The sequence below is a fragment of the Pseudarthrobacter sp. lyk4-40-TYG-27 genome (assembly GCF_030209295.1).
Lineage (GTDB): Bacteria > Actinomycetota > Actinomycetes > Actinomycetales > Micrococcaceae > Arthrobacter.
On the sequence record NZ_JARVSH010000004.1, the window covers coordinates 391,741 to 446,901 of the forward strand.

At 68.8% G+C, this 55,161-nt stretch carries 59 protein-coding genes (1 of these 59 only partly in view); 35 read left to right on the top strand and 24 right to left on the bottom strand.

Going from position 1 to position 55,161, the window contains the following annotated elements; all coding sequences use genetic code 11:
- Positions 1-39: 39 nt before the first annotated feature.
- From QRM96_RS09560 to QRM96_RS09575, 4 genes are read left to right on the top strand one after another with little or no spacing between them, the layout of a single operon-like run.
- Complete coding sequence (locus QRM96_RS09560; protein WP_133830508.1) at positions 40-522, top strand: flagellar protein FlgN; 483 nt, start codon at positions 40-42, stop codon at positions 520-522.
- Positions 523-552: 30 nt separating this feature from the next.
- Positions 553-1,971, top strand: coding sequence for a flagellar hook-associated protein FlgK (gene flgK, locus QRM96_RS09565; RefSeq protein WP_109045286.1), 1,419 nt, complete (start codon positions 553-555; stop codon positions 1,969-1,971).
- A 3-nt stretch (positions 1,972-1,974) separates the two neighbouring features.
- The gene (flgL, locus tag QRM96_RS09570) at positions 1,975-2,859 is read left to right on the top strand and encodes a flagellar hook-associated protein FlgL (RefSeq protein ID WP_285319422.1); all 885 of its coding nucleotides are present in this window, start codon (positions 1,975-1,977) and stop codon (positions 2,857-2,859) included.
- Complete coding sequence (locus QRM96_RS09575; protein WP_109045284.1) at positions 2,856-3,224, top strand: flagellar assembly protein FliW; 369 nt, start codon at positions 2,856-2,858, stop codon at positions 3,222-3,224. Before flgL ends, QRM96_RS09575 begins: the two co-directional genes overlap by 4 nt.
- A gap of 20 nt (positions 3,225-3,244) precedes the next feature.
- Here QRM96_RS09575 and QRM96_RS09580 read toward each other — a convergent pair whose 3' ends face one another.
- Positions 3,245-4,126, bottom strand: a complete 882-nt coding sequence (locus QRM96_RS09580) for a helix-turn-helix transcriptional regulator (protein ID WP_285319423.1) — start codon at positions 4,124-4,126, stop codon at positions 3,245-3,247.
- Positions 4,127-4,218: 92 nt separating this feature from the next.
- Between QRM96_RS09580 and QRM96_RS09585 the strand changes: the two genes are divergently transcribed.
- Genes QRM96_RS09585 through QRM96_RS09595 form a run of 3 tightly spaced genes read left to right on the top strand, consistent with a single transcriptional unit; the run spans position 4,219 to position 7,037 of the window.
- A complete protein-coding gene (locus QRM96_RS09585; RefSeq protein ID WP_285319424.1) occupies positions 4,219-5,100 on the top strand; it encodes an aldo/keto reductase in 882 nt (293 codons plus the stop codon).
- 32 nt (positions 5,101-5,132) lie between these two features.
- On the top strand, positions 5,133-6,161 hold the full coding sequence (locus tag QRM96_RS09590; protein WP_285319425.1) for an aldo/keto reductase: 1,029 nt from the start codon (positions 5,133-5,135) through the stop codon (positions 6,159-6,161).
- 45 nt (positions 6,162-6,206) lie between these two features.
- Positions 6,207-7,037: an oxidoreductase gene (locus QRM96_RS09595; protein WP_285319426.1), complete on the top strand. Its 831-nt coding sequence runs from the start codon at positions 6,207-6,209 to the stop codon at positions 7,035-7,037.
- Between the two features lie 13 nt (positions 7,038-7,050).
- Here the strand turns inward: QRM96_RS09595 and QRM96_RS09600 are convergent, their stop codons facing one another.
- From QRM96_RS09600 to QRM96_RS09615, 4 genes are read right to left on the bottom strand one after another with little or no spacing between them, the layout of a single operon-like run.
- The gene (locus QRM96_RS09600; protein ID WP_285319427.1) at positions 7,051-8,403 is read right to left on the bottom strand and encodes an FAD-dependent oxidoreductase; all 1,353 of its coding nucleotides are present in this window, start codon (positions 8,401-8,403) and stop codon (positions 7,051-7,053) included.
- Positions 8,404-8,415: 12 nt separating this feature from the next.
- Positions 8,416-8,826, bottom strand: a complete 411-nt coding sequence (locus tag QRM96_RS09605; RefSeq protein WP_018761657.1) for an arsenate reductase ArsC — start codon at positions 8,824-8,826, stop codon at positions 8,416-8,418.
- The gene (locus tag QRM96_RS09610) at positions 8,823-9,527 is read right to left on the bottom strand and encodes an aquaporin (RefSeq protein ID WP_285319428.1); all 705 of its coding nucleotides are present in this window, start codon (positions 9,525-9,527) and stop codon (positions 8,823-8,825) included. Before QRM96_RS09610 ends, QRM96_RS09605 begins: the two co-directional genes overlap by 4 nt.
- A complete protein-coding gene (locus tag QRM96_RS09615; RefSeq protein ID WP_285319614.1) occupies positions 9,524-9,874 on the bottom strand; it encodes an ArsR/SmtB family transcription factor in 351 nt (116 codons plus the stop codon). The genes QRM96_RS09610 and QRM96_RS09615 overlap by 4 nt, the downstream gene beginning before the upstream one ends.
- A 146-nt stretch (positions 9,875-10,020) precedes the next feature.
- Between QRM96_RS09615 and map the strand changes: the two genes are divergently transcribed.
- Positions 10,021-10,794 carry a type I methionyl aminopeptidase gene (gene map, locus QRM96_RS09620; protein ID WP_285247122.1) on the top strand — a complete coding sequence of 258 codons (774 nt, stop codon included), beginning with the start codon at positions 10,021-10,023 and terminating at the stop codon, positions 10,792-10,794.
- Positions 10,795-10,856: 62 nt separating this feature from the next.
- On the opposite strand, the gene QRM96_RS09625 is transcribed toward map, so the two are convergent.
- Positions 10,857-11,756: an SGNH/GDSL hydrolase family protein gene (locus tag QRM96_RS09625; RefSeq protein WP_285319430.1), complete on the bottom strand. Its 900-nt coding sequence runs from the start codon at positions 11,754-11,756 to the stop codon at positions 10,857-10,859.
- A 98-nt stretch (positions 11,757-11,854) separates the two neighbouring features.
- Positions 11,855-12,373, bottom strand: coding sequence for a GNAT family N-acetyltransferase (locus QRM96_RS09630; RefSeq protein WP_285319431.1), 519 nt, complete (start codon positions 12,371-12,373; stop codon positions 11,855-11,857).
- A 157-nt stretch (positions 12,374-12,530) separates the two neighbouring features.
- Between QRM96_RS09630 and QRM96_RS09635 the strand changes: the two genes are divergently transcribed.
- On the top strand, positions 12,531-13,007 hold the full coding sequence (locus QRM96_RS09635; protein WP_285319433.1) for a hypothetical protein: 477 nt from the start codon (positions 12,531-12,533) through the stop codon (positions 13,005-13,007).
- On the opposite strand, the gene QRM96_RS09640 is transcribed toward QRM96_RS09635, so the two are convergent.
- From QRM96_RS09640 to QRM96_RS09650, 3 genes are all read right to left on the bottom strand, one after another.
- Positions 12,976-14,952, bottom strand: coding sequence for an APC family permease (locus QRM96_RS09640; protein WP_285319434.1), 1,977 nt, complete (start codon positions 14,950-14,952; stop codon positions 12,976-12,978). The genes QRM96_RS09635 and QRM96_RS09640 overlap by 32 nt on opposite strands.
- Before the next feature lie 142 nt (positions 14,953-15,094).
- A complete protein-coding gene (locus QRM96_RS09645) occupies positions 15,095-15,778 on the bottom strand; it encodes a response regulator (RefSeq protein ID WP_285319436.1) in 684 nt (227 codons plus the stop codon).
- Positions 15,775-18,342, bottom strand: a complete 2,568-nt coding sequence (locus tag QRM96_RS09650; protein ID WP_285319437.1) for a DUF4118 domain-containing protein — start codon at positions 18,340-18,342, stop codon at positions 15,775-15,777. Before QRM96_RS09650 ends, QRM96_RS09645 begins: the two co-directional genes overlap by 4 nt.
- A 159-nt stretch (positions 18,343-18,501) precedes the next feature.
- On the opposite strand from QRM96_RS09650, the gene QRM96_RS09655 reads away from it, so the two are divergent.
- The 4 genes from QRM96_RS09655 (at position 18,502) to QRM96_RS09670 (ending at position 21,393) form a co-directional block, all read left to right on the top strand.
- On the top strand, positions 18,502-19,248 hold the full coding sequence (locus QRM96_RS09655; protein ID WP_285319438.1) for an ABC transporter permease: 747 nt from the start codon (positions 18,502-18,504) through the stop codon (positions 19,246-19,248).
- Between the two features lie 109 nt (positions 19,249-19,357).
- The gene (locus QRM96_RS09660; RefSeq protein ID WP_285319439.1) at positions 19,358-19,945 is read left to right on the top strand and encodes a hypothetical protein; all 588 of its coding nucleotides are present in this window, start codon (positions 19,358-19,360) and stop codon (positions 19,943-19,945) included.
- Between the two features lie 147 nt (positions 19,946-20,092).
- Complete coding sequence (locus tag QRM96_RS09665; protein ID WP_285319440.1) at positions 20,093-20,836, top strand: YcnI family copper-binding membrane protein; 744 nt, start codon at positions 20,093-20,095, stop codon at positions 20,834-20,836.
- 11 nt (positions 20,837-20,847) lie between these two features.
- The gene (locus QRM96_RS09670) at positions 20,848-21,393 is read left to right on the top strand and encodes a copper resistance CopC family protein (RefSeq protein WP_285319441.1); all 546 of its coding nucleotides are present in this window, start codon (positions 20,848-20,850) and stop codon (positions 21,391-21,393) included.
- A 94-nt stretch (positions 21,394-21,487) separates the two neighbouring features.
- Here the strand turns inward: QRM96_RS09670 and QRM96_RS09675 are convergent, their stop codons facing one another.
- Positions 21,488-22,033: a YceI family protein gene (locus tag QRM96_RS09675; RefSeq protein WP_026264567.1), complete on the bottom strand. Its 546-nt coding sequence runs from the start codon at positions 22,031-22,033 to the stop codon at positions 21,488-21,490.
- A gap of 145 nt (positions 22,034-22,178) precedes the next feature.
- On the opposite strand from QRM96_RS09675, the gene QRM96_RS09680 reads away from it, so the two are divergent.
- Together QRM96_RS09680 and QRM96_RS09685 are read left to right on the top strand one after the other, a co-directional pair.
- Positions 22,179-22,604 (top strand): hypothetical protein, encoded by a 426-nt coding sequence (locus QRM96_RS09680; RefSeq protein WP_285319443.1) that lies wholly within the window; start codon positions 22,179-22,181, stop codon positions 22,602-22,604.
- Positions 22,601-23,440 carry a CDP-alcohol phosphatidyltransferase family protein gene (locus QRM96_RS09685; RefSeq protein WP_285319445.1) on the top strand — a complete coding sequence of 280 codons (840 nt, stop codon included), beginning with the start codon at positions 22,601-22,603 and terminating at the stop codon, positions 23,438-23,440. Before QRM96_RS09680 ends, QRM96_RS09685 begins: the two co-directional genes overlap by 4 nt.
- A gap of 9 nt (positions 23,441-23,449) precedes the next feature.
- Here the strand turns inward: QRM96_RS09685 and QRM96_RS09690 are convergent, their stop codons facing one another.
- Together QRM96_RS09690 and QRM96_RS09695 are read right to left on the bottom strand one after the other, a co-directional pair.
- Complete coding sequence (locus tag QRM96_RS09690; protein ID WP_285319447.1) at positions 23,450-23,866, bottom strand: DUF302 domain-containing protein; 417 nt, start codon at positions 23,864-23,866, stop codon at positions 23,450-23,452.
- 40 nt (positions 23,867-23,906) lie between these two features.
- Positions 23,907-24,164: a metal-sensitive transcriptional regulator gene (locus QRM96_RS09695; protein WP_109045264.1), complete on the bottom strand. Its 258-nt coding sequence runs from the start codon at positions 24,162-24,164 to the stop codon at positions 23,907-23,909.
- A gap of 123 nt (positions 24,165-24,287) precedes the next feature.
- On the opposite strand from QRM96_RS09695, the gene QRM96_RS09700 reads away from it, so the two are divergent.
- The 5 genes from QRM96_RS09700 to QRM96_RS09720 all read left to right on the top strand — a co-directional run bounded on the left by QRM96_RS09700 (position 24,288) and on the right by QRM96_RS09720 (position 28,931).
- Positions 24,288-24,905, top strand: a complete 618-nt coding sequence (locus QRM96_RS09700) for a rhodanese-like domain-containing protein (RefSeq protein ID WP_285319448.1) — start codon at positions 24,288-24,290, stop codon at positions 24,903-24,905.
- Positions 24,902-25,660, top strand: a complete 759-nt coding sequence (locus QRM96_RS09705) for a sulfite exporter TauE/SafE family protein (protein WP_285319449.1) — start codon at positions 24,902-24,904, stop codon at positions 25,658-25,660. The genes QRM96_RS09700 and QRM96_RS09705 overlap by 4 nt, the downstream gene beginning before the upstream one ends.
- Before the next feature lie 35 nt (positions 25,661-25,695).
- Positions 25,696-25,992 carry a rhodanese-like domain-containing protein gene (locus QRM96_RS09710; RefSeq protein ID WP_285319451.1) on the top strand — a complete coding sequence of 99 codons (297 nt, stop codon included), beginning with the start codon at positions 25,696-25,698 and terminating at the stop codon, positions 25,990-25,992.
- Positions 25,993-26,086: 94 nt separating this feature from the next.
- On the top strand, positions 26,087-27,487 hold the full coding sequence (locus tag QRM96_RS09715; protein ID WP_285319453.1) for an MBL fold metallo-hydrolase: 1,401 nt from the start codon (positions 26,087-26,089) through the stop codon (positions 27,485-27,487).
- 169 nt (positions 27,488-27,656) lie between these two features.
- On the top strand, positions 27,657-28,931 hold the full coding sequence (locus tag QRM96_RS09720) for an MFS transporter (protein WP_285319455.1): 1,275 nt from the start codon (positions 27,657-27,659) through the stop codon (positions 28,929-28,931).
- A 6-nt stretch (positions 28,932-28,937) separates the two neighbouring features.
- Here the strand turns inward: QRM96_RS09720 and QRM96_RS09725 are convergent, their stop codons facing one another.
- Genes QRM96_RS09725 through QRM96_RS09765 form a run of 9 tightly spaced genes read right to left on the bottom strand, consistent with a single transcriptional unit; the run spans position 28,938 to position 37,992 of the window.
- On the bottom strand, positions 28,938-29,180 hold the full coding sequence (locus tag QRM96_RS09725; RefSeq protein ID WP_109045258.1) for an acyl carrier protein: 243 nt from the start codon (positions 29,178-29,180) through the stop codon (positions 28,938-28,940).
- Between the two features lie 28 nt (positions 29,181-29,208).
- Positions 29,209-30,699: a dihydrolipoamide acetyltransferase family protein gene (locus QRM96_RS09730; protein WP_285319458.1), complete on the bottom strand. Its 1,491-nt coding sequence runs from the start codon at positions 30,697-30,699 to the stop codon at positions 29,209-29,211.
- Positions 30,692-31,672: an alpha-ketoacid dehydrogenase subunit beta gene (locus tag QRM96_RS09735; protein WP_285319459.1), complete on the bottom strand. Its 981-nt coding sequence runs from the start codon at positions 31,670-31,672 to the stop codon at positions 30,692-30,694. The genes QRM96_RS09730 and QRM96_RS09735 overlap by 8 nt, the downstream gene beginning before the upstream one ends.
- The gene (gene pdhA, locus QRM96_RS09740; RefSeq protein WP_285319460.1) at positions 31,669-32,718 is read right to left on the bottom strand and encodes a pyruvate dehydrogenase (acetyl-transferring) E1 component subunit alpha; all 1,050 of its coding nucleotides are present in this window, start codon (positions 32,716-32,718) and stop codon (positions 31,669-31,671) included. The genes QRM96_RS09735 and pdhA overlap by 4 nt, the downstream gene beginning before the upstream one ends.
- A complete protein-coding gene (gene acsA, locus QRM96_RS09745; protein WP_285319461.1) occupies positions 32,715-34,571 on the bottom strand; it encodes an acetate--CoA ligase in 1,857 nt (618 codons plus the stop codon). Before acsA ends, pdhA begins: the two co-directional genes overlap by 4 nt.
- 19 nt (positions 34,572-34,590) lie before the next feature.
- Positions 34,591-35,925, bottom strand: coding sequence for an erythromycin esterase family protein (locus tag QRM96_RS09750; RefSeq protein WP_285319462.1), 1,335 nt, complete (start codon positions 35,923-35,925; stop codon positions 34,591-34,593).
- Positions 35,922-37,262: a phosphoribosyltransferase gene (locus QRM96_RS09755; RefSeq protein ID WP_285319616.1), complete on the bottom strand. Its 1,341-nt coding sequence runs from the start codon at positions 37,260-37,262 to the stop codon at positions 35,922-35,924. The genes QRM96_RS09750 and QRM96_RS09755 overlap by 4 nt, the downstream gene beginning before the upstream one ends.
- A gap of 5 nt (positions 37,263-37,267) precedes the next feature.
- Positions 37,268-37,618, bottom strand: a complete 351-nt coding sequence (locus QRM96_RS09760; protein ID WP_018761691.1) for a CU044_2847 family protein — start codon at positions 37,616-37,618, stop codon at positions 37,268-37,270.
- A gap of 17 nt (positions 37,619-37,635) precedes the next feature.
- The gene (locus tag QRM96_RS09765) at positions 37,636-37,992 is read right to left on the bottom strand and encodes an SPW repeat domain-containing protein (protein WP_109045252.1); all 357 of its coding nucleotides are present in this window, start codon (positions 37,990-37,992) and stop codon (positions 37,636-37,638) included.
- 193 nt (positions 37,993-38,185) lie between these two features.
- On the opposite strand from QRM96_RS09765, the gene QRM96_RS09770 reads away from it, so the two are divergent.
- The 11 genes from QRM96_RS09770 (at position 38,186) to QRM96_RS09820 (ending at position 48,798) form a co-directional block, all read left to right on the top strand.
- Positions 38,186-38,533, top strand: coding sequence for a PadR family transcriptional regulator (locus QRM96_RS09770; protein ID WP_109045251.1), 348 nt, complete (start codon positions 38,186-38,188; stop codon positions 38,531-38,533).
- Positions 38,534-38,535: 2 nt separating this feature from the next.
- On the top strand, positions 38,536-38,901 hold the full coding sequence (locus QRM96_RS09775; RefSeq protein ID WP_165838007.1) for a DUF1048 domain-containing protein: 366 nt from the start codon (positions 38,536-38,538) through the stop codon (positions 38,899-38,901).
- Positions 38,902-38,927: 26 nt separating this feature from the next.
- Positions 38,928-39,743: an ABC transporter ATP-binding protein gene (locus tag QRM96_RS09780; RefSeq protein ID WP_285319466.1), complete on the top strand. Its 816-nt coding sequence runs from the start codon at positions 38,928-38,930 to the stop codon at positions 39,741-39,743.
- Positions 39,740-40,504, top strand: a complete 765-nt coding sequence (locus QRM96_RS09785; RefSeq protein ID WP_285319468.1) for an ABC transporter permease — start codon at positions 39,740-39,742, stop codon at positions 40,502-40,504. Before QRM96_RS09780 ends, QRM96_RS09785 begins: the two co-directional genes overlap by 4 nt.
- Positions 40,505-40,669: 165 nt before the next feature.
- Complete coding sequence (locus QRM96_RS09790) at positions 40,670-41,848, top strand: alkaline phosphatase family protein (protein WP_285319470.1); 1,179 nt, start codon at positions 40,670-40,672, stop codon at positions 41,846-41,848.
- The gene (locus tag QRM96_RS09795) at positions 41,849-43,552 is read left to right on the top strand and encodes an alkaline phosphatase family protein (RefSeq protein WP_285319472.1); all 1,704 of its coding nucleotides are present in this window, start codon (positions 41,849-41,851) and stop codon (positions 43,550-43,552) included.
- A 76-nt stretch (positions 43,553-43,628) separates the two neighbouring features.
- On the top strand, positions 43,629-44,351 hold the full coding sequence (locus tag QRM96_RS09800; RefSeq protein WP_018761699.1) for a VIT1/CCC1 transporter family protein: 723 nt from the start codon (positions 43,629-43,631) through the stop codon (positions 44,349-44,351).
- A gap of 204 nt (positions 44,352-44,555) precedes the next feature.
- On the top strand, positions 44,556-45,605 hold the full coding sequence (locus tag QRM96_RS09805) for an iron ABC transporter substrate-binding protein (RefSeq protein ID WP_018761700.1): 1,050 nt from the start codon (positions 44,556-44,558) through the stop codon (positions 45,603-45,605).
- A gap of 4 nt (positions 45,606-45,609) precedes the next feature.
- Positions 45,610-47,199, top strand: coding sequence for an ABC transporter permease (locus tag QRM96_RS09810; protein WP_285319476.1), 1,590 nt, complete (start codon positions 45,610-45,612; stop codon positions 47,197-47,199).
- Positions 47,196-48,353 carry an ABC transporter ATP-binding protein gene (locus QRM96_RS09815; RefSeq protein WP_285319477.1) on the top strand — a complete coding sequence of 386 codons (1,158 nt, stop codon included), beginning with the start codon at positions 47,196-47,198 and terminating at the stop codon, positions 48,351-48,353. The genes QRM96_RS09810 and QRM96_RS09815 overlap by 4 nt, the downstream gene beginning before the upstream one ends.
- Positions 48,354-48,552: 199 nt before the next feature.
- The gene (locus QRM96_RS09820) at positions 48,553-48,798 is read left to right on the top strand and encodes a hypothetical protein (protein ID WP_018761703.1); all 246 of its coding nucleotides are present in this window, start codon (positions 48,553-48,555) and stop codon (positions 48,796-48,798) included.
- 37 nt (positions 48,799-48,835) lie between these two features.
- On the opposite strand, the gene nhaA is transcribed toward QRM96_RS09820, so the two are convergent.
- Together nhaA and QRM96_RS09830 are read right to left on the bottom strand one after the other, a co-directional pair.
- The gene (gene nhaA, locus QRM96_RS09825; protein ID WP_285319479.1) at positions 48,836-50,203 is read right to left on the bottom strand and encodes a Na+/H+ antiporter NhaA; all 1,368 of its coding nucleotides are present in this window, start codon (positions 50,201-50,203) and stop codon (positions 48,836-48,838) included.
- A gap of 85 nt (positions 50,204-50,288) precedes the next feature.
- A complete protein-coding gene (locus QRM96_RS09830) occupies positions 50,289-51,008 on the bottom strand; it encodes a PAS and ANTAR domain-containing protein (RefSeq protein WP_018761705.1) in 720 nt (239 codons plus the stop codon).
- 222 nt (positions 51,009-51,230) lie between these two features.
- Between QRM96_RS09830 and QRM96_RS09835 the strand changes: the two genes are divergently transcribed.
- The 4 genes from QRM96_RS09835 to QRM96_RS09850 all read left to right on the top strand — a co-directional run.
- Positions 51,231-53,348 (top strand): copper-translocating P-type ATPase, encoded by a 2,118-nt coding sequence (locus tag QRM96_RS09835; protein ID WP_285319480.1) that lies wholly within the window; start codon positions 51,231-51,233, stop codon positions 53,346-53,348.
- Positions 53,345-53,809, top strand: coding sequence for a hypothetical protein (locus tag QRM96_RS09840; protein WP_285319481.1), 465 nt, complete (start codon positions 53,345-53,347; stop codon positions 53,807-53,809). Before QRM96_RS09835 ends, QRM96_RS09840 begins: the two co-directional genes overlap by 4 nt.
- Positions 53,810-53,863: 54 nt before the next feature.
- Positions 53,864-54,487 carry a DUF305 domain-containing protein gene (locus tag QRM96_RS09845; protein ID WP_109045242.1) on the top strand — a complete coding sequence of 208 codons (624 nt, stop codon included), beginning with the start codon at positions 53,864-53,866 and terminating at the stop codon, positions 54,485-54,487.
- Between the two features lie 144 nt (positions 54,488-54,631).
- On the top strand, positions 54,632-55,161 hold the 5' portion of the coding sequence (locus QRM96_RS09850; RefSeq protein WP_109045241.1) for an arsenate reductase/protein-tyrosine-phosphatase family protein. Its footprint extends 121 nt past the window's final position; 530 of the gene's 651 nt are visible here — the first part of the coding sequence; the start codon lies at positions 54,632-54,634; its stop codon lies off the right edge, out of view.

Below are 55,161 nucleotides of genomic sequence, written 5' to 3' on the forward strand. Positions count from 1 at the left end.
GACACGACGCCAACCCAACGAACCTGGAGCTGACCAGCCATGGCCATCCACGAACTTTCGGCACTGCTGTGGCGCGAACGCGAGCTCCTGGACCTCCTGACGTTCAAGCTGGAGGAGGAGCAGCTGCTGCTTACCGCCGGCAAGTCACGGTGGCTCCCGCACGGCACGCGGGAGGTGGAGCAGGTCCTTGAGCGCCTGTCCAAGGCAGGACTGGCACGCGCCCTGGAGGCATCTGCCGTCGCCGCTGCCTGGGGTCTTTCCGAGGATTCCTCGTTGGCGGAACTGGCGTCCGCCGCCCCGGACGAAGCGTGGGCGGGAATCCTCACCGCGCACCTGACGGCCATGCAGCGGCAGACCGCCGCCATCCAGGAACTTCGCGACTCCAACGAACAGTTCCTGCGCGCAGCGGTGCGCTCCACCCAGGAAACAGCAGCCAACCTCCAGCCGGCCGCCGGAACGTACGACTCCCAGGGCCGTGCCGGGCAAACCGAGGCGTCGCACTTGTTCGACCAAAAAATCTGACCGGCACACCCGCACCAGCAAAGGACAGCAGTGAGCACATTCGGCGGACTGAACACGGCCTACCTGGGCCTCACCGCGGCCCGGCAGGGCATCAACGTGGCGGGCCAGAACATCGCCAACGCCACCACGGAAGGCTACACGCGGCAGCGGCTTGAACAGTCGGCCATCGGCGCCCCGGCACCCACCGGCCTGGCAACGGGCTTGCTCCAGCCCGGACAAGGCGTCTCCGTGGACGCCATCGCCCGCCTGGGCAACAGCTTCCTGGACGCCGGCGTCCGGTCCAGCGCAGCCCAGGCCGGATACGCCAGTGTCCGCTCCGGGGAGCTGCAGCGCATCGAGGACAGCCTCCAGGAACCCGGCGAACACGGAATTACCGCGGCGTTGCAGGGCTTTTGGGCGGCCTGGCAGGGAGTCTCCAACCACCCGGGCGGGGCCGCCCCCACCGCCGTGCTGCTGCAGGCGGCCTCCTCCCTCGCCGGCACCGTCTCCGCCGGCTACCGGTCGCTGGATGCGCAATGGACGCGGGTCCGGGCCGAGGCGGACGGCAACGTGAAAACCGTCAACGACGCCGCGGCGCAGGTAGCCGGCTACAACGCCCGCATCCGCCAGGTCCTGGCCGGCGGCGGCTCCGCGAACGAGCTTGTCGACGCCCGCAACAAGGCCATCGAGACCATCGCCTCCCTGGCTGGCGGCACCGTCCGGGACAACGCCGACGGCACCGCCGATGTCCTGGTGGGCGGCAACGCCTTGGTGTCGGGTACGTCCACCCGCCTCCTGGCACTGTCCGGCCAGGCAAGCATGGCCGGCCCGGGCGCCGCGGTAAAGCTTGAGTGGGCTGACCGTCCGGGCCACCCCGTAGGGCCCGACGGCGGGAAGCTCGCAGGTGCCATCACCCTCCTTGCCCCGGCGGCCGGCGGGTCCGGCGGACCCATCGCGGAGGCGGGCGCCTCCTACGACGCCTTCGCCACCAAACTGATGACCGACGTCAACACTGTCCACCGCGCCGGCCAGTCCACCACCGGTGCCGGCCAGCTGGACTTCTTCACCGCGGCCCCCACGGGCTCGGCGGCGCTCACGCTGCGGGTGGTCCCCGCGGACGCCTCTGGAATCGCCACCGGGGCGGCCGGTGCCGGCGCGCTGGACGGCGGCACGGCCGATGCCCTGGCCCAGCTCGGTGCGGGGGCGGACTCCCCGGACAAGGCCTGGACCGCCGTCGTCACCGGTATTGGCGCACTGTCCCGCTCAGCCCAGCAACACGAACAACTGGCCACGGCGGCGAGTGTTTCCGCTGCGGGGCAGCGCGATTCCGGGGCGGCCGTCAGCCTGGATGAGGAAAACATCAGCCTGCTCAGCAACCAGCACGCCTACCAGGCGGCCGCCAGGGTGATGACCGCCGTCGACGAAGCCCTCGATGTCCTGATCAACCACACCGGACTGGTGGGAAGGTAGCCCATGTTGAACCGTGTCACCAACCAGTCGATGGCTGCGGCCGCGCAGCGGAACCTCCAGGCCGGTCAGTCCCGGCTCGCCACGCTGCAGCAGAAGGCCGGCACCCTGCAGAACATCACCAGGCCGTCGGACGATCCCGCTGCGCTGGCCAATGCCATGGCAACGCGCGCCCAGCTCCGAGCCGCGGACCAGTACGCCGGCAACATCAACGACGGCAACGGCTGGCTGGACACGGCGGACGCAGCCCTGGGCCAGGCCACCAACATCCTGAACAAGGTCCGCGACCTCACCCTGCAGGCCGCCAACGGATCCCTCAACCAGCCGGCCAAGGATGCGATCGCCGCGGAGCTCGACGGGCTGGGCAAGGACCTGCTGGCCGCCGCCAACACCAAGTACCTGGGCCGGAACATCTTCGCCGGCAGCTCCGATTCCGCGGCCGCCTTCAGCGGGAATCCGCCCGTGTTCAACGGGGTGCCCGCCAGTTCAGTGGAGCGGCGCGTCGACGCCGGGCAGAAAGTCCGGGTGGATGCCGACGGCGGCGCGATCTTCGGGAACGGCGCAGGCTCCGTTTTCGCCTTGGTCAGCGGCGTCGCCGCAGCCATCCGATCCGGCGCAGACCCGTCCCCGCAGCTCGGCGCCGTGGACGCGCGCCTGAACAGTGTGATCAACGGCCGCGCCGAGGTGGGGACCCGGCAGGCACAGCTGGTGACCGCGCAGGACAGGCTCTCGGGGCTGAAGGCTACGCTGGAAACACAGCGGTCCGCCATCGAAGACGCGGACATCGGACAGGTGGTGCTTGATTTGAAACTGCAGGAATCCAACTACCAGGTGGCTTTGGCCGTCACGGCCAAAGTTCTTCAGCCGACGCTGATGGACTTCCTGCGGTGACGGCCGTTTCCTCCATGCCGGTGGCCTTCACGGCCCCCATGCCTGGCCTCGAGGGGCTGGATGGTTTCACGCTGCGCGGTGTGGACGGCGCCCATGGCCTCTTCGCCCTGGAGGCCGAGGCTGCCGCGGTGCGGTTGTTCCTGGCCGACGCCGCCGTGTACGTGCCGGACTATGCCCCCGCCCTTCCGGCCGGTGCCCGGGCAGCGGGCCAGAGCACCACGTTGCTGGTGGTGAACCCGGGCCAAGGAAAGCCCACCGTCAACCTGGCGGCTCCGCTGGTCCTCAATCCGGAAACGGGCGTGTGCACCCAAGTGATCCTGGACAGCAACACTTACCCCTTGCAGGCTGAGCTCGGCGGCAAATAGCGGGCAGCGCCACCGGAAAGTCAGCTGGTTTCCGTGACCGATGCCTGGGCCGGTTCCTCCTGCGTGGCGGCCCAGCTGGCCAGGACCTTGAGGGCGTCCTCGGACGGCGAGCCCGGTTCGGCCGTGTAGACGTTGATCCGCAGCCCGGGGTCGGCGGGGAGCTCCAGTGCCTCGTAGGTCAGGTCCAGGTCCCCCACGATCGAGTGGTGGAGCCGTTTGCGGCCCGTGCGGTGGTACTTCACGTCGTGCCGGGCCCACCGGGTGCGGAACTCCTCGCTGCGGGTGGCGAGCTCCCCGATCAGGTCGGACAAGTCTTTGTCGTACGGGTTCTTCCCGGCCGTGGACCGCAGGACGGCAACAATGTCGTCCGCGGCGCGTTCCCAGTCGGCGAAGAACTCCCGCGCCTTCGGGCTCAGGAACGTGAACCGTGCGCTGTTGGGCGGGGTACCGCCGTCGGCCATCATTTCCAGGTACAGGGCCCTGCCCAGCTCGTTGGACGCCAGGACGTCGCCGCGGTCGTTGCGGACCCAGGCAGGCGCGGTGGTAATCGCATCAATGACCCTCTGCACGCTGAGCCGCACCGTCAGCGGGCTCCGCTTGCGCCGCACCCGCGGAGCAGCCGTGGACGCCCGGGCCAGGTCGAACAGGTGGGCCGTCTCGGCGTCGTCCAACTGCAACGCCCGGGCCAGCGCCTCCAGCACGCTGTCCGAGGCACCGGACAGGTTTCCCCGCTCCAGCCGGATGTAGTAATCGATGCTCATCCCGGCGAGCATGGCCACCTCTTCCCGGCGCAGGCCCTTCACGCGCCGGTTGCCGCCATACGCAGGCAGCCCGGCTTCGTCCGGAGTGAGCCTGGCCCGGCGGGAACTCAGGAACTTGCGCACGTCGTCGCTGTTGGTCATGCCACCCACGCTACGCCCGGCCGCCGCCGCGAGGGAGGGACTGTCAAGCCCTCCCACAAACCTCCGCATCCCCATACCGTGAAGGAATGGTTATGGAACTCACACTCAACAACGGCGTCACCATGCCCGCTCTCGGCCTCGGCGTCTTCCAAAGTCCCCCGGAAGAGACGACGGCGGCCGTCCAGACAGCGCTCGAGGTGGGCTACCGGCACATCGACACAGCCGCCGCCTACGGCAACGAGCGGGAAGTGGGCGAAGGCATCCGCCGCTCCGGCCTGGACCGTGGCGACGTGTTCATCGAAACCAAGGTCTGGGTCAGCGACTACGGCTACGACGAGTCACTGCACGCGTGGGACAAAGCGGTGGGAAAGCTGGGCGTGGAGCAACTGGACCTGCTCATCCTGCACCAGCCCGCACCGGACCGGTTCGAGAAGACGGTGGCCGCGTACAAGGCGCTGGAAACCCTGCTGGCGGACGGGCGCGTGCGGGCCATCGGCGTCAGCAACTTCATGCCGCACCACCTGAAGCAACTGCTGGAGGCAACGGACGTGGTCCCGGCCGTCAACCAGATCGAACTGCACCCCTACTTTGCCCAGCGGAACGTCCAGGCCGCAGACGCAGAGCACGGCATCCTCACCCAGGCGTGGTCGCCGATCGGCGGCATCACCTTCTACCCCGGCTGGGGCGAGAACCGGAAGAACGTCATGCGTGACCCGGCCATCGCCGCCGTCGCAAAGGCCCACGGCAAGACTCCCGCCCAGGTGATGCTGCGCTGGCACCTGCAGCAGGGCCGCTCCGCCATCCCCAAGTCCACCAACCCGGCCCGCATCGCCGAGAACTTCGACGTGTTCGGCTTCGAGCTGTCCGCGGCGGACCTGGCTGCCATTGATGCCCTGGATACCGGCGTCCGCAGCGGCCCGGACCCGGACGTGGCCCGCCCCGAGCGGTTCGCCATGGTGATCCCCGAGGCCTAAGCAACCCCCAAGCCTGAGAGAGAAGGAACCAGATGGAATACCGCCCGCTTGGCCGCACCGGCGTGCAGGTCAGCCCCCTGTGCCTCGGCGCGATGATGTTCGGCCCCTGGGGCAACAACGACACCGACGACGCCACCCGCATCATCCACCGCGCCCTGGACGCCGGCATCAATTTTGTCGACACCGCAGACGTCTATTCGGGCGGCGTGTCAGAGGAAATCGTGGGCAAGGCCCTGGCAGGCCGCCGCGACGACGTCTTCCTGGCCACCAAGTTCTTCATGCCGATGGACGAAAAAGACCCCAACCGGCGCGGCGGCTCCCGCCGCTGGATCATGCGCGCCGTGGAAGACTCGCTGCGCCGGTTGAACACCGACTACATCGACCTCTACCAGGTGCACCGGCCCAGCCCGGACACCGATGTGGAGGAAACCCTGGGCGCCCTCACCGACCTGGTCCGCCAAGGCAAGGTGCGCTACCTCGGCTCGTCCTCCTACTCGGGTTCACAGATCGTGGAGGCGCAGTGGGCCTCCCGGGAACGGAACCTCGAACGGTTCGTCACCGAGCAGCCGCCCTACTCCATCCTGACCCGCGGGATCGAGGAGGACGTCCTGCCCACCGTGCAGCGGCACGGGATGGGCACCCTCACCTACAGCCCGCTCGCCGGCGGCTGGCTCTCCGGTCGGTGGCGGAAGGACTCCGCGTCCTCACCCACCTCCGCTGCCCGCCCCAGCGCCCGGTTCGACATGTCCCAGCCGGCCAACCAGCGCAAGCTGGACATCGTCGAAGAGCTGGCGCAGGTGGCCGAATGGGCGGGCGTCACGCTCATTGAGCTGGCCATCGCGTTCGTCATCAACCACCCCGGCGTCACCTCCGCGATCGTGGGCCCGCGCACCATGGAACAGCTGGAGTCCTACCTCCCGGCCGCCGACGCGAAGCTGGCGCCGGAAGTGCTGGACCGCATCGACCAGCTGGTGGCCCCGGGCGTGACCGTCAACCCGGACGACAACAGCTACGGCGCCCACGAACTGACAACACAGGCACGACGGCGGCACGCGGCTTAGCTGCCGCTCCCCCAGCGAATTTCACACCCTATGGAAGGACAACCCATGGCAACGTGGCTCATCACAGGCTGCTCCACCGGACTTGGCCGGGCACTCGCGGAAGCCGTGCTCGCATCCGGGCACAACGCCGTCGTCACCGCCCGGAACGTCGAATCCGTGCAGGACATCACCGCAGGCTTCCCGGACACCGCGCTGGCACTTCCCCTGGACGTCACGGACAAGGCGCAGATCAATGCCGCGGTCAGGCAGGCGGAGGAGAAATTCGGCAACATCGACGTGCTGGTCAACAACGCCGGCTACGGCTACCGCGCCGCCGTGGAGGAAGCCGACGACGCCGACATCCGCCAACTGTTCGACACCAACTTCTTCGGTGCGGTGGACATGATCAAGGCGGTGCTGCCGGGCATGCGCGCCACCAAGGGCGGGTCCATCCTCAACGTCTCCTCCATCGGCGCCCGGATCACCCCGGCCGGCTCCGGCTATTACGCGGCGACCAAGGCGGCGCTGGAGGGCATGTCCGGATCGCTCCGCAACGAGCTCAAACCCCTGGGCATCAACGTCACCGCCATAGAGCCCGGCGGCTTCCGCACCGATTTCGCGGGCCGCTCGCTGACCCAGTCGGCGACGCCGATCGGCGACTACGCCGAGACCGCCGGCAAGCGCCGCAAGGAAAACGACACGAGCCACGGCAACCAGCCCGGCGATCCGGACAAGGCCGCCCGGGCAATCATCGCCGTCGTCGAATCCCCCACCCCGCCGGGCCTGCTGGTCCTGGGCACGGACGCTTTCGGTGCGTTCGGCATGGTGGCGGACGCACAGCGGGCCGAACTGGACCAGTGGCGGGAGTTGAGCACCAGCACAGACATCACCGACTGAGCCCATAGGGCCGCTATACGCGCGCGGATTCGCCGCTGCGGCCGTGCTCGACCCCGGTGGCGAAGCCGATCGTCACCGGCACCGGGCTGCCACAGCACGCCTCCCCGGCGGCGTCGGCCGGGAGGCTGGTGGAGCAAACCCCGGTTTCCGGGAGCTCGAGTTCCACGGCGTCCGCTGCTTGGGTGTCCCCGGACAGCGCCGCCGCAACGGACCGGACCTGCTCATAGCCGGTGGCCATGAGGAACGTGGGCGCCCGCCCGTACGATTTCATGCCGGCCAGGTAGAAGTCCTTTTCCGGCTGGGCGAGGATCCTGGCGCCGTGGGCGGGGACGGTGCCGCAGCTGTGGAAGTCCGGATCGATCAGCGGGCCCAAAGCCTTGGGTGCCTCCACTGCCGGGTCCAGGTCCAGCCGGAGTTCTGACAGGATGGACAGGTCCGGGCGGAACCCGGCGGCGGGAATCACCCGGTCCACCGTCACGCTGCGGCCGTCCGCGGCGTGCACGGTGAGCGTGTTGCCGCGGGTTTCGAGGGATGCCGTGTGGAAGCCCGTAAGGAGCTGGACGGCTCCGGTGTCGACGGCGGTGCGGAGCCGGGTGCCCAGCTGGCCGCGGGCGGGCAGCTCGTCGGCGTTCCCGCCGCCGTAGGCGCGCTCCGGAGAGGCGCCGCGGATGGCCCACAGGACCTCGGTTCCGGGGTTGGCGCGGGCCACGCGGGCGAGGTCAAGCACCATGTTCGCGGCGGAATGTCCGGCGCCGACCACCAGGGTGCGGCGCCCGGCAAACCCGCCGGCGGTGACGTCGGGCAGCGGCCCTGTGACCAGCCCGGCGGCACGGGCCTCCGGCTCGCCCAGGGCCGGCAACCCGGAGGATCCCAGCGGCGCGGGCGTGGTCCATGTCCCGGACGCGTCGATGACGGCGCGTGCAAGGAGCTCGGTGACCTCTCCACCGTCGTGCTCTATCCGCAGCAGGAACGGCGCCTCATCCCGGCCCAGGCTGCGGCCCTTGTCCATGCCCTGCCGGGTCACGGCAAGAACGCGGGCGCCGGTCCTGATCCGGCCCTTCAGTTCCGGTGTGGCGGCCAGGGGTTCGAGGTAGTCGGAGACGATCTGCGAACCATAGGGCAGCGCGGTGGGCCGGGGCGCTTCCCAGCCGCTGCGTTCGAGGAGCCGCACCGAGGCCGGGTCCAGGTTGTATTTCCACGTGGAGAACAACCGGATGTGCCCCCATTTCCGGATGGCCGAACCCACGGTGGGGCCGGCTTCCAGGACAAGGGGTTCCAGCCCGCGTTCGAGCAGGTGGGCGGCCGCGGCGAGGCCCACGGGCCCGGCGCCGATCACGGCCACGGGCAGCGATTCAACGGATGCCACGCTGCCCACCGGTCAGCCCTGCGCCGGCGTCAGGGAAGCGATCAGCGCCTCCACGCGGGTCTTGATCTCGTCGCGGATGGGCCGTACCGAGTCCACGCCCTTGCCCGCCGGATCCTCCAGGACCCAGTCCTCGTAGCGCTTGCCCGGGAAGTAGGGGCATTCGTCGCCGCAGCCCATGGTGATTACCACGTCCGAGTCCTGCACCGCTTCCGTGGTGAGGACCTTGGGGATCTCGGCTGACATGTCGATGCCCACCTCGGCCATGGCCTGGACGGCGGCCGGATTGACCTTCTCCGCAGGCTGGGACCCGGCGGAGCGGACTTCGATGGCGCCTTGGGAGAGGGTGGTCAGGTACGCGGCGGCCATCTGGGAGCGACCGGCGTTGTGGACGCAGACGAACAGGACGGAGGGTTTGTGGCTCATGAGAGCACCTTTCGGTCGGCCGCCGGAGCGGTGGAAACGGCAGGGAGGGAGGGGTAGAGGAAGCGGACCAGGACGAATCCGGCGGCGCCGCCGAGGAGCTGCACCAGGATGAAGGCAGGGGCCGACGACGGTGCGATGCCGGCAAAGGTGTCCGTGACGGTGCGGGCGATGGTCACCGCTGGGTTGGCGAAACTGGTGGAGCTGGTGAACCAGTACGCGGCGGTGATGTACCCGCCCACGGCGAACGCCACCCGGTCTGCCCGGCCTGAGCGGACCGTTCCGAAGATGACCAGCAGGAGGCCCACGGTGGCGATCACTTCCCCCAGCCAGAGCGGGGCGCCGGTGCGCTGGTGCGTGGACCAGGTGACGGCGTCCAGCCCGAACATGAGGTTTGCGGCCACCGTGCCGGCCAGCCCGCCCAGGACCTGCCCCGCAACCAGGCTGGCCGCCGTGGCGGTGTCGATCATTCCCAGCGCCCGTTCCACCAGGGTCACCACGGGATTGAACGACGCCGACACGGGCTGCAGTGCCACGATCAGCGCCACCAGCGCGGCACCCGTGGCGAGGCTGTTCTGCAAAAGCTGCAGGCCGACGTCGTCCGGGGACAGCCTGGAGGCCATCACTCCGGAGCCGACCACGGCCATGACCAGGAATGCCGTACCGATGAATTCCGCCGCAGCCCGGCGGAGCATGACGGTCACGCGGCCTGCCCGCCGATCAGGGCTGCCAGGTTCTGCAGGGCCTCGGTGCGGGCCCGGTAGTAGACCCAGACACCGCGCTTTTCCCGGTCCAGCAGGCCTGCCTCGTGCAGGATCTTCAGGTGGTGGCTGATGGTGGGTTGGGAGAGGTCGAAGGCGTCGCTGAGGTCGCAGACGCAGGCCTCGCCGCCCTGGTGCGAGGCCACCATGGATATCAGCCGGAGCCGGACGGGATCCGCCAAGGCCTTCAGCAGCGGCGCGATCCCTTCGGCCTCGGACTCGGACAGCGGCTGGCGCGCCAGCGGGGCGCAGCAGGCTGCGGCCTGGACCGGGGTCAGCTCCAAAGACATAGACATACGTAAATATTTACACTCATCAATGTCTTTGGCAATTGCCGCAATAATCCCGCAGGCCCGGGCCGTCCCCTTGCAGCCCGCGGCGACTGGGCAAATAGGATGGCCCCTAGAGCTAGCCGGCCGCAGATGAAGGGCGCCCCATGATCGAGATCCTCAACCCCGCCGAAGTGGCCCGCGCACGCGTCACCGGTGCCCTGGTGGCTGACATCCTGCAGGCCATGAAAAGCCGCGCCACGGTGGGCACCAACCTGCTGGACATCGACCAGTGGACCAAGGAGATGATCGCCGCGGCCGGGGCCGAATCCTGCTACGTGGACTATGCGCCGTCCTTCGGGCGCGGCCCGTTCGGCCACTACATCTGCACCGGGGTCAACGACGCCGTGCTGCACGGGCTGCCCCACGACTACGCCCTGGCCGACGGCGACCTGCTGACCCTTGACCTCGCCGTCGTCAAGGACGGGGTGGCAGCGGACGCCGCCATCAGCTTCATCGTGGGCGAAGCACGGCCGGCGGAGAGCGTGGCGATGATCGAGGCCACAGAGAAGGCGCTTGCCGCCGGCATCGCCGCCGCCGGGCCGAACGCCAAGATCGGCGACATCTCCTACGCGATCGGCCGCGTCCTCACGGACGCCGGGTACCCCATCAACACCCAGTTCGGCGGCCACGGCATCGGCTCCACCATGCACCAGGACCCGCACGTGCCCAACATGGGCCGGCCCGGCCGCGGCTTCAAGCTGCGGCCGGGACTGTTGTTGGCGCTGGAGCCATGGATCATGGCGGACACGGCGGAACTGGTCACGGACGACGACGGCTGGACCCTCCGCAGCGCCACCGGCTGCCGGACGGCCCACACGGAGCACACCATCGCCATCACGGACAACGGCGCCGAGATCCTGACCCTGCCCTCGCGGTAGGAGCTATCCGGTCCCGGCCACGGTGCTGCGGCGTTCCAATGTGTCCCCGCCCAGGGTACGGGTCAGCCCTTCACGAGCTGGGCAGGCTTGATCGCGCTGACCATGGCCGGGTAGTAGCCCTTTGAATATCCGTCGGCGGTGGGGTGGAAGTTGAACTGCGTGTACTGGCCGAGGTTGAACCAGGAGCCGGAGGAGCCGATTTCGTGGCCGTTGAATTTGGTGGCGACGTCCACGAACTGCGCGCCGGCGCTCCGTGCCTTCGCCGCGAGGACGGCGTTGAGCTGGTCCGTGCCCTTGTCGAACACCGCTGCGGCCGCTGCTGACATGACACCGCCGCCGGCGATGACTGTGGTGGATTCTCCGGCCGTCGCAAAGAGCCGGGGGTAACCGAGCCAGGCGATCTTGGCATTTGCCGCGTACCCGCGGATTGTTCCGACCGTTCCGGCGACGTCGACCCCGTTTGCGAGCTGGACTCCATAGGCCGCGGCTGCCTGGCACCCGGTAGCCTGTGGCGACGTGTCTGCAGCACACGCTGCGATGATCTGGCCGAAGTTGACGTCGTTGCCGCCGGCGGTAAGGGTAACGAGTCCTGTGGTGCTGTTGAGCGCACCATCAAGGGACGCCTTTGCCGCCTGCTGGGCAATAGTGGGAATACCTGAAGTTGTTGCTCCGACAGTCGCGCCTGCACACGCATAGTCGCCGGTGAGGGCCACCGATTGCAGTTGGTCCAGCAGCGCCACGTCGTCAGGGCCGCCGTGCAAGCAGGCCGGGCTGCCGAACGCCGGATTGACGGCGGCGGTTGGCGCCAGCGAGCCCCAGCCGGCCGAGTAGGAGTCCCCGAGATTGACGTACTTGACGGGGTCCTGGGCGGCGAAAGCCGGCGTGGATGCCCCTGAGAGGATAACGGCGGTGACGGCGGCGAAAGCGGCCGCACTGCGGCGGCAGGCTGAGGGAAACTGCATGATGGGCTCCGTACTGTCCTCGGGTAAACGTGTCCCCTGACGCTAGGGTGCGCGCCGGACACCCAAACAGGGCCCTTGGACCCTAGGCAAAGCCGGAGCTATTCGGTCCCGGCCACGGTGCTGCGGCGTTCCAGGAGCAGCGTGTCCTGCCAGTGCCCGGCCTTGGGCCCGTTGCTGATCCGGGCTATCCGCTCCCGGGTCCCCACCACGCGGAACCCGAGCCGCTGGTGCAGGACCAGGCTGGCCGCGTTCTCCGGGAAGATGCTGGACTGGATGGTCCAGATGCCCGCGGCCTCGGTGGAATCGATCAGGGCTCCGAGCAGGAGCCGGCCCACGCCCCGGCCCTGCGTCTGCGGCGCCACGTAGATGGAGTGCTCCACGAGGCCCCGGTACACCTCCCGTGACGAAACCCGGGACACGGCGGCCCAGCCCAGGACCCGGCCCGCGTCCTCGGCGATGAGCCGGTGCCCAGGCAACCGGCCGGCGTCGAACGCTTCCCAGGTGGGCGGTTCGCTCTCGAAGGTCGCCTCCCCCGTGGCGATGCCGGCGGCATAGATCGCGTGCACGGCGTCCCAGTCGTCGGGGCGCATGGGGCGGATGGTCACGGGGCTGTCCATGGGTCCCATTATGGTTGACCGGCCCGGCCCCGCTGGCCGGGCGTCGGCCGCGCCGGGGCGTAAAGAATCCGTCAATAAACGGCCCCCGCTCCCCCGCCCGCGCCCGTGCAGCCCTTTGATGGAGGCATAGGCAGCAGGTGGGAGGCAGGGAGCGCAGATGCGGTGGGACGAGGCGCCGGAGGACCGTGGCAGGGTCAAGTTCGCCGCCGCAGCCGAGGCCGTGGAGGGCTACGGTGGCCGGCCCCTGAACGGGCGTGCCCTGCAGCCGGCCAGCGGCTACCTCTTCCCCGACCAGGACGGCGAGCAATGGTGGGTCATCTTCCAGCCGTGGCCACCGTCGGGCCTGCACACCCGCAAAGTTCCCGGCGACATCCTGGCCTGCAACGACTCCTACGGCGACATGGTGCACGTGGTGGTGCTGGCAGCGGGCGTCTGGGAGGACGACGCCGAGGCCGCCTTTCGCGCGCACGTCCCGCTGACCCTGGCGGACGCCGCCCGGGTGGCGGCCACGGTGGCGCACGTGGCGGCACCGGGGCACGCTGCACCGGAGCGCCCCGGTCCCGCGCCGAAGCGCACGGACGGGACGCCGTCGGACCCGCCGGTCAGCCCACGTGGACCCATGGGCGCTGGGTGACATCGGGGACGGCCTCGCGCAGGACCTCACGGGTCACCGGCGCGATCTCGCCCTCGCCCAGGAACAGGAACCGCACCAGATTGGTGATCGGGTTTCCCTCGGTCCAGCGGAAGTAGATGTGCGGCATCAGCCCGGTCACGTCCCTGATGTGCAGGAGCACGGAGGCGATGGTGTTGGGCACCACCGGCCCGTGGACTTCCAGGACGTGGTAGCCGTGGCGGTTCACGCCGCGGACGTGGAGCTCCGTTTCGAAGTCGGAGGAGTCGTCCACAATGACTTCGAGGAACAGGGCGTCCCCCGCCAGCGGCAGGTGGCTGACCTCGATCGCAGATTCCAGCTTGTCCCGGTACGCCTCCGCTGACAGCCGGAGCGGCTCATGGGCAATGATCGCGATGGGCCCGTCCAGGGTGCTGGACATGAACTCCAGGGCCTGCTGGTCCAGGTGCACCCGGGTGGCGTGCAGCTCAAAGGAACGCCGCACCCTGGACAGCAGGGAGATCACGATGATGCCGAGAATGAAGATGGCCGCGATCCGGATGCCTTCGGGACGTTCGAAGATGTTGGCCACCGTGGTGTACGCGAACACCACTGAGATGGCGCCGAAGCCGACGGTTAGGTTCCGCTGCCCGCGGCGGCGCGCCGACAACGTCACGGCCACGGCTGCGGAGGTCATCAGCACCAGGACGCCGGTGGCGTAGGCGCCGCCCTGGGCGTCGACATCGGCGTTGAAGATAAAGGTGATCACGAAGCCGATCACGGTAAAGACGAGCACCAGGGGGCGCACCGCCTTGGCCCATCCGGGGGCCATGCCGTAGCGCGGCAGGTACCGGGGAACCAGGTTCAACAGGCCGGCCATGGCCGAGGCGCCGGCGAACCAGAGGATGCCGATGGTGCTGATGTCGTAGACGCTGCCGAATCCGACGCCAAGGTATTCATGTGCGAGGAACGCCAGCGCGCGCCCGTTAGCCTGGCCGCCGGGCTGGAATTCCTGCTCCGGGATCAGGACCACGGTAATGAAGCTGGTGGTCAGCAGGAACACGCTCATGATCACGGCGGCGGTGGTGAGCATGCGCCGGGCGCCGCGGATACGGCCCGCCGGGTTCTCTTCGGTATCGTCCGCCGCGCCCCGGACCTGCGGCATCACCGCAACGCCCGTCTCGAAGCCGGACAGGCCCAGCGCCAGCTTAGGGAACACCAGCAGCGCGATGGCCACCGCCATCACGGGGTTCCCGTGGGAGACCCACAGGTTGGTCCACCAATCCCCCATGGCCGCAGGATGGGAAATCACCTGTCCCAGGGTGACAACCACCACCACGGCGTTCAGGCCCAGGTAGAGGACCACCAGGACCACCGCGACGCCGATTGCTTCCTTGAATCCGCGCAGGAACACCGCCGCCAGCAGCGCTAGCAGGAAGAGCGTGACGGGGACGTTCTGGTTTTGCAGCCACCCCGGAGCTACCGGGTTGCCGACCAGGTGCGCGGTGGCGTCGGCTGCCGAGAGGGTCATGGTGATCATGAAGTCGGTGGCGGCGAACCCGAGCAGGACCAGCACCAGGAGCTTGCCGCCCCAGCGCGGCAGCAGCCGCTCAAGCATGGCGATGGAGCCTTCACCGCGCGGGCTTTCACCGGCAACCCTGCGGTAGACCGGCAGCGCGCCCAGCAGGGTCACCGCCACCAGCACCAGGGTGGCCAGCGGGGAGATGACCCCGGCAGCCAGCGCGGCGATGGCCGGCTGGTACCCCAGGGTGGAGAAGTAGTCCACGCCGGTCAGGCACATGACCTGCCACCACGTGTGCTTCCGTTCGTGCTGCGTCGGAACGCCGCCGGGGCCCTGGTGGGTGCCCTTGCTGTCCTGCAGGCCAAACAGCAGCCAGTCCTTGAGCGCCTTCCTGCCATGCGGGTGGAGCGCGGAAGGATCCGCCGGGGGCCTGCTTAACGTGGTCATGACTGCCTTTCCGCGCTGCCCTGTGCACCGCGATCACTGCGAAGCTAGCACCGGCAAAATTGGCTGGCGTCGGAAAGGGGGTTTTCTTAATGATTCCTTTACGCGTGATGTACGACGCCGTCGGGGGCCTTCGCGGGGCGGGTCACGGTTCGAAGCGGTAGCCCATGCCGGCCTCGGTGAGCAGGTGCCGGGGCCGGGCGGGGTCGGCCTCAAGTTTGCGGCGCAGCTGGCCCATGTAGACGCGCAGGTAGTGGGTTTCGTTCTCGTAGCCGGGGCCCCAGACTTTCCGGAGCATCTGCTGCTGCGTGATCAGCCGGCCGGGGTTCCGGGCCAGCAGTTCCAGGATGGCCCATTCGCGGGGCGTGAGCCGGACCGGGTCTCCCGCACGGGTGACTTTCCGGTTGGCCAGGTCCACTTCGAAATCGCCCACGTCAATCGCCGGGCCGCTGTCCACCGTTTCCGGGTTCCCGCTCCGGCGCCCCGCCACGCGCAGCCGCGCCAGGAGTTCGTCCAGGCCAAACGGCTTGGTCACATAGTCGTCGGCGCCGGCGTCCAGGGCCCGGACCTTGTCCACGGAGCCGTGCCGGGCGGACAACACGATGATGGGCATGCTGCTGGTCCGGCGGACCCTGGTGATGACGTCCACGCCGTTGATGTCCGGCAACCCGAGATCCAGCACCATCACATCCGGATGGCCGCTCTCCGCATGGTGCAGGGCGGACGTACCGTCCAGCGCCGTCAGCACGCGGTAGCCTTCCGCTTCCAGGTTCACCTGGAGGGCGCGCAGGAGCTGGGGTTCGTCATCGACGATCAGGATGGTCCTCATGGCGTGCTCCCGGCGGGGCGGCGGTCCGGGGTGGCAGCTCCCGCGGAGAGCGGCAGCCTGATGATCATGGTCAGTCCGCCGCCGGGGGTCGGTTCGGCCACCAGCCTTCCGCCCATGGCCTCCGTGAAGCCCTTGGCGACGGCCAGGCCAAGCCCGATGCCGAGCCCTTCCGGGGCATCATCGAGCCGCTGGAACGGCTGGAACATCGCGGCAGCCGCGGCAGCGGGCACACCCTGCCCGTGATCGACGATGCGCAACTCGCCGACCCCGCCGCCGTCGTCGTCGGTCCTCAGCGTCCCGGCCGACACACCCACGATCACCACGTCCGACTCCGGCGCGTATTTGAGCGCGTTCTCCACGATGTTGGCGATGACCCGTTCCAGCATGCCCAGGTCGGCGTCCACGGCCGGCATGGAAGGCGCAAGGTCAACCCGGATCCGGCCTGCCGGGAGTCCGCGCAGCGAGTCCTCGATCGCGTCCCGCCAGGAGACCGGCGCTGTCAGCGGGGCCGCCGAGCCGCTGGAGATGCGGGACATGTCCAGGAGGTTCGAGATCAGGGCGTCCAGGCGCTCGGTGTAAGACTCGATCGTGGCGAGCATCTCGGCCTGCACCTCCTCCGGCAGCCTGCGGCTTTGGCGGCGCAGGGCGGTGACGGCGAGCTTGATCCCGGCCAGCGGGGTGCGCAGGTCGTGGCTGACGGCCCGCAGGATGGACGTGCGGACGCTGTTGCCCTCCGCCAGTTTGGTGGTGCTTTGCAGCCTTCGCTGCAGGGCCTGGCGCTGGCGCAGCAGCAGGAGGTGGGCGCCGTGGGCTGCGAGGAGGAGCCGGTCGCCGGCGGTCAGGGTCCGCCCGGAGAGGACCAGCGCCGTCCGGTCGTCGGCCAGTTCCACGCTGTCCGTCAAGGCCGCGGCGTCCGGGGCGGGCGGCGGCGCGGCACCCGAGAAGGCCTGGAGTTCCCACGCACCGCTGCCGTCACCGGCAACGGTGAACAACCCTGCGGAGCGGACCTGGAAGGTTTCCCGGACCTTGGCCATGAACGCGGCTACGGTGTCATCGGCAAGCAACGCGTCGCGGGCCAGGTCCGCCAGGGTGGCTGCCTCGGCGCGTGCCCGGGCGGCTTCCCGGGCCCGCCGGGCAGACAGGCCAACCACCAGCGAGACCGCCACCGCCGCCGCCAGGAACACCCCCAGCGCGAACACGTTTTGCGGGTCCTTGATGGTGAACGTTCCCACTGGTTCTGTCTCGAAGAAGTTCAGCAGCAGCGAATCCAAGACCGCCGCGAGCACCGCCGGCCACAACCCGCCAATGAAGGCCACGGCCATGACGCCGGTCAGGTGCACCAGCGCGTGGGTGGCGAGGTTGAGGTCCGGGCTGGCGGCCAGGGCAGCGGTCAGGATGACCGGAAGGACGACGGCGAGGACAAACCCGACTGTGGTGCGCGTCCGGCCCAGTGCTGCGGTGGCGGGCCTGGGCAGGCCGGCGCCGCCCTGCGGCCGGGACACGATGTGGACGTCGATGTCGCCGGAGTCCCGCACCACTTTGGCGCCGGCTCCGGAACCGAGCAGCCGGCTCCACAGCCCTCCGGTCGAGGCGCCGATGACGATCTGCGTGGCGTTGACGCTGCGGGCGAACTCCAGGAGCGATTGGGCGGCGTCCTCCCCCGAGACCGTGTGCCAGGTTCCGCCGAGGTCCGTGACCAGGCGCTGCTGGGCGTCCAGTGCGTGGCCGGACTCGGCAGTGCCGCCGTCTCCCCGCCGCACGTGCACGGCCAGCAGGTCGCCGCCGTGGACCCTGGACAGGATCCGGGACGCCCGCCGGATGAGCAGTTCCCCGTCCGGGCCGCCGTCCAGGCCAACCACCACCCGTTCGCGTGCGGGCCAGGTGGCGGTGATGCCCTGGCTTTTCCGGTAGGTCGCCAATCCTTCGTCCACGCGGTCGGCCAGCCAGATCAGGGCGATTTCGCGCAAGGCGATCAGGTTGCCCAGGCGGAATTCGTTGGCCAGGGCCGCATCTATGGCGTCCTTGGGGAATACCTTTCCGTCGGCGACGCGCTGGCGCAGCAGCTCGGGCGGGATATCCACCAGCTCGATGTGCTCTGCCCGCCGCACCACGGCGTCCGGCACGGTTTCACCGCTCGACTGGTCCGTGATGGCTGCGACGGCGTCCCGCAGCGATGCCACGTGCTGGACGGTAAGGGTGGTCAGCACGTCCGTCCCGGCCGCCAGGAGTTCTTCGATGTCCTGCCAGCGGCGCCCGTTCCGGCTTCCCGGGGCGTTGACGTGCGCATAGTCGTCGACGACGGCCACCTCCGGGTGCCGGGCCAGTACTGCCGGCACGTCCAGCTCGGCGGCCGCTGCTCCGCCGGCGCCGGGCACCGGGCGCGGGGCAACGGCGTCGAGCCCGTCAAGGAGCAGCGCGGTATCGGTCCTGCCGTGGTCCGCGGCGATGCCGACGGCCACGTCCCGGCCGCACGCCGCAAGGCGGTGCGCCTCGCGCAGCATGGAGTATGTTGTGCCGGCTCCCGTTGCCGCGCCCAGGAAGATGCGAAGCGTTCCCCGTGCCATGTTCACAGTCTTATCCCCTCCGGCCACCCGGACCAACTCCCCGCGCTGCCGGCCGCCCGCAGGTACAGGCTATTCCACCCGGCGGAGCAGCCACACGGTCGTGTTGCGGGCAGCTGCCGGGCTTCCAGCGGAAGGTTCGCAGGTCAGTAAGCTGGGCAGATGCCCGACCTTGCCGCACTGGCCCCCACCCTCGCGGCCATCGCCATCCTGGCGGCACTCACGGTGGGCATCCTCTGGGGCTCGCGCACGCCGTCGTACCTCTCCCCCGCCCTGGCCATCCTCCGCGGCGTGCTGCAGCTTGCAATCATCAGCCTTGTCCTGGGAGGGGTGATCACCAGCCCGGCGTGGGTCGGCCTGGCCCTGCTGGTCATGTTCTCCGTGGCGTCCGTGACGGCTACGCGGCGGCTCAGCTGGTCCTGGCGGCGGTTCGCCGTGGTGGCCGCAACCATGGCGGCCGGCATCCTGGTGACGGTCGCAATCGTCTTCGGCACCGGTGCCATCGAATTTTCGCCGCGCTACGCCCTGGCCGTGGGCGGGATCGTGATCGGCAACTCCATGACCATTGCCACGCTGGCCGGCCGCCGCTTCGTCGAGGCCGTCCTGGAGCAGTGGGACCAGGTGGAGGGCTGGCTGGCGCTGGGCGCGACGCCCCGGCAGGCCACCCTCAGCCAGGCCCGGCAGGCGGTGCATTCGGCGCTGATCCCCGCCACGGACCAGACCAAGACCACCGGACTGGTCACGCTTCCCGGCGCATTCGTGGGCGCCATCTTTGGCGGCGCCTCGCCCCTGGAAGCCGGCCGGTTCCAGGTGGTGGTGCTGGCGTCCATCATGGCGGCAGGGTCCATTACCGCCGTCGCGTTGATCCGTTCGCTGGGCAACGTCACGGTCCGGCCCGACCCGTTGTAGGGCTGCGCGCCGTCACGGCCCGGCAGCACGGGGCGCCGATTACGCGCCGGGGTGCTGCTTTCCCTAAAGTGGTACCGGGTAATCAGTGGAAGAAGGGGTGGCGATTGGCATGAGCGCGCCGTTCCGCTTCCCCCGCGCCTTCGCGTTCACGGCGGCAATGTTCGCCCTCGCTGCCGGAGCCCACGTGGTGGCCCGTGGCGTGATGCCGCACCCGGCCATCGTCGCCGGGCTCTTTGCCCTGGTGCTGCTGCCCGTCATGGTGCTCGCCAGGATCCGGGTCAACTCCCCAGTGATGGCCGGCCTGCTCATCGGCGGCCAACTGCTCCTCCACGAGGCCTTCAGCACCCTGTCGGCTTCGTCCGGCTTCACACCGGCTCCGGGAGGCCACATCCACCCGGGCGAACCGCTCGCCGCGGCAGCAGTGGCAGCGGCCCCGGAACACCTCCACGCTTCGGACCCGCTGATGCTGGTCCTCCACGCCGCGGCCACCGTGTCCACCGCCCTGGTGCTGGCCCGCGGCGAAGCGGCCGTCTGGGCCCTCGCGTCCTGGCTGCGGCCGCTGATCCGTATCCTGACGGCGGCGTTCCTTCCCGACTGGCCGCAGCTTCCGGCTCCGCGCCGCGTTGTTGTGGTGCTGCGCGCCGAGGTCCTCCGGCTTCCCGCACTGCGCGGTCCGCCGCGCGCTGCCGCCTCCTGAGCGGCACCTGCCCCCACCATGCTGCCCGGGCCCAAGGCGATGCCCTTGGACCGCTGCCATTGCGCGCGCCCCGGTCAGCCATGTCCTCGCGCCCGGCCGCAGCCGCAGGCCGCCCCCGGCGCACCCATACCTTGTGAAAGCGACATCATGAATACCTCAATCCGCCGCACCGCCAGAGCCTTCGCCGCCATCACCGCAGCAGCCGGAATGCTCGCCGCCGGCGCCGCCGCCGCGTCAGCCCATGTCTCCGTGGATCCGGGCGACACCGGCGCCAACGGCTACTCGCGCCTGACCTTCAACGTCCCCAACGAGTCCCCTACCGCCAAGACGAACAAGCTTGAGGTCAAGCTGCCCACCGACACACCCTTCACCTCCGTCTCGGTCAAACCGGTGGAGGGCTGGACCGCGCAGGTCATCACCGGTGACCTGCCCACGCCGGTGACGGTGGCCGGCGCCACGGTCACCAAGGCACCTACTTCCGTGGTCTGGACCGCGGACGAAGCCCACCAGTTGGGGCAGAACCAGTACCAGGCGTTTTCCCTCTCGGTAGGCCGCCTCCCGGCCGAGGGGACCACGGTGGTGCTAGAGGCCGCCCAGGGTTACAGCGACGGGACGGTGGTGAACTGGAACGAGCGCAGTGCCGACGGGCAGCCCGAGCCCAAGCACCCGGCCCCCTCCTTCACCACCACAGCCGAGGACGGCGCCGCGGCGCACACCACCCCGGCCTCGGCTGCCGCCTCGACTGCTCCCGAAGCCTCGGAGGCCATCGAGCGCACCTCCGATGCGACCTCAATCTGGGGCGTTGTCCTCGGCGCTGCAGGGTTTGTCCTGGGCGCCGCCGCCCTGGCACTGGTGCTGGCCGGCCGCCGGTCCCGCCCGGCAGCCAAGTAGCAGGGGCCCGGATGTTTGCGAATCTGCCCCGCTGGTTCCGGCGCAGCGTGCTGGTCCTGGCCGTGGCCGCATGTTCGGTTGTCCTGGCCGCGCCCGCGCAGGCGCACGATGTGCTCGAATCCAGTGATCCTGCGAATGGATCGTCTGTTCCGGCGGTTCCCGGCCAGATTGGACTGACCTTCGACCGCACGCCGATGGGCATCGGCTCGGTGATCCAGGTGCAGGATGAGACCGGCACGGACCAGGCCGACGGCGCCGTCACGATTGTCGACAACCATGTCACCCAGGCCGTGAAGGCCGGTGCACCGGCGGGCAAATACACGGTGATCTGGCGGGTGGCTTCCTCCGATGGCCACCCCATCGAAGGAACCTTCACGTTCACGGCCGGCGCCGGAAACTCCAGTGCGGCGCCGGCCCCAGCTGCTGCCGCTGGTGGCGGCGGGCCCCAGGCAGGAGTGTTGATTGCCGGCGGGGCTGCCGCCGTCCTGGTCATCGGCTTGGCCGGCGGGGCGGTGCTGGTGCGGCGGCGGCTCCGGAGCGCGGAGTCCGACGCCTGACATAGCCAGCGCCTGACGACGCCACAAACGGCCGGGGCGGGCACTGCGCCACATGCGCAGTGCCCGCCCCCGGGTCGTCGGGTAGATCCCTGTATCAGCCCTGCTTCACGAGCGCGGCTTCAAGGTTGATCTTCACCTTGTCGCTGACCAGCAGGCCGCCGGCTTCCAAGGCGGCGTTCCACGTCAGGCCAAATTCCTTGCGGCTGATCTCGGCTTCGGCGGAGAAGCCTGCCCTCGTGGCGCCGAAAGGATCCACGGCAACACCGGTGAACTCCACCTCGAGCTCGACCGGTTTGGTGACACCCTTGATGGTCAGGTCGCCCGTCAGGGTGTATTCCTCGCCGTCACCCTCAATGGCGGTGCCGCGGAACGTCATCTCGGGAAACTTCTCGACGTCGAAAAAGTCCTCACCCCGGACGTGCGCGTCACGGTTGGCATCCCCGGAGTCGAAGCTTGCCGTGGCCACGGTGGCATGCACGGTGGATTCGGCCAGGGACTCCCCCACCCGGGCTTCGGCCTGGGCATCGGTGAAGCGGCCCCTGACCTTGCTGATCCCGGCATGCCGGACGCTGAAGCCGATCTCGCTGTGCGACATGTCCAGGGTCCAGGTTCCAGGGGTGAGTTGCTGGGGAAGGGTCATGGTCATTCTCCTTGCTCGTAGGGCCGCAGGCTTTGCTGCCCGCTATGGGCGCAAGGTTGCGGATGGTCCTAAATATTCCGCATCGGACCCGCATTTATAAGGGGGCCGGGTGAACCGGAAGGGAACTTCGGGCGTATACATAAGCGTGGCACTAAGACTATTGACCGCCCTTGCGCTGTTCATTGACGCCGGCGTACACCTGTTCCTGGCCCCGGGCTACCAGAACGCCCAGCCGGGCACCGTCAGCCAGGGCACCCTGTTCCTCTTGGAGGCCGCCGCGGCGCTCGTGGCCGGAATCTTTGTCCTGCTCCGCGGCAGCCGGGCGGCCTATGCCGTGGCACTGCTGGTGGCACTGAGCGCCTTCGCGGCCGTGATGCTGTACAGGTACGTTGATATCCCGGCTATCGGACCGATCCCCGCCATGTACGATCCCGTCTGGTTCTTCTCGAAGACCCTCAGCGCCGTCGCCGAGGGAGCGGGCGCCCTCCTGGCCGCCGTGGGACTGGCGCGGGCGTCCGGGAAGCGGCGCTCCGCCGTCGTGAAGCGCCGCGCGACGCGTCCCGGCACGTGATTCCCCGTCCGGATTCCGCGGCACGCCGGTGGCCCGGGTCCGCCGCCGTCGTCAGCGTGCGGGCGGAGGCGGCAGGGCCTCGCGGTGCGGCCGGACGTGCCGTCCCCGACGCACTGGCCGCCCTGGCCGCCTACGGTTTGTTGGCGCTGTGGCTGTCGTCCTTGTCGGCCCCCGGAATTCCCCTGCAGCTGGCAGGCCTGGGTGCGGGCGCGATGGTCACGGGCGCGGCGGCTGCTTCCGTGCTGCGGCGGGCCCCCAGGTTCTCCACCCCGGCCGACCGCGTGACGCTGCTGCGCGCCGTCCTCGCCGCCCTCTGCGCCGCATTGGCGGTCCCCCAGCTGTTTACGGGGCCGCGGGCGGACCTGCTGATTCCGGTCCTGGGCGGGCTGGCCTTTGCGCTGGACGGGGTGGACGGGGCGGTGGCCCGGCGGACCGGGCTGTCCTCCACGGCGGGGGCGCGGTTTGATGCGGCCACCGACGCCGGGCTGGTCCTGGCGTTGTCCGTTGCGGCCGCTGCCCGGGTGGGGCCGTGGGTGCTGGCGATTGGCGGGATGTATTACGTTTTCGTGGCCGCGGGACGCTTCCGGCCGCACCTCCGCGGGTCGCTGCCCCCACGCCAGTCCCGGAAGGCAATCGGGGCGTTTCAGCCGTTCGCGCTGCTCCTGCCGCTGATTCCCGGCATCCCCGCGGCCGCCGCGGTGTCCATTCCGGTCGCGGCCCTCGCGCTGCTGGCGTTTTCCTTCGGGCGGGACGTGGTCCAGCTGGAGCGCCGCCACCGTGCAGTTCTCCTGGAATCCGGCGCCGCCAAGGCAGGCTCCGGACCAATCACGCCCTGAGCTGAGCGGCTATCCTGCTGCCCCGTCCAAGCTGGCGAGGGCCTTCCGGAGCCGCGTCCCGGCGTCGTCCGCCACGATCTTGACCGCAGGCGCGTCGCTGAGCTGGACCATGGCCTGCGGGTCGATCGCCTCAACGGTAGTTTCCTGGGCATCTGCCTTCCGCCGCACCACCACGTTGCACGGCAGCAGGGCGCCCATTTGCGGTTCGGCGGCGAGGGCGCGGCTGGCAAGGGATGGGTTGCAGGCGCCAAGGATGACATAGTCCCCGACGGCGTCTGCGGCGTCGGTGCCGAGCTTGGCTTCGAAGGTGGAGCGGATGTTGATTTCCGTCAGGATCCCGAAGCCCTGCGCCGCAAGGGCCGCGCGGGTGCGTTCCAGCGCTTCGGCCCAGGGAAGGGCGACGGTGGTGGCCAGCGTGTAGGTCATGATGCTCCTCGAAGTTGCCGGAAAGTGTCCTGCGGACGGGTCAGGCGAGGGAGAGGAAGAGCTTCTCCAGCTCTTTCCGGTCCATGGTTTCGTCTTTTTGGGTGATGCACTGCTCCAGGCCGGTGGCGATGATGGCGAAGCCGGCGCGGTCAAGGGCTTTGGAGACGGCCGCCAGCTGGGTGACGACGTCCTTGCAGTCCCGGCCTTCCTCGAGCATCCGGGTGACGGCGGCGAGCTGGCCCTGGGCGCGCTTGAGGCGGTTGATCACGGGCGTGAGTTCGGTTGGGTTCAGTTCCATAAGGGGTTCTCCATCGGTGGGGTGCTCCCTCCAAGGGTATACCCCCACGGGTGTTTTGACTACCCCCGGGGGTATCTGTGATACTCGGTGGGGTATCCACCAGCCCCCTTTTGAGAGGCCCCCATGACATCCCCTTCCACAGCAACCGCTGTTACCGCACTCGCCCCCGGGACCCTCCGGACGTGGTTCAACACGCACCAGGACCTGATGGTGATCGACGTGCGTTCCGCTGCTGAATTCGAGTCCATGCACATCCGCGGTTCCTACAACGTGCCGCTGCCCCTCCTCTCCGAGCACACCGGAGAACTCGCCGCCCGGCTGGGCTCACGCGTGGTCCTGGTCTGCCAGTCCGGCGTCCGAGCCGAGCAGGCCCGCCAGCGGATGGCGGCGGCTGGCCTCGATTCCGCCTACGTCCTCACCGGCGGGGTGCCCGGATTCGCGGCCGCCGGCGGCGACGTGGTCAAGGGCAAGGACCGCTGGGACATGGAGCGCCAGGTCCGCCTGGCCGCCGGATCCCTGGTGATGCTGGGACTGGCCGGCGGCAAGTTTGTATCCCCCAAAATACGGATGCTGGCCGGAGCCATCGGCACCGGCCTGACCTTCTCCGCCGCCACCAACACCTGCGCCATGGGCAAGGCCCTCTCGGCGATGCCCTGGAACAAGGCCGCCGCGGAGCCCACCCGCGAAAGCGCCATCCTGCAGCTTCCCGTCCATGGCACTGAAGAGGACGCCGCGGCATGATCCCTACCCTGGGTCTGGGGCTCGTCGTCGGAATCGTCCTGGGCGTGGTGGGCGGCGGCGGCTCCATCATCGCCGTTCCCGCACTGGTGTACGGGGTGGGTTTGAGCCCCGCCCAGGCCATCCCCACGTCGCTGCTGGTGGTGGGCATATCGTCACTGGCAGCCCTGCTCCCCCGCATCCGGGAGGGCCTGAACTGGCCCGTCATCGCACTGGTCGGGGCCGCCGGCATTCCGGCCGCCTGGGCCGGCGCCGCGGTCGGCAAAGTCCTGGATCCGGCCATCCTGATGCTGGCGTTTGCCGGAATCATGGTGGCCGCGGGCATCCGTATGCTGAGCAAACCCCGCGAAAGCGAGGGAACCTGCAGCACGGGGCCCAACCGGGCCTTCCGGTCCTGCGCACCCAAGGCCGCGGGCGTTGGCTTGCTCGTCGGGTTCCTCACCGGACTGCTTGGCGTGGGCGGCGGGTTCCTCATCACTCCCGCACTGACCATCCTCCTGGGCCTGCGGATGAAACAGGCGGTGGGAACCTCGCTGGCGATCATCGTGGTCAACTCCGCAGCCGGATTCAGCGCCCACGCCGCCGGTTACACGATCGACTGGGCCACCACCCTGGCCTTCGCCGCCCCGGCCATCCTGGGATCACTGGTTGCCGCGCGGTTCGCGCGACACCTGAAGGACAAGCACATCCGCATCTCATTCGCGGTCCTGATCTTCGCCGTCGCGGCGTGGGTCACCGCCGGTACCGTCACCGCCTGACACCCCCAACACCGTTAGCCCGAAGGAGAACCACCATGGCTGAAATCACCATCACCGAAGCCGACCAGCGCCGCCACGCCGCCCGAATCCTCGATGTCCGCGAGGACTTTGAAGTCGCCGAAGGCATGATCCCCGGGGCCCTGCACATCCCCATGGGCCAATTGCAGGCGCGCCTGGGCGAGCTCGACCCGGCCGTCCCGGTCATCGCGGTCTGCCGCAGCGGCAACCGCAGCGCCGCGGTCGCCGACGCCCTCAACGGCGCCGGCTACACAGCGGACACCATGGCCGGCGGCATGACCGCCTGGACCCGCGCCGGTCTTCCCACCACCTGACATTCCGGGGGATATCTCTAGTTGTTGTATACCCCCCCTGGTATCTAAAATTGGTCCCAGGATTTCATATCTTTCCCCTTCGAAGGAGCACCAGATGCTGCTTGAACGCATATACGACGAAGACCTGGCCCAGGCCAGCTACCTGATCGGCTGCCAGGCCAAGGGCGAGGCAATCGTGGTGGACGGCCGCCGGGACATCGCCGTCTACAGGGACCTTGCCGCCAAGAACGGCATGAAGATCGTGGCCGTCACCGAGACCCACATCCACGCCGACTACCTCTCCGGCACCCGCGAACTGGCCGCCGCCACCGGCGCGAAGATCTACGTGTCCGGCGAGGGCGGACCCGACTGGCAGTACGGGTTCGACGGCGAGCGGCTGCACGACGGCGACACCATCACCCTGGGCAACATCACCATCAAGGCAGTCCACACCCCCGGCCACACCCCGGAGCACCTGTCCTTCCTTGTCACCGACGGTGCGTTCAGCGACGAGCCCGGCTACCTGCTCTCCGGAGACTTCGTGTTCTCCGGCGATTTGGGCCGGCCGGACCTGCTGGACGAGGCCGCCGGCGGCATCGACACCCGCTTCGAGGGCGCCAAGCAGCTGTTCGCCAGCCTCCGCGACAAATTCCTTGCGCTGCCGGACTACGTCCAGGTCCACCCGGGCCACGGCGCCGGCAGCGCCTGCGGCAAGGCCCTGGGCGCCATCCCTTCCTCCACCGTGGGCTACGAACGCCTCTACGCCTGGTGGGGCCCCTACCTGGCCACCAACGACGAACAGGGCTTCATCAACGAACTGTTGGACGGCCAGCCAGACGCCCACGCCTACTTCGCCCGCATGAAGCGTGAGAACCGGGAAGGCCCCGCCGTCATGGGCGAACGCGCCCCGCTGCAGGAACTGGACACGGACGCCGTCGCCAAGGGCTTGGCCGGGGATACCCTGACCTTTATCGACACCCGCTCCAGCGGCGAAGTCCACCAGGGCACGGTGGTCCGGTCCCTGAACGTACCGGCCGGCAAGTCCGTTGCCAGCTACGGCGCCTGGGTGGTCAACCCGGAAACGGACACGAACCCGCTGGTGCTCCTGGCCAAAGACCAGGAACAGGCCCAGGACCTGTGGGACCATCTGGTCCGCGTGGGCATCGACAACGTGGCCGGCTACCTCACCGGCATCAAGGGGTTGCCCACCTTCACGCCGAGCCTGATCCAGCCTGAGGAACTCGAGGGTTTCGAAGCGGCCATGGTCCTGGACGTCCGCAACAAGACCGAGCACAAGGCAGGACACATCCCCGGCTCCCACCAGCTCAGCGGCGGCCGCGTGATGTGGCACCTGGATGAGCTGCCCGCCGGCGGCACCATCGTGTCCTACTGCCAGTCCGGCGTGCGCAACTCCGTGGCCGCCAGCGCCCTGCGCCGTGCCGGGTACGACGTCGTCGAACTCGACGGCAGCTACGCCGCCTGGAACGCCTGGCGGAACAGCGTCCCCGCAGCCTGAGCAGGCAATTCCTCCAGACCGCCCGGGCAGGACCCCCCTCCTGCCCGGGCCCGGCCCGGACGCGTCCCCCGCGCGTCCGGGCCACCTTCCGCCTCCCCAGAACGGAGCCACCAGAACGGAACCACCAGAACGGAGCCACCATGCAGGGCACCACCAGAACGGAGCCACCATGCAGGGCACCACCTTCCGCAGCACCGGCGGATCCACCCCGGCGGTGCCGGGCCTGCGGCAGAACCTGGCCCAGTTCATGCTGCTGGTGGCCGTGAACGCACTGGTGGGCGGCACCTTGGGCCAGGAGCGCACCGTCCTTCCCCTGCTTGCCGCCCGGGAATTCCACCTCGACCTGTACACGGGCGCACTGACCTACATCCTCGCCTTCGGCCTGTCCAAGGCCGCCATGAACTATTTCGCCGGAACCCTCTCGGACCGGTACGGCCGGAAACCGGTCCTCATCGCCGGCTGGCTGGCCGCGGTCCCCGTCCCGCTGATGCTCATGCTCGCTCCGTCCTGGGGCTGGATCGTGGCGGCCAACGTGCTGCTCGGCGTCAGCCAGGGCCTCACCTGGTCCACCGCCGTGATCATGAAAATGGACCTCGTGGGTCCTAAGCAGCGCGGCCTGGCCATGGGCTTCAACGAGGCCGCGGGCTATCTCGGGGTCGCCGTGACGGCCCTGGCCACCGGCTACCTCGCCACCGCCTACGGCCTGCGCCCGGCCCCGTTCCTGCTGGGAGCGGCGTACATCGCCCTGGGTCTGGGCCTCACGGTCCTGGCCGTCCGCGAAACCCGCCACCATGCCCGGACCGAGGCCGCGCAGCATGCCACAGGACGGAATACCGCCCATGCCGGCCTCACCACCGGCCAGGTATTCACCCTCACCAGCTTCACGGACCGCTCACTCTCCGCGGCCAGCCAGGCCGGGCTGGTGAACAACCTCAACGACGGCCTGGCGTGGGGCCTCTTCCCTGTCCTGTTCGCCGGCGCCGGGCTTGGCCTGGGCCAGATCGGCATCCTGGCCGCCGCCTACCCGGCGGCCTGGGGCGCGGCCCAACTGGTGACCGGAGCAGCCTCCGACCGTTGGGGACGCAAGTGGTTCATCGCCACCGGAATGCTGGTGCAAGCCGGCGCCTTGGCGACCATTGCTTCCGCGCACGGCTTCGCACCGTGGCTCGCCGCCGCCGTCATGCTGGGCCTCGGTACCGCCATGGTCTACCCCACACTGCTGGCCGCCATCGGCGACGTCGCCCACCCGGCCTGGCGCGCCCGCTCCGTGGGCGTGTACCGGCTGTGGCGCGACGCCGGATTCGCCGTGGGTGCCCTGCTCTCCGGAGTTCTCGCGGACCTCTACGGCATCCCCGCGGCCATCGGCGCCGTCGCGGTCCTCACCGCACTCTCGGGCCTGGTGGTTGTGGTGCGGATGCGCGGGAATGACCACGCTGCGGGATAGCCCCCTTTATCCGTGCCCGGCCAGGTACTCCACCAGCCCGCCCACCGTGGCCACCGCCGGATAGTCGGCTTCCGGGATGTCGACGCCCGTGGACTCGGCGATGACCTCCACCAGGCGGAGGAAATCCAGCGAGTCCAGTTCCAGGTCCTGGCGCAGCCTGGCAGTGCCGTCCAGGTCGCCGGGCTCGACGTCGGGCGCTACTTTGCCGACCGCCGCCTCCACGGCCTGGCGCGCGTCCTCTTGGTTCACGGTTCCTCCTCGGTCACACAGGTCCGGCTCACAGGTCCTCCGGCGTTTGCAGGAGTTCGTCGATCCTGGCCAGGAAGCGGCCGCCGCGCAGCCCGTCGCTGACCCGGTGGTCCGCGGACAGGGTGGCGGTGGCGGCGTGCCGGATGCCGAGCATCCCGCTGTGCGCCCACGGCTGTTCGAGGACCTTGCCGAAGCCCACCATGGCCACCTGCGGCGGATAGATCACGCCGTAGACGCTTTCGACGCCGAGGTCGCCAAGGTTGGTGACGGTGATGGTGGGGTCTGCCATCTCCGCGCGCTGCAGCCGGCCGGCCCTGGCCCTGCTGACCAGGCCGCGCAGCTGCTCCATGAGGTCGTCCAGCGTCAGGGTGTCTGCGTCGTGCACGGCTGGGGCCACGATCCCGCCATGCCGCAGGGCCACCGCGACGCCCAGGTGCACCGCGCTGCTGGGCTGGAACGCGCCCCTGGTGAAGAAGCCGTTCATGTCCGGCACCTCTTTCGCCGCGAGGGCGGTGGCCTTGAGCAGCAGGGCGGAGGGCACCAGGCGGGCGGTGACGGGCCGCTGCTGGTTGGCCGCCTGCATCCACGCCATGGCCGCCGCAAGATCCAGGGTGGTGGCGAGGTAGTAGTGCGGGATTTCCTTCTTGGACCGGGACATCAGCGCGCCGATTGCCTGCCGCAGGCTCTCCGCCTTGCTGCCGGCCGCAGCCCGCTCCTGCCGGGGTGCTGCGGGCAGCGCCTTTTCCGGTGCGTTCCCTGGCGCCGTTGGCTGCGCGGGCGCCGGCGGGCGGGCTTCCGACGGCGGCGCTTCCGCCGGCTTGTCCGCGCCGGGTTCCCCCGAACGCCCCCGCGGCGGGACGGCGGCGAGCACGTCCTCCTCAGTGACGGCACCGCCCGGGCCCGTGCCCGTTACGACCGGCAGGTCCACCCCTAGTTCCGCCGCCAGCCGCCGGGCCAGCGGCGAGGACCGCACGCGGTGCGCTTCGGGTGCTGTTGCCGGCTCCGGCGCCCGGGTGCCGGACGCCGCAGCGGCGCGTTCGACGTCGGCCCGGGTCACCTCTCCGCCGGCTCCGCTCCCGCTGAGGCGTCCGACGTCGACCCCCAGCGTGTGCGCCAGGTGCCGGACCGGCGGCGGAACCTTGGCGCCGGGTTCCGGGTGGCCGCCCGTGGCACCCGGGTGAGCGGGCGTTGCCTCTTTTGCTGTCAAAGGTGAGCGGGCGTCGGGGGAAATGCGGCCGGAAGTGAGCGGGGGTTGGGGCGCGGGTGGCGGCGGGAGTTCGGCGGGGGTGGCCGTGATCCGGGCGATGGGGGTCCCCACCTGCACGGTGTCTCCGATGTCCACCAGGAACTCGGCGACGACGCCGTCCTCGAAAGACTCGATGTCCATCACGGTCTTGTCTGTGTCCACGGCCGCCACAAGGTCCCCCTTGTGGACGTAGTCTCCCGGCTTGACCAGCCACTCCACCACCTTGCCGTGCTCCATGTCTGCGCCCAGGGACGGCATCCGGAATTCAGCCATGGGTCCCCACGGCCCTCCGGGCGGCCGCCATGACCCGCCCCACCGACGGCAGGGCTGCCTGTTCCAGGTGCTTGGCGTACGGGACGGGCACCTCCAGGCTGCACACCCGTTCCACCGGGGCGTCCAGGTCGAAGAAGGCCTGCTCGCAGATCCTGGCGGCAATCTCCGCCGAGAGGCTGCCGCTGCGCCAGCCCTCGTCCACCACCACGGCCCGGTGGGTGCGGGCCACGCTGTCCATGATGGTGGGCGCATCCAGCGGCCGGAGGGTCCGGAGGTCGATCACGTCGGCCTCGATGCCTTCGGCGGCCAGCAGGTCCGCGGCCTCCAGCACCATGGGCAGCGTGCCGCCGTAGGTGATAAGCGTCAGTCCGTCCCCGTGGCGCACCACCGCCGCCTTGTCGATGTCCACGGCGCCGGCGTCGTCGTCGAGCTCGCCGGCCACGTTGTACAGCGAGCCGTGCTCGAAGACCAGCACCGGGTCCGGGTCCTGCAGCGCGGTCCAGAGCATGCCCCGGGCGTCGGCCAAAGTGGCGGGGGCCAGGATGCGCAGCCCGGGAATGTGCGCGTACCAGCCTTCCAGGCTGTGCGAGTGCTGGGCACCGAGCTGCCGCCCGGCGCCGGTGGTCATCCGGATGACGATGGGCACGTTGAACTGGCCGCCGGACATGTGCAGCAACGTGGCGGCGTTGTTGATGATCTGGTCCAGCGCCAGCAGGCTGAAGTTCACTGTCATGATTTCGACGACGGGCCGCATCCCGCCCAGCGCCGCACCGATCCCCGCCCCGACGAACCCGGACTCGGACAGCGGCGTGTCACGGATCCGTTCGGGCCCGAACTCCTCCAGCAGCCCCAGGCTCACGGCGAAGCTGCCGCCGTACCTGCCCACGTCCTCGCCCATGAGGAACACCCGCTCGTCGCGCTGCATCGCGTCACGGAGGGCCGCCCGCATCGCTTCCCGGTACGTGGTTTTCATCCCGCCGCCCCTTCTTTCCCGGCGCCGCCGCCGGCGGTGGCAACGCCGCTGCCGGCCTCCGGCGGGTCGCTGTACACAAACCGCATGAGTTCGGACACCGGTTCCGGCGTGCCGTTCTCGGCGAACCCGACCGCGGTGCTGATCTCGGCGTCCACGTCCGCCGCCAGCGCCGCCCAGGTCTCCTCCGGCAGCTGGCCCGCGGCCTGCATGGTTCCCTGCAACAGGCTGATCGGGTCCCGTTCCATCCAGCGGGACACCTCCGTTTTCTCCCGGTACAGCTCCGGATCGAACATGGAGTGGGCGCGGAAGCGGTAAGTGCGCAGTTCCAGGAAGTGCGGTCCGCCGCCGGACCGGACGGCATCCACCGCCCGCCGGGCAGCTTCCTCGACGGCGAGCACGTCCATCCCGTCCACGGCCCACGCGGAGATTTCGTACCCGGCGGCCTTGAGCGCGATGTCCGTCTGGGATTCGGAACGGCCCAGCGCGGTTCCCATGGCGTAGAGGTTGTTCTCGCAGCAGAACAGCACCGGGAGCTGCCACAGTGCGGCCAGGTTCATGCTTTCGTGGAACTCGCCTTCGGCCACGGCGCCTTCGCCGAAGAAGCAGGCGGTCACGCGCTGGCGCCCGGCCATCCGGTCCGCGAGCGCCAGGCCGACGGCAAGCGGCAGGCCACCGGCCACGATCGCGTTTCCGCCGTAGAAGCGCGCGTCGGCGTCGAAGAGGTGCATGGAACCGCCGCGGCCGCGGCAGCAGCCCTCGGCGTGGCCGTACATTTCGGCGAGGATGGCACCGGCGGAAACGCCGCGGAGCAGGGCGTGGCCGTGCTCCCGGTAGGTGGCCACCACCGCGTCGTCCGGTGCCAGCGTTTCCATCACCCCGGCGGCCACGGCTTCCTCGCCGATGTACACGTGCAGGAAACCGCGGATCTTGGCCGCGCTGTACAGCTCAATGCATTTTTCTTCGAGCCGGCGGACCCGCAGCATCTGCCGCAACAGGTGCAGGGCGTGTTCCTGGTCGCGGATGGCCTGATTCCGCGGGGTGCTCATGGCTGCTCCTTGCCGAGGCCCGGCGCAGGTCCGGCCGCCGCCTCCAGGGTTGAGATGTCGCCTTCGGGCAGTCCCAGCTCGCGGGCTTTCAGGAGCCGGCGCAGGATCTTTCCGCTCCGGGTCTTGGGCAGCGTGCTGGTGAAGTCGAGCAGCCGGGGTGCGACGGCGGCGCCCAGCCGTTTCCGGGCGAAGCCGATGATCTCCAGTTGCAGGTCCTCGCTGGGCTGGTTGCCCGGCTTGAGTTCCACGAAGGCCTTGACCACCTCGCCGGCCACGGGGTCGGGTACTCCGATCACCCCGGCTTCGGCCACCGCGGGGTGCTCCATCAGGCAGCTTTCCACCTCGAACGGGCCGATCAGGTGGCCTGAGGACTTGATGACGTCGTCGCCACGGCCGACGAACCAGAAGTAGCCGTCGGCGTCCCGTTTCGCCAGGTCGCCGGTGAGGTACCAGCCGCCGGCGAAGCACCGCCGGTACCGCTCCTCCTCGTTGAGGTAGCCACGGAACATGGACGGCCACCCGGGGCGCAGCGCCAGCTCACCCATGGTGTCCGGTTCCGTGACCAGGACCGCCTGGCCGTCGGCAATGACCGCTTTACCGTTGGCGTCCCGTGCCACGAGCGCAGCCTCGATGCCGGGGAGCGGACGGCCCATGGACCCGGGGCGGACGTCCATGGCGGGATAGTTGGCGATCATGATCCCGCCGGTCTCGGTCTGCCACCAGTTGTCGTGCACCGGCAGGCCCAGGACCTCCTGGCCCCACACCACCGCCTCGGGGTTCAGCGGCTCCCCCACGCTGGCGACGAAGCGCAGCGCCGAAAGGTCATGCCCGGCTGCCCGTTCGGCTCCGGCCTTCATGAGCATCCGCAGTGCCGTGGGGGCGGTGTACCAGACGCTGACGTGCTGGTCCGCAAGGATCCGGTACCAGCGGTCGGCGTCCAGCTCCTCCTCGTCCACGATGGCGGTGACGCCGTGCACCAGCGGCGCGATGATGACGTAGGACATGCCGGTCACCCAGCCGGGATCGGCGGTGCACCAGTAGACGTCCTGCGGGTGCAGGTCCAGGGCGAAGCGGCCGGTGGCGTAATGGGCGGCCACGGCGCCATGGACGTGGATGGCGCCCTTGGGCGTGCCGGTGGTGCCGCTGGTGAAGTGCAGCAGGGCCATGTCCTCCGGCTGGGTGCCGGCGACCTCCCCGATCGGGTCCGCCCGGGACAGGAGTTCGGCCAGGTCAAGGGTCCCGGGTTCGGGGGTGCCGTCCGCGTCCGCCAGCAGGATGTGGCGGAGTTCGGGAAGGCTGTCCCGCACCGGTGCCACCTTCTTGCGGTACAAAGCCCTGGTGGTGACCAGGGCCCGTCCGGCGCCGAGGTGCAGCCGCTGCCTGACCGGTTCGGGGCCGAACGCGGAGAAGAGCGGGCAGAAGACGCTGCCGTTCTTCAAGGTTCCCAGCACCGCGGCATACAGCTCCGGGCTGCGGCCCAGGAGGGAGAAGACCCGCTCACCGCGCCCCACCCCCAGGGTCCGGAGCACTGCCGCGAACCTGCCGGACTGCTCCGCAAGGTCACCGTAGCCAAGGGACCGGGTGCCGCCGTCGGCCCTGATGAAGCGCAGGGCTTCCTTGCCGCCGCGGCCTTCGGCCACGTGGCGGTCAACGGCCTCGTAGGCGATGTTCAGCCCCCGGCCCCCGGGCAGCCCGGCCAGTGCCTGCCGGGCTTGGTCCCAGCTGAAGTCGCGCCGGGCGGCGTCGTAGTCCGGCATGTTGGGCGGCACCGGGAAGGCAGCCACGTCCTTGATGATGGCGGGCCAGCGCGTGGAACCCTGGACGTCGGAGGCCGCGGTGCTCGGCTGGTCCATCATGCTCCTTTGGTTTGGCCTAGAACCCGCTGGGTTCGGTCTCGAGCTCAGGTTCGCCGGGCTGGTCCTCATGGTGCAGCGGGCGCAGCGCTTCAGTCCGTGGATGCCAGAACAACGCGTCGTAACGGTCCCCCATCCGGGTGGGCACGTAGTTGCCCCATTCCCGCCGCGGGTTGTAAACAACACCTATGGCCCGGTGCCCGCGCCAGGCCGCCAGCCAGGGGCCGGTCCGGTCTGCCCCGAACACCAGCAGGGACCGTTCCCCCAGCACCTCGTTCAGCAGGTCCTCGTGACTGCCCGGCACAGCGGCCGGAACGTCCATCACCCGCTCCGGAGAGCCCCACGACTCGGCCGCCGTGACGGACCCTGAGTAGGACGCAAACCCCGCCAGCACCACCTGTCCCGCGTGGCGTTGGCGGAGCAACTGTCCGACGTTGACCATCCCGCCATGCGCCATATCCGTAGCCCGGGCGTCGCCCACATGCGTGTTGTGCGCCCACACCAGCCCCTTGGATGCGGGCCCGTGGTGGCGTGCGATGCGGTCGGCGGTGTCGCTCATGTGAAGGTCGCGGATATTCCAGGACTGCTGGTCGCCGCGCACCATGGTCCGGTAGTAATGCTCGGCGTTGGCCGCGACGACGGCGTTCTGGAATGCGTCAAAAGCGGCGGGATCGTCCTGCATCCGGCCAAGTGCGCGCCGCCGGACTTCAGCCAGCAATGCCACCACGTCCGCTTCGCAGGACTGCGGAACCAGGCGGTTCCCCACGGCGTAGCGCTGGGGATCCTCCCGGAAGGGAATGAAGCAATGCCAGGCCCGCAAGGCAGCCGGCAGGGCATCCGGGGCGTTGCTGTCCAGCCATGCGAAGATCTCCCGCAGGGAGTCCCACAGGGAGTAGACATCCAGGCCGTAGAAGCCCGTCCGCTGGTCTGCGGGGAGCCGGAGGTTCCACTCACGCAGCCACGTCAGGAAGTCGGCAACCTCATGGTTGGCCCACATCCAGGTGGGCCAGCGTTCAAAACCGGCCAGCAACCGCCGCGCATCGAGGTCCTGCCCGGATTCTCCCCTGACCCAACGGTTGATGCGCCAGCAGTCGGGCCAGTCGCCTTCCACGCCAACCCAGGTGAAGCCGTATTCTTCGATCAGCCGGCGGCTGAGAAGCGCCCGCCAGTGGTAGTACTCCTGGGTGCCGTGGGACGCCTCGCCCAGGCACACGAATCGGGCGGGAGCTGCGAGGCGGACCAACGGTTCAAGCCCGTCGGCGGTGGCCAGGGGGTGCGCGAGCCGGCGGATTTCTGCGGCCTCCGCCGCATGTTCCGGCTCGCGTTCCAGCGGCCGGCCTGCGTCGGCGGTCATTCCCTGGCCTCCGGTACGGTACGGCCCACCGGTGACGGCAGCAGGTAGTGGTGGAACCAGTCGGCAGCCAGGTTCGCGGCCAATGCCAGGGTTCCGGGCTCCTCGAACAGGTGGGTTGCCCCCGGGACAATCTCGAGCCGGGTGGGCGCCTGCATGCGTGCCATTGCCTGGCGGTTGAGTGCGAGGACCTGGGTGTCGGCACTGCCAACGATCAGGAGGGTGGGGGCCCTGACGGCGTCGAGCCGCGGACCGGCAAGGTCAGGCCGTCCGCCCCGGGACACGACGGCGGCAACTTCGGCGCCGGGCTCGGCAGCGGCCCACAGCGCTGCTCCGGCACCGGTGCTCGCGCCGAAGTAGCCGATCCGTCCGGCCGAGCCGTCATGCCGGACCTCCAGCCAGTGGGTGGCGGCCGAGAGGCGCCGGGCCAGGAGCGCGATATCGAAGACATTGGCACGGTTGACTTCCTCCTCGGGGGTCAGCAGGTCCAGGAGCAAGGTGCCCAGGCCCACCCCGTGCAGGACGGAGGCCACGAAACGGTTGCGCGGGCTGTGCCGGCTGCTGCCGCTGCCGTGGGCGAAGATCACCGTGCCGTCGCACACGGCCGGCAGGTAGAGGCTGCCCCGCAGCACGGCCATCCCGTCCGGGATCTCGACCTCGTCCACCAGGCTTCCGTCGCTCCCTTCGACGCCGCCATGGGACGGCGGGGATGCGGCTGCATCCAGCAACTGCACCACCTCGCCATCCTCGGTGGGGGAAAAGTCGTGGTAGTAGTAGCCCACGGCCTGGAAGTCCTGGGGCGAGAGCAGGCAGACGACGTCGTCCGGTTCCTTGAGCTCCACGATGGCCCGGGCAGGGGCCACGGGCACGGCAAGGATGACTTTCGCGGCTCCCAGGTGCCGCGCCACCTGGCAGGCGGCCTTGGCAGTGGAGCCGGTGGCGATGCCGTCGTCCACGATCACCGCGGTGCGGCCGGTGAGGTCGAGCCTGGGGCGCCCCTGCCGGAACCGTGCCACCCTGCTCTCCAGCAGGGTGCGCTCCCGCCGTTCCACCTGCTGCAGGTCCTCCTGGGAGACGCGGGCCATGGAGATGGTGCGTGGATCCAAGACCCGGACGTTGCCCTCCCCGATGGCTCCCATGGCCACCTCAGGCTGGAACGGGACGCCCAGTTTCCGGACCACGATCACGTCCAGTGGCGCCTCGAGGGCCTTGGCGACCTCGAACGCCACGGGCACGCCGCCTCGGGGCAGGCCCAGCACCACCACGTCCTGTCCCCGGAGTCCGGTGAGCCGCTTGCCCAGCCGCCGCCCGGCGTCGGCCCTGTTCAGGAATGCAACCATCACGCTCACCCGCCATGTGGGAGTTCTTCCGCGGGGAGGATCGCCGCGGCCGCGGGGGTCCAGGACATCCGGAGGACGAAATGGGCCTCGGAACTGCTCCTGGCTATCATCGCCCCCGCGTCTCCCGCCAGATTCACGCCAAATTCGATTTCGATCTGTTCCGGGTACAGCTCCGCCATGGCCTCAAGTGCGGCGTGGGCCGCCGGTCGGACGCTGGCGAGTGCATCTTCCAGCCTCCTGCCGGTGTCCAGGATCCCCTGCTCGTTGCGCGCGGGGTGGTCCACCCCATAGCTGTTGTCGGCAGCCTCAACGAGCACGGTCCCGGATCCCACCTCATACCGCATCACTTCAGTCATGGCGGATGCTCCCCTGTCTAGTGCGAGATGCGCAGGTTGTGCTGGGCATCCGTGCTCGGCTTGATGGCCACCGCGGTGACCACCAGCGCCACTGCCCCCGCAATCCACGAGGTCCACGCTGCGCCCGTCGCGCCCGTGTAGGACCCCAGCCACGGCGAGAGGATCAAGACTGCGGCAATGACAGCCTGGGCGTATTCCATGACCGGTGTTCCGGGCATGGCCAGGTTGATGATGCCGCTGACCACCAGGAGCCCGCCGAAGACGAGCATGAGGGTGGTGGACATGTTTTGCTGCTGCGTAAACAAGACCGCCACGGCGGTGAAGAGTCCAGCGGCAGCCGCTACATAGTCCTGCCACCGATACCACTTTTTCACTGATCTTTCCTTTCTGGTGTGGGCGGTACGCCAGTACGTCTCCGCCCTATGGGCCTCTGCTGCCCATGGTTCAAGTCAACGCCTGCGCTCATGCACCCAATAGGGCAGAAAGACCTGCCCAGGGGGTTGCGCGCCGACTACTCAGTGATACTATCTACTAGTAGTCAGCAACACTAGGTACCAAGGGGATTCCATGGGCAAGCAAATGACCGAAATGCTCAAGGGCACGCTGGAGGGCATTGTCCTGGCGCTCCTGGCCGTCCAGCCGGCATACGGCTACGAAATCACCGCCCGGCTGCGTGAACAGGGCTTTTCGGACATCGCCGAGGGCACGGTCTACGCACTGCTGGTCCGCATCGAACAGCGCGGCCTGGTGGACGTCGCCAAAGTCCCCTCGGAAAAAGGACCTCCCCGGAAGGTCTATTCGCTGAACGCCTCCGGCAGCGGTTACCTGGACGAGTTCTGGACTTCCTGGAGCTTCCTCGCCGAACGGATCGAGCAGCTCCACCACACCAACCACCAGCAGGAAAAAGGAGAATGACCATGACGCAGGGATGGCTCGAAAAAGTCACCGGCTCCTTCGACGACAAGAAGCGCTGGCGCCAATACAAGGCCCGCAAAGAACAGCTGCCCGGCAGCTACCGGACCACCATCGACGCTCTGGAACGCTACTTCACGTATGCGGGCGCCATCGTCAAAGGCGACATCCTCATGCAGATGCTCGAGGACCTGGCCGACCTCATCGAGGGGGCCGCAGCGGACGGAACCCCGATCCGCGACATCGTTGGCGATGACCCCGTGGAGTTCGCCGAAACCTTCATCAGCAACTACTCGGACGGCCAGTGGATCAACAAGGAGCGCAAGCGCCTCACCGACACCATCAACCAGGCCGCTTCCGGCGAAGCCTGAAAAATCCCACACCGGAAGGACCAGCCGTGACCACAGACCAGGCCCTGCAACCCGCCATCCGGGTCCAGGGCATCGAAAAGTCGTTCAAGGACCTGCACGTGCTGCGGGGCGTCGACTTTGACGTGACGCCGGGAAGCATCTTTGCGCTGCTCGGATCCAACGGCGCCGGAAAAACCACGCTGGTGAAGATCCTGTCCACCCTGCTGAAGCCGGATGCCGGCACGGCCACGGTGAACGGTTTCGACACCGGCACGGACCCCGCGCACGTACGGGAATCCATCAGCCTGACCGGCCAGTTCAAAGCTGTGGACGACGTCCTCACGGGCCGGGAAAACCTGGTGCTGGTGGCCCGGCTGCGCCACCTGGCCAGCCCGGACGCGGTTGCCGGCGCCCTGCTGGACCGGTTCGACCTGGCCGAGGCCGCACACCGCAGGGCAGGCACCTACTCCGGCGGGATGCGGCGGCGCCTGGACATCGCCATGAGCCTGATCGGAAACCCCAGTGTCCTCTTCCTCGACGAACCCACCACCGGGCTGGATCCGCAGGCACGCAACGAGGTATGGCGGACCATCCGGCAACTTGCGGGCCAAGGCACCACCGTGCTGCTCACCACCCAGTACCTCGATGAGGCGGAACAACTCGCGGACCGCATCGCCATCCTGCACCAAGGCATCATCATCCAAAACGGGACGCTGGCCGAACTCAAGCAACTCCTGCCTGCCGCCACGGTGGAATACGTGGAGAAACAGCCTTCGCTCGAGGACGTCTTCCTGGCCCTGGTGGGTACCGCCCCGGACAACCGTCACAGCGGCGCCTCGGCGCAAGGAAAGGACCACCGATGAGCACCCACGCCTTGCGGGATACCGGCGTTCTGACCGGCCGCTCGCTGCGGCACATCCTGCGCAGCCCGGACACCATCATCACCACCGCGGTGACGCCCGTGGCCATGATGCTGCTGTTCGTCTACGTGTTCGGCGGTGCCATCACCACCGGCTCAGGAGGCTCCTATGTGAACTACCTCCTGCCCGGCATCCTCCTGATCACCGTCGCCTCGGGCGTGGCCTACACCGCCTACCGGCTGTTCCTGGACGTCAAGGGCGGGATCGTCGAAAGGCTCGGATCCATGCCGATCGCCAGGCCCGGCATCCTGTGGGCCCATGTCCTCACGTCGCTGGCCGCCAACCTCGCGGCGATCGCCATCGTGATCGGCGTTGCGGTCCTCATGGGGTTCCGCAGCGGCGCATCCTTGGCAGCGTGGCTCGCCGTCGCCGGAATCCTGGCCCTGTTCACCCTGGCCCTGACCTGGCTGGCGGTCGTTGCCGGCCTGACCGCCAAGACGGTGGATGGCGCCAGCGGCATGAGTTACCCGCTGATTTTCCTGCCGTTCATCAGTTCGGCGTTCGTTCCCACGGCCACCATGCCGGGCCCGGTCGCCTGGTTTGCCGAGAACCAGCCGGTGACTCCGATCGTGGACACCCTCCGGGCGCTGCTCGCGCAGGAACCCGTGGGCACCGGGATCTGGACGGCGCTTGCCTGGCTGGCCGGGATCCTTGCCGTGGCGTACGCGGCCGCTGCGGCCATTTACCGCCGGAAAGTGGGCTGAGGACGCAAGCCGCACAGATTCACTGCGAACTCACAGGAAGTGCCCGTGCAAATCCGGGCCGCGGTATGCAAGAGTGTCCGCAATGCTGGGGAGCCGATACCTGCCGGCCGGGCTGCCACGCAGCCCGGCCGGCAGGCCCGCAGCGAGGAACAAGTGAGGCCGCGCGTGAAAAACAGCACTGAGCGCCGCACCGGGGCGGCCCGACGCCGGGCCCCCGGCCTGCTCCTGCTTCCGGCCCTCTTGCTGCCCACCTTGGCGGCATGCACTCCGAATGGCCCCGCGCCCGCGCCTGCCCCGTCGGTGTCCAGCAGCACGGCAGGCACCCCGGCACCCAGGCCCAGCGCCACCAAGGACCCTGCAAGCCACATCCAAACGCCCGGGCACGTGTTCGTCATCAACTTGGAGAACAAAGGATACGACTCCGTATGGGGTGACCATTCCCCCGCGCCCTACCTCTCCGGAACACTCCGCAAGAAGGGCGTCCTGCTCAAGAACTACTACGGCATCGCCCACAATTCACTGCCCAATTACCTGGCCCAGATATCAGGCCAGCGGCCCAACGACAGCACCATGGCCGACTGCCACACCTACACCGAGTTCAACGCCACCGGCACCGACTCGGAAGGCACCCTTCAAGGCGACGGCTGCGTCTACCCCCAGGACACGCAAACCCTGGCCGGGCAACTGGCCGCCCAGGGCAAGACGTGGAAGGGCTACATGGAGGACATGCAGGAGCCATGCGAACACCCGGCGCTGGGCGAACCTGACAACCACATCAAGGCCAGCCCGGAGAGCCAGTACTCCACGCACCACAACCCCTTCATGTACTTCCGCTCCATCACCTCCTCACCGGACTGTGCCAGGAACGTGGTCAACTTCGCAGCGCTCGCGGGCGACCTGAAGTCCGTGGACACCACGCCCACCCTGTCCTACATCACACCCAACCTGTGCCACGACGGCCATGACGCCACGTGTGCCGACGGCACCACCGGCGGCCTGGATGCGGTGGACGGATGGTTGAAGGAGCAGGTGCCGGCCATCCTGTCCTCACCGGCCTACAAGCAGGACGGGATGCTGGTGATCACCTTCGACGAGGCCGAGGGCGACTCGTCCGGTCCGCCTGAATCAGACACGGCAAGCCCGGCCGGCGGCGCCGCGGGGGGCAAGGTGGGCGCGCTGGTGCTCTCGCCGTTCAGCAACGCGGGCACGTCCTCGGACCGGGCCTACAACCACTACAGCCTGCTGGCCAGCATCGAGGACTTCTTCTTCCTCCCCCGGCTGGGGCTGGCCGGCGATCCCGGGGTCGCCACCTTTGGCGACGACGTATTCCGGAAGGAGTCCTAGGTGAAGCTTCCATGGAACGGCCGACGCCGGACAGTCCTGGCAGGCCTCGTTGCGCTGGCGGTCCTGGTGGTTCTCGCCGTCGTCCTTCCCAACGCGTTGCGCGCCGGCCCGCCGGCACCCACCACGCCCTCCTCCGCCCCGGCCCAGGATGCGGGCGCGGGCGCTGCCGCCGGCCAGGGCGCCTCTGCGGACGCCGGGATCTCCAAGATCAAGCACGTGGTGATCATCACCCAGGAAAACAGGTCCTTCGACAGCTACTTCGGGACCTACCCCGGCGCAGACGGCATCCCCATGAAGGACGGAAAGCCCGCCGTGTGCCTCCCGGATCCGGCAAATGGCGGCTGCATCGCCCCCTTCTACAACTCCGCGGACAGCAACGCCGGCGGTCCGCACAGCCACGCCGACGCCACCGGGGACATCAACGGCGGCGCCATGGACGGGTTTGTAGCCCAGGCGGAGAAGGGGCTCTCCGGCTGCAGCGCCGCCAGCACCAAGTGCACGTACAGCACCACCATGCCCACCGACGTGATGGGCTACCACGACGGGCGGGACCTGCCCAACTACTGGGCCTACGCGCAGAATTTCACCCTCGAGGACCACCTGTTCGCCTCGGCGGCGTCCTGGAGCCTGCCCGCCCACCTCTACCTGGTCTCGGAATGGTCGGCGAAATGCAGCAAAGCCGGGGACCCGTCGTCGTGCGTGAACGCCCTGCAGGACCCGGACCCCGAACCCGAGCCGCAAATCATCAAGGACACCCTGATCGGCAAATGCCAGGCCGGCATGGACCTGGACCCCTGCCGTGAGGCCCTGGAAGCGGCGGGGATCGATCCGGGCCTCGCTGCCCAGATCGACCAGCTGATCGGAACCAGCTGCCAGCCCACCGATTCCTACGCCGTCTGCCAGGCAGCCGTGGACGCCGCCCCGGTGTCCGATGACCTGAAGAAGAAGCTCACCGACGCCGCCAAGAAACTGGAACTGCCCGACTACGCCTGGACGGACCTGACCTTCCTGCTCCACAAGCACCAGGTGTCCTGGGCCTACTACGTCTTCAACGGCACCGAACCGGACTGCCGGAACGACGCCGCCACCTGCGACCCCGTCAAGCAGGACGCCAAGACCCCCGGCCTGTGGAACCCGCTGCTGTACTTCGACACCGTCAAGGAAGACGGCGAGCAAGGCAACATCAAACCCCTCAGCGGGTTCTACGACGCCGCCCGGCAGGGCACCCTGCCGGCGGTCACCTGGGTGGCACCCACCGACAAGGTCAGCGAACACGCCCCCGCCAAGATCAGCACCGGGCAGGCCTACGTGGCCGGCCTCATTAACGCGGTGATGAGCGGTCCGGACTGGGACAGCACCGCCATCTTCCTCACCTGGGACGACTGGGGCGGGTTCTACGACCACGAAAACCCGCCGGTGGTGGACAACAACGGCTACGGCCTGCGCGTGCCCGGCCTGGTGATCAGCCCGTACGCCCGGAAGGGCTACATCGACCACCAGGTGCTGAGCCACGACGCCTACTTCAAATTCATTGAGGACGACTTCCTGGGCGGCGAACGGATCGATCCTGCCACGGACGGACGGCCCGACGCACGGCCCGACGTCCGTGAAAACAACCCGCAGCTGGGCGACCTCGCCAAGTCCTTCGACTTCACCCAGGCCCCGCTGCCGCCCCTGATTCTGCCGAATGCCACCACCTACTGACGCCCGGCGTTTCCGGGCCGGTTAGGGGATGCAAACCTTTGTGGTAAACGGAACCGGGCGGTGGTTAACTGCCAGCATGTCTGAAACCGTGAAGCTCAGCCACAACGAACCCCACGACAGCAGCGTGGCCGCCCGCCTGAACTGGCTGCGGGCCGGTGTCCTGGGCGCCAACGACGGCATCGTCTCCGTCGCGGCAACCGTAGTGGGCGTCGCGGGCGTGACCAACGACCTCGCCCCGATCCTGGTGGCGGGAACGGCCGCCGTGGTGGGCGGCGCCGTGTCCATGGCCCTGGGCGAATACGTGTCCGTCAGCAGCCAGAGCGACAGCCAGCGGGCATTGATCGAAAAGGAACGCCAGGAGCTCCGGGACGATCCCGACGGCGAGCTGGCCGAGCTCGCGGAGATCTACCAGGCCAAGGGGCTCAGCGAAGCCACGGCCCGGACCGTCGCCGAGGAGCTCACGGCGAAGGACGCGTTGAAGGCGCACCTGTCCGCCGAACTGAACATCGACGAGGAGGAGGTGGTAAGCCCCTGGCATGCCGCGTTCGCCTCCGCGATCGCCTTCACGGTGGGCGCCGTACTGCCGATGCTGGCCATCATTTTCCCGCCGGAGCAGGCGCGCATCCCGGTCACGTTCGTCGCCGTGATCCTGGCGCTCGCCTTGACCGGCACCGTCAGCGCCAGGATCGGCGGAAGCTCCAAGCGCAAGGCAACCCTGCGGCTGGTGGTGGGCGGCGCACTCGCCATGGCCTTCACGTTTGCGGTGGGCAGCCTCCTGGGCACCACGGGCATCGCCTAGCGGGCCGCCGGGGTACCGGCGGGACCTTCGAGGCTAATTACGTCACGCCATGTTTGCGTAATTGATGTGAACCTCGTCACTTAAAGCGCTTTCCGGCTTGGAGCTTAGGTTTGCCTACCCTACAGTTTTTGAACATAGGCACCGCCTCCCGGTGCCCGTAAAGACTTAGGTTCACGCAGACTTTTCCCCACGAAAGCAGCCTCAATGAAGATCCGCAACAGCGCGCTGGCAGGCATCGCACTCGCCGCCACCGCAGCTCTCGGCCTGACCGCCTGCGGCGGTGGCACGCCCGCCGGTGACAGCTCCGCTTCCAACGGCGCCCCCTCCGGCGAGATCACTGTCTACAACGCCCAGCACGAGAGCCTGACCAAGGAATGGGTGGACGCCTTCACGGCGGAAACCGGCATCAAGGTGACCCTCCGCCAAGGCGACGACACCGAAATGTCCAACCAGATCATCCAGGAAGGCCAGGCGTCCCCCGCGGACGTGTTCCTCACCGAAAACTCCCCCGCCATGACGCAGGTGGAGAACGCCGGCCTGTTCGCCGACGTCAACAAGGACACCCTGGCCCAGGTTCCCGCCGAGTTCGCGCCGTCCACCGGCAAGTGGACGGGCATCGCCGCCCGGTCCACCGTCCTGGTGTACAACAAGACCAAGCTCACCGAGGACCAGCTGCCCAAGTCCATGCTGGACCTGGCCAAGCCGGAGTGGAAGGGCCGCTGGGCCGCTTCGCCCACCGGCGCCGACTTCCAGGCCATCGTCTCCGCGCTGCTGGAACTCAAGGGTGAAGGCGCCACCGAAGACTGGCTCAAGGCCATGAAGGACAACTCCAAGGCCTACAAAGGGAACAGCACGGCCATGAAGGCGGTCAACGCCGGCGAAGTGGACGCCGCGCTGATCTACCACTACTACTACTATGGCGACCAGGCCAAGACCGGCGAGAACTCCAGCAACGTCACGCCGTACTACTTCAAGAACGAGGACCCTGGCGCGTTCCTTTCCGTCTCCGGCGGCGGCGTGCTCAAGTCCTCCAAGAATGCTGCAGCTGCGCAGGCGTTCCTGAAGTTCATCACCGGCAAGAAGGGACAGGAAGTCCTGAAGAACGGAACGTCCTTCGAATACGCCATTGGCTCCGATGTGCCCGCCAACGACAAACTGGTGCCCATCAAGGACCTGCAGGCGCCCAAGGTTGACGCCGCAAAGCTCAACTCCCAGAAGGTCAGCGATCTGATGACCCAGGCCGGACTCCTCTAATTCCGTGACCACCGATCTATCGGCTCCCGCCAGGCGGGGCACGACGACGGCGGGCCGGGGCAACAGCCCCCGCCCGCCTTTCGGCGTTTCCGCGGTGTCCGTCCTGGCGGTGCTGATCGCCCTCTTCTCCCTCGTCCCGCTGGGATACGTGGTCTACATGACGGTGGCAACCGGGTGGGACACCGCCGTCGCCCTCATCCTGCGCCCCCGGGTGGGCGAACTGCTGGTCAACACCCTGCTCCTGATGGCCGCCACCGTCCCGCTGTGCCTGCTGCTTGGCGTGGCAGGGGCATGGTTGGTGGAACGGACCAACCTCCGCGGCCGGCGGATCTGGGCTGTCCTGCTGGCCGCTCCCCTGGCCATCCCGGCATTCGTGAACAGCTACGCCTGGGTGTCGGCCATCCCCTCGCTCGGCGGCCTGGGCTCAGGAATCCTGATCTCCACCCTGTCCTACTTCCCGCTGGTGTACATTCCGGCGGCCGCCACGCTGAGCCGGCTGGACCCTGCCATTGAGCAGTCCGCCGCCGCACTGGGACTGGGCGCCTGGCGGGCCTTCTTCCGGGTGGTGCTTCCCCAGCTGCGGATCGCCCTGACGGGAGGCGGCCTCCTGGTGGGGCTGCACCTGCTCGCCGAATACGGCGCCTTCGCCATGATCCGGTTCGATACCTTCACCACCGCGATCATGACCCAATACCGTTCCACCTTCAACGGGGCCGCGGGCAACATGCTGGCCAGCGTGCTGGTGTTCTTCTGCCTGCTGCTGCTGATGGCCGAGGTCCGCAGCCGCGGCACCGCCCGGTACGCGAGGATCGGCTCGGGGGCGCAGGCACGGGCACTCCGCCTCCCGCTGCATGCCTACCAGATCCCGGGCCAGGCCTTCCTGCTGGCGCTGACGGCACTGGCGTTCGGCCTCCCGCTGTACTACGTGCTGAAATGGATCGTGGCCGGCGGCGCGGATGTCTGGACCGCCGCTGAATTCCTCCCGGCCCTGCTGGCCACGTTCGGATACGGCCTGGCCGGCGCTGCCGCCACCATCGTGGTCGCGTTCCCCATGGCGTACCTCGCGGTCCGCAGGCCCGGCTGGTTCAGCAAGTCCTTGGAACTGTCCAACTACGTCACCAGCTCGATGCCCGGCATCGTGGTGGCCCTGGCGTTCGTCACCGTCAGCATCCGCGTGATGCCGGGCATCTACCAAACAGCCGGCGTGCTGGTGGCAGCGTACGTCCTGCTGTTCCTGCCCCGGGCCCTGGTGAACCTCCGGGCCGGGCTGGCGCAGGCTCCCAAGGAGCTTGACGAGGCCGCGCAGGCGCTGGGCAAGCCGCCGCTGCTGGCCTTCATCCGCGTCACACTGCGGCTGACCGCCCCGGCCGCTGCCGGCGGTGCGGCCCTGGTTTTCCTGGCCATCGCCAACGAGCTCACCGCCACGTTGCTGCTGTCCCCCAACGGCACCAAGACCCTGGCCACCGAGTTCTGGAGCAAGAGCAGCGAAATCGACTACGCCGGTGCGGCTCCCTATGCCCTGTTGATGATCCTGCTTTCCGCCCCGATGACCTACCTCCTCTTCCAACAGTCCAAGAAAGTAGCCGGACAGTGACAGCACCATCCACCCGTCGGCTGCCCGAACCACGGGTCTCCCCCTCCGTGGCGGCAACCACCAACAGCCACCTCCAGATCACGGACGTCACCAAGAACTTCGGATCCCAGGCGGTCCTGAGGGGCGTCAACCTGTCCGTGGCCAAGGGCGGGACCACCGCCATCGTGGGTCCGTCCGGCTCCGGCAAGACCACGCTGCTGCGCCTCATCGCCGGTTTTGAACACCCGGACACCGGCACCATCTCGCTCAACGGCACCACCGTGGCAGGCGACGGCGCGTGGCTCCCGGCGCACAAACGCCAGATCGGCTACGTGGCCCAGGACGGCGCGCTCTTCCCGCACCTTACGGTGGGCCAGAACGTTGCCTTTGGCCTGGATCCGTCCAAGCTGGAGGGCGGCCGGCGGGCCGTCGCGGCACGGGTGGCGGAACTCCTGGACATGGTGTCCCTGGATCCGGCCATGGCCAAGCGCCGCCCGCACCAGCTCTCCGGCGGCCAGCAGCAGCGCGTGGCCCTGGCCCGCGCCCTGGCACGGGAACCGGAACTGATGCTCCTGGACGAACCCTTCTCAGCCTTGGATGCGGGCCTCCGCGTTGCCACCCGCCGCGCCGTGGCCAAGGTCCTGGCCGAGGCCGGGGTTACCACCATCCTGGTCACCCACGACCAGGCCGAAGCGTTGTCCTTCGCCGACCAGGTGGCGGTCATGCGCGGCGGCAAGCTGGCCCAGATCGGCAACCCCTTCGTCGTCTACACCCGTCCCGCGGACCGGGCCACCGCCGAGTTCCTGGGCGATGCCGTCATCCTGGATGCCTGGCTCGAAGGGTCACTGGCCACCTGCTCGCTGGGCGGCATTCCGGTGCGCCGGCCGCCGGCGCAGGGCAAGGTCCAGTTGATGCTGCGGCCCGAGCAGATCCGCATCGCCGAGGACGGCCCCATCCGCGGCGTGGTGGTGGACACTGACTACTTCGGCCCCGAAACCACGGTGCGGCTCAAGCTCAACGTGCCGCAAGAGGTGGCGGAGCACGCGGACCACCGGTACCCCGGCGGCGGCGAAGTGATCACCATCCGGCACTGGAACGCCTCGATCGCCCGGCCCGGGATGGAACTGTGCCTCCGGGTGGTCGGCGAAGCAGTCGCGTTCCCGATGGAGGACTGAGCTGCGGCCCCGGCCGCGCTCGGCGGCGTATCCGAAGCTTGTCCCCGCATCTGAAGCTAGGGGGCACAGATGGACGAACAAGCTTCTGACCGGTGCGCCCGCCACTGCTGACACAGAAAAAACACCGGGCCGAAACACTCCGGCAACCTCTTCACGGCAAGCTGTGCGTACGGGGATACAACAGCAGGAGGCAGCCCTCATGGAGGCACAAGGAATACGTACCGCCCAGCTCCGCATCGGGGACCAGATCGAAGCCTGGCACCGGGGCAAGCTTTTCCACAGCGGCCGGGTGACCGACGTCGTCCCGGCCCTTGAACTCTTCTGGATCCTGGATTCCAGGACCGGTGCGCGGAAGCTGCTGGACCCGGAGGCCCTGGAGATCCGGCACGTGGAGGTCACGGCCGTTCCACCGGCCGCCCAGGCGAAGCCGCTCGCGACGGCGTGAGCGGGGTTCCGGCCGGGCAGCCGGCAGGACCAGCGGCTTAAGTCCGTTCCTGGTAGACGTCCGGGATGCCGTCGTGGTCCGAATCCACTTTCTCGAGCTCTTCGGCGAGCCGGTACTGGCGGTTCCGGGTTCGCAGCACCACCGTCGCCAGCAGCGCGGCGATCAATGATGCGGCCAGGATGCCCACCTTGGCATGGTCATCATGCAGGCTGCCGTTGCCGAAGCTGAGCTCCGCCACGAGCAGGGACACGGTGAAACCGATGCCCGCCAGCAGAGCCACGCCGAACACGTCGATCCACGTGAATGAGCTGTCCAGGCTGGCCCTGGTGGCTTTGGTCAGCACCCAGGTGGTGGCAAGGATTCCCACCGGCTTGCCCAGGACCAGGCCCAGGATGATGCCCAGCGCCACCGGGTCCGACAACGCCGAAGCCAGGCCTTCCCATCCGCCGACCAGCACGCCTGCGGAGAAGAACGCAAAGATCGGGACCGCGACGCCCGCGGAAATGGGCCGGAACCGGTGTTCGAAGATCTCGGCGAGCCCCGGGCCCGCTTCCGGACCGCCGGAGGCCTGTGACCTGATCACCGGCACCGCGAAGCCCAACAGCACACCGGCCACAGTGGCATGGATACCCGAAGCATGCACCAGCGCCCACGTCAGTACCCCCAGCGGCAGCAGGATCAACCAGGCCGCGGCGGCATGGCGGCCGAAGAACCGGCGGTACTTTTGCGCGAGGAACGCATAGGCCGCCAGCGGAACGAGCGCCAGGAGCAGCGGGGTGGGCTGGATGTCGCTGGAGTAGAAGAACGCAATGATGGTGATGGCAATCAGGTCATCCACCACGGCCAGCGTCAGCAGGAAGATCCGCAGCGCGCTGGGCAGGTGGGAGCCGATGATGGCCAGGACGGCCACCGCAAAGGCGATGTCGGTTGCCGTGGGGATGGCCCAGCCGCGCAGGGTTTCCGGGCTGGCGAGGTTGACGACGGCGTAAATCACCGCCGGGACGGCCACACCGCCCACGGCGGCGGCCACGGGGACGATCGATTTGCTGATCTGCCGCAGGTCGCCGGCCACGAATTCCCGTTTGAGTTCCAGGCCCACCAGGAAGAAGAAAATGGCCAACAGGCCGTCAGCCGCCCAGGCACCCAGGCTCAGCTCCAGGTGCCACGGCGCGTAGCCCACCGTGAAGTCGCGGAGGGCAAAGTAGCTCTCCGATGCCGGGGAATTGGCCCAGACGAGGGCGATGACCGCCGCGATGACGAGGAGGGCTCCGCCGACCGTTTCCTTGCGGAGGATTTCACCGATCCGGAGGGCCTCGGCGTAGCTGCCGCGGGAGAAGACGGTGGAGCCGAAAAACGTGTTCCGGCTGGGCGGGGGCGGTGTTGGTGCAGGCGGGGTGGAGGTCATGGAGGCATCCTTATTTCCGGGTTCGACAAAGCCATGCCGACCAGACTTCCCGGCGCACCTGGGTCCATTCTACCGGGCGGGAGGGTCAGCCTGCGCGGCGTCCCCCGGTGTCCCGGCTCCGCCCGTGCAGTTGGATGGCCCGAACGGCGCGGTCCAGGTAGGTCCGCCCGTCAACGGAATTGGCCAGCTGCACCAGTTCGGCGGCCACCACCACGAGCTTGACGTTCCGGTGGCTGCTGGTGGCCACGAGCAACTGGAAGGCCTCGTCCGAGCCGAGCTTCAGCAGGCCCATGAGGATGCCGCGAGCCTGGTCGATCACCGTGCGGGTGGAGGTGGCGCCGGCAACGGCATCCCGCGCAGTCTGTTCGGTCTCGCGCTGCAGGGTCCGGGTGAGGTCCACCATCACGCCTTCGAGCGCCACCACTGATCCGTCGTCGCCGAGGATCGCCTCACCGGAGGTCATGACCCGGCGCGTGTGGCCTTTGGCGTCAATAATGCGGTGGTACATGCAGAAGAAGCCGCCGGTCTCCGCCACCCTGGCGGTGATTTCCTCGCATTGTCCGCGGTCATCGGGATGCTTGTGCGCAAAGACGAGTTCGAGGGTGGGCACCACCTCCCCGCGCTGGTAGCCGTGCAGCTGGTACATGCCATTGGACCAATGGAACGCCGGCCCGGCCAGGTCCACGCGGAACACCCCGGCGTCGCACTGGTCGTCTCCGAGGGCGCTGGAGTAGGTGTACAAGTCGCTCAGCTCGGTCACGAGGCCCACTTCCCAGGTATTGGCCAGCCCCCAGCGGGCCGGCACCGTACTCGCTCCTCCCAGTATGGGCGAATGGAGCAGCGGAAAGTAGTGCGGGAGGTCCTATGGAACTCCCGCAGGAAATGGGCTAAGGACTTGAACGCACATACCCCTAGGGGGTATATTCAAGCTGTTGTCAGTGACGTGGTTTGTCCCGGCCGGTGCCTGCACCGGCCTTACAGCCGGTCAACCCCAGCGCCCCATGATCGTCTATGGAATGGAACTGACATGAGCCACGGGAACCACTCCCACCACCCGGCGGCGGCCGGCCCCCTCACGCACGCTCCGGCGGCCCCCACCGGGCACCCTCACCACGGCGGCCACGAGCATGACGATGACCACGCCGTGCACACCCACGGGCAGCACGCCGGCCACAGCACCGCCATGTTCAAGAACCGGTTCTGGCTGACGCTCGCCCTGTCCGTGCCGGTGGTCTACTTCAGCCCCATGATGGGTCACCTGCTGGGCTACATGCCGCCCGAGTTTCCCGGCGCCGCCTGGATTCCGCCGGTCCTGGGCACCGTGATCTTCCTGTATGGCGGCCAGCCGTTCCTCAAGGGCGGCCTCCAGGAACTCAAGGACCGCACGCCCGGGATGATGCTGCTGATCGCCATGGCCATCACCGTGGCTTTTGCGGCCTCCTGGGTCACCAGCCTGGGGATCGGCGGCTTCGACCTGGATTTCTGGTGGGAGCTGGCGCTCCTGGTGGCCATCATGCTGCTGGGCCACTGGATCGAAATGCGCGCCCTCGGATCCGCCCAGGGCGCCCTTGACGCCCTCGCGGCGCTGCTCCCGGACGAGGCCGAGCGCATCACGGAGGGCGGCACGGAAATTGTCCCCGTTGCCGATCTGGCCCCCGGCGATCTCGTCCTGGTCCGCCCCGGCGCCCGCATGCCGGCGGACGGGACCGTGCTGGACGGCCAGGCGGAGTTCGACGAGTCCATGATCACCGGCGAATCCAAAACCGTCCCACGCGGCACCGGCGATCCGGTGGTGGCCGGAACCGTGGCAACGGACAGCAGCGTCCGGGTCCGGGTCACGGCAGTGGGCGACCAGACCGCCCTGGCCGGAATCCAGCGGCTGGTGGAAGAGGCCCAGGCCTCATCCTCGCGCGCGCAAGCCCTCGCGGACCGCGCGGCGGCGTTCCTGTTCTACTTCGCCGCCGGAGCCGGCGTGCTGACCTTCATCGGCTGGACGCTGCTGGGAAGCGTCCCCGACGCCGTTACCCGTACCGTCACTGTCCTGGTGATCGCCTGCCCGCACGCGTTGGGGCTGGCCATCCCGCTGGTCATCGCCATTTCCACGGAACAGGCCGCCCGGGCAGGGGTGCTCATCAAGAACCGGATGGCACTGGAGCGCATGCGCACCGTCGACGTCGTCCTGTTCGACAAGACCGGCACCCTGACCACCGGCGAACCTGAGCTGAAGGACATCGCCGCCGCCGAAGGTGCCGAGGCCGATGCCGTGCTCGCCCTGGCCGCCGCCGTTGAATCCGACAGCGAGCACCCCGTGGCGCGTGCCATCGTCCGGGCCGCCGGAGCCCGGAACCTGGCACTCCCGGCAGCCACGGGCTTCACCGCCCTGGCGGGCCGGGGCGTCCGGGCCGTCGTGGACGGCCGCACTGTGCACGTGGGCGGACCCGCGCTCCTGCGCGAGCTCGGCGTCGTCGAGCCCGAGGCCCTGGCCGTCCGGACGCGGGCATGGATGGAACGCGGCGCCGCAGTCCTGCACGTGGTGGACGGCGACGGCACCATCCTGGGCGCCGTGAGCATGGAAGACGCCGTGCGGGCCGAATCGCGGCAGGCCGTGTCAGCCCTCCAGCGCCGCGGTATCAAGGTGGCCATGGTCACCGGGGACGCGCGCCAGGTGGCGCAGGCCGTGGCCGCGGACCTGGGCATTGACGAGGTATTCGCCGAGGTCCTTCCCGCGGACAAGGACAAGAAAGTTGCCGAACTGCAGGCCCGTGGCTTGAAGGTGGCCATGGTGGGCGACGGCGTCAACGACTCCCCGGCCCTTGCCCGCGCCGAGGTGGGCATCGCCATTGGCGCCGGGACCGACGTGGCCATGGAATCCGCCGGCGTGGTGCTGGCAGGAAACGATCCGCGGGCGGTGCTGTCCATGGTGGACCTCTCCCGGGCGAGCTACCGGAAGATGTGGCAGAACCTGGTGTGGGCGGCGGGCTACAACATCCTGTCCGTGCCGCTGGCCGCAGGCGTCCTGGCCTTTGCCGGCGTAGTGCTCTCACCGGCGGCAGGGGCGGTGCTGATGTCTGCCTCCACCGTTGTGGTGGCCTTGAACGCCCAGCTCCTCCGGCGCCTGAAGCTGAACCCGTCGGAGGTGCAGTGAACCGGGCACTGCACCAGGCCCTGCTGCTGGCCGGCACCCTGGCCGTTATCGCGGGCCTGCTCGGCATGCACGTACTGACCGCGGGCCACGCCTCGCACGGGCTCGTTGCGCAGGGCGTTGTGCCGCACAGCGCAGCCTCCCATACGGCGCCCGCAGGGCACACCGCCGTCGTGCATTCCACGGTTGGGGAACAGCCGGGCCATACCGGCCACGCGGTCGCAGCGGCCTCCATGGACGCGCCGGCTCTGGCGCCGTCCACGTGCGGCACCTCCTGCCCGGGAGCGCAGGAATCGGGGGCACCGTGCATCCCAACCGCACCGGGGAGTCCGGTCACCGTTGCCCCACCCCAGGCAACCTTTGCCGTCGTCTCGCTGCTGCCGCCGGCCGGCGACCCCAGCTCCTCCTATGGGTACCTGCCGCCCAGCCCCTCACCCTGCGACCTGTCCATCAGCCGGACGTAAACCGGACTGTGCCCATCACCCCGGCCCAGTTCCACTACCTCCCTGAAAGACACCATGAACACCACATTCAAGACCCTGTCCATCACCGTTGCCCTCGCCGCGTCCCTCAGCCTCGCCGGCTGCGCCACAGGCTCCGGCAGCATGCCCATGGACCACGGCAGCTCCAACCCCATGTCGAGTACCATGCCAAGCGCCGGCACCATGCCCGGCGCCAGCGCCGACCATAACCAGGCGGACATCATGTTTGCCCAGATGATGATCCCGCACCACGCCCAGGCAGTGGAGATGAGCGGCATCATCCTGGCGAAGCCCGGGATGCCCGCAGAGGTGACAGCGCTCGCCACGAAGATCAAGGCCGCCCAGGCACCGGAGATCGAGCAGATGACCGGCTGGCTTAAAGCCTGGAACGTGCCCACCATGATGAGCGACCACTCGGGACACGGCATGACCGGCATGGTGGACGATGCCGGCATCGAGAAGCTGGAGTCCGCCACCGGGACCGACGCCGCGAAACTGTTCCTGGAACAGATGATCGGCCACCATGAGGGCGCCATCGACATGGCCCGGCAGGAGATCAGCGCCGGCAAATTCCCGGACGCCGTGAAGCTGGGCCACGACATCGTGGACGCCCAGCAGGCCGAGATCACACAAATGAAGCAGCTGCTGACCGTTCTGTAAGCTGCCCGGCGGGCGCCCGGCATCAAAACACGCAACGGCGCGGCAGCGGCACCCGGCCAGGGGGCCGCCGCCGCGCCGTTGCGTGTTAAGTTGAAAGGCACGGGCCCACCGGTCCTGCCACCAGCTGGGAAAGAGAACATCTCCTTGGACAATTCCGCGCCAGTCAAGATCCTGACCGTCTGCACCGGGAACATCTGCCGCTCGCCCGTGGCCGAACGGCTGCTGCAGGCGGGGCTGGACCAAGCCGTGCCGGGAGGGTTCCAGGTGGCGAGCGCCGGCACCCGGGCCATGGTGGGCGAACCCATGCAGCCCATTTCCGCGGAGATCGTGCGGACCTACGGCGGGGATCCGGAAGGGTTTGCCGCACGGCAGCTCACCCCCGCCATCCTGCGCGGCGTGGACCTGGTACTTACCATGACCTCCGGACACCGCGGCGAGGTCCTGCAGCTCGATGCCTCCCTCCTCAAGCGCACCTTCACCATCCGCGAGTTCGCCCGCATGCTCGACGTCCTGGACCAGAGGGACACGTCCGCGTCCACGGACAACGCGGCCGACGACGACGGCTGGCTGGCTGCCCACACAACCCGTTGGCGGGGGTTGCCGGCGCGTGCCGCCGGGGTGCGGCACCTCTCGCTCCCCGCGGATCCCGCCGAGAACGACATCGTGGACCCGTA

Excerpts from the sequence above, each read along its gene's own strand:
- QRM96_RS09845 (WP_109045242.1), top strand. The coding sequence starts at position 53,864 with ATGAACACCACATTCAAGACCCTGTCCATCACCGTTGCCCTCGCCGCG.
- QRM96_RS09835 (WP_285319480.1), top strand. The coding sequence starts at position 51,231 with ATGAGCCACGGGAACCACTCCCACCACCCGGCGGCGGCCGGCCCCCTC.
- nhaA (WP_285319479.1), bottom strand. The coding sequence starts at position 50,203 with ATGACCTCCACCCCGCCTGCACCAACACCGCCCCCGCCCAGCCGGAAC.
- QRM96_RS09660 (WP_285319439.1), top strand. The coding sequence starts at position 19,358 with ATGAGCGCGCCGTTCCGCTTCCCCCGCGCCTTCGCGTTCACGGCGGCA.
- QRM96_RS09720 (WP_285319455.1), top strand. The coding sequence starts at position 27,657 with ATGCAGGGCACCACCTTCCGCAGCACCGGCGGATCCACCCCGGCGGTG.
- pdhA (WP_285319460.1), bottom strand. The coding sequence starts at position 32,718 with ATGAGCACCCCGCGGAATCAGGCCATCCGCGACCAGGAACACGCCCTG.
- map (WP_285247122.1), top strand. The coding sequence starts at position 10,021 with ATGATCGAGATCCTCAACCCCGCCGAAGTGGCCCGCGCACGCGTCACC.
- QRM96_RS09760 (WP_018761691.1), bottom strand. The coding sequence starts at position 37,618 with ATGACTGAAGTGATGCGGTATGAGGTGGGATCCGGGACCGTGCTCGTT.
- QRM96_RS09775 (WP_165838007.1), top strand. The coding sequence starts at position 38,536 with ATGACGCAGGGATGGCTCGAAAAAGTCACCGGCTCCTTCGACGACAAG.
- QRM96_RS09560 (WP_133830508.1), top strand. The coding sequence starts at position 40 with ATGGCCATCCACGAACTTTCGGCACTGCTGTGGCGCGAACGCGAGCTC.
- QRM96_RS09645 (WP_285319436.1), bottom strand. The coding sequence starts at position 15,778 with ATGAGGACCATCCTGATCGTCGATGACGAACCCCAGCTCCTGCGCGCC.
- QRM96_RS09640 (WP_285319434.1), bottom strand. The coding sequence starts at position 14,952 with ATGACCACGTTAAGCAGGCCCCCGGCGGATCCTTCCGCGCTCCACCCG.
- QRM96_RS09750 (WP_285319462.1), bottom strand. The coding sequence starts at position 35,925 with ATGACCGCCGACGCAGGCCGGCCGCTGGAACGCGAGCCGGAACATGCG.
- QRM96_RS09710 (WP_285319451.1), top strand. The coding sequence starts at position 25,696 with ATGGCTGAAATCACCATCACCGAAGCCGACCAGCGCCGCCACGCCGCC.
- QRM96_RS09630 (WP_285319431.1), bottom strand. The coding sequence starts at position 12,373 with ATGGACAGCCCCGTGACCATCCGCCCCATGCGCCCCGACGACTGGGAC.
- QRM96_RS09655 (WP_285319438.1), top strand. The coding sequence starts at position 18,502 with ATGCCCGACCTTGCCGCACTGGCCCCCACCCTCGCGGCCATCGCCATC.
- QRM96_RS09675 (WP_026264567.1), bottom strand. The coding sequence starts at position 22,033 with ATGACCCTTCCCCAGCAACTCACCCCTGGAACCTGGACCCTGGACATG.
- QRM96_RS09605 (WP_018761657.1), bottom strand. The coding sequence starts at position 8,826 with ATGAGCCACAAACCCTCCGTCCTGTTCGTCTGCGTCCACAACGCCGGT.
- QRM96_RS09785 (WP_285319468.1), top strand. The coding sequence starts at position 39,740 with ATGAGCACCCACGCCTTGCGGGATACCGGCGTTCTGACCGGCCGCTCG.
- QRM96_RS09700 (WP_285319448.1), top strand. The coding sequence starts at position 24,288 with ATGACATCCCCTTCCACAGCAACCGCTGTTACCGCACTCGCCCCCGGG.
- QRM96_RS09635 (WP_285319433.1), top strand. The coding sequence starts at position 12,531 with ATGCGGTGGGACGAGGCGCCGGAGGACCGTGGCAGGGTCAAGTTCGCC.
- acsA (WP_285319461.1), bottom strand. The coding sequence starts at position 34,571 with ATGGACCAGCCGAGCACCGCGGCCTCCGACGTCCAGGGTTCCACGCGC.
- QRM96_RS09585 (WP_285319424.1), top strand. The coding sequence starts at position 4,219 with ATGGAACTCACACTCAACAACGGCGTCACCATGCCCGCTCTCGGCCTC.
- QRM96_RS09670 (WP_285319441.1), top strand. The coding sequence starts at position 20,848 with ATGTTTGCGAATCTGCCCCGCTGGTTCCGGCGCAGCGTGCTGGTCCTG.
- flgL (WP_285319422.1), top strand. The coding sequence starts at position 1,975 with ATGTTGAACCGTGTCACCAACCAGTCGATGGCTGCGGCCGCGCAGCGG.
- QRM96_RS09690 (WP_285319447.1), bottom strand. The coding sequence starts at position 23,866 with ATGACCTACACGCTGGCCACCACCGTCGCCCTTCCCTGGGCCGAAGCG.
- QRM96_RS09735 (WP_285319459.1), bottom strand. The coding sequence starts at position 31,672 with ATGAAAACCACGTACCGGGAAGCGATGCGGGCGGCCCTCCGTGACGCG.
- QRM96_RS09770 (WP_109045251.1), top strand. The coding sequence starts at position 38,186 with ATGGGCAAGCAAATGACCGAAATGCTCAAGGGCACGCTGGAGGGCATT.
- QRM96_RS09615 (WP_285319614.1), bottom strand. The coding sequence starts at position 9,874 with ATGTCTTTGGAGCTGACCCCGGTCCAGGCCGCAGCCTGCTGCGCCCCG.
- QRM96_RS09665 (WP_285319440.1), top strand. The coding sequence starts at position 20,093 with ATGAATACCTCAATCCGCCGCACCGCCAGAGCCTTCGCCGCCATCACC.
- QRM96_RS09595 (WP_285319426.1), top strand. The coding sequence starts at position 6,207 with ATGGCAACGTGGCTCATCACAGGCTGCTCCACCGGACTTGGCCGGGCA.
- QRM96_RS09805 (WP_018761700.1), top strand. The coding sequence starts at position 44,556 with ATGAAGATCCGCAACAGCGCGCTGGCAGGCATCGCACTCGCCGCCACC.
- QRM96_RS09820 (WP_018761703.1), top strand. The coding sequence starts at position 48,553 with ATGGAGGCACAAGGAATACGTACCGCCCAGCTCCGCATCGGGGACCAG.
- QRM96_RS09625 (WP_285319430.1), bottom strand. The coding sequence starts at position 11,756 with ATGCAGTTTCCCTCAGCCTGCCGCCGCAGTGCGGCCGCTTTCGCCGCC.
- QRM96_RS09800 (WP_018761699.1), top strand. The coding sequence starts at position 43,629 with ATGTCTGAAACCGTGAAGCTCAGCCACAACGAACCCCACGACAGCAGC.
- QRM96_RS09755 (WP_285319616.1), bottom strand. The coding sequence starts at position 37,262 with ATGGTTGCATTCCTGAACAGGGCCGACGCCGGGCGGCGGCTGGGCAAG.
- QRM96_RS09705 (WP_285319449.1), top strand. The coding sequence starts at position 24,902 with ATGATCCCTACCCTGGGTCTGGGGCTCGTCGTCGGAATCGTCCTGGGC.
- QRM96_RS09715 (WP_285319453.1), top strand. The coding sequence starts at position 26,087 with ATGCTGCTTGAACGCATATACGACGAAGACCTGGCCCAGGCCAGCTAC.
- QRM96_RS09650 (WP_285319437.1), bottom strand. The coding sequence starts at position 18,342 with ATGGCACGGGGAACGCTTCGCATCTTCCTGGGCGCGGCAACGGGAGCC.
- QRM96_RS09695 (WP_109045264.1), bottom strand. The coding sequence starts at position 24,164 with ATGGAACTGAACCCAACCGAACTCACGCCCGTGATCAACCGCCTCAAG.
- QRM96_RS09580 (WP_285319423.1), bottom strand. The coding sequence starts at position 4,126 with ATGACCAACAGCGACGACGTGCGCAAGTTCCTGAGTTCCCGCCGGGCC.
- QRM96_RS09730 (WP_285319458.1), bottom strand. The coding sequence starts at position 30,699 with ATGGCTGAATTCCGGATGCCGTCCCTGGGCGCAGACATGGAGCACGGC.
- QRM96_RS09590 (WP_285319425.1), top strand. The coding sequence starts at position 5,133 with ATGGAATACCGCCCGCTTGGCCGCACCGGCGTGCAGGTCAGCCCCCTG.